This window comes from Streptomyces sp. NPDC127114 (assembly GCF_042677525.1).
Classification (GTDB): domain Bacteria; phylum Actinomycetota; class Actinomycetes; order Streptomycetales; family Streptomycetaceae; genus Streptomyces.
Window position 1 is genome coordinate 1 of sequence record NZ_JBHXTJ010000022.1, and the last position, 51,082, is coordinate 51,082.

56 protein-coding genes are annotated in these 51,082 nt (G+C 72.0%); 23 read left to right on the plus strand and 33 right to left on the minus strand.

The window, feature by feature from the left end:
- Positions 1 to 312 precede the first annotated feature (312 nt).
- Positions 313 to 954 (minus strand): DNA-3-methyladenine glycosylase, encoded by a 642-nt coding sequence (locus tag ACFVGS_RS22010; protein ID WP_384413341.1) that lies wholly within the window; start codon positions 952 to 954, stop codon positions 313 to 315.
- A gap of 105 nt (positions 955 to 1,059) precedes the next feature.
- Here ACFVGS_RS22010 and ACFVGS_RS22015 point away from each other — a divergent pair, with 105 nt between their 5' ends.
- The 3 genes from ACFVGS_RS22015 to ACFVGS_RS22025 all read left to right on the plus strand — a co-directional run bounded on the left by ACFVGS_RS22015 (position 1,060) and on the right by ACFVGS_RS22025 (position 3,085).
- Complete coding sequence (locus tag ACFVGS_RS22015) at positions 1,060 to 1,842, plus strand: sporulation protein (protein WP_384413338.1); 783 nt, start codon at positions 1,060 to 1,062, stop codon at positions 1,840 to 1,842.
- A gap of 42 nt (positions 1,843 to 1,884) precedes the next feature.
- Positions 1,885 to 2,418, plus strand: coding sequence for a YbhB/YbcL family Raf kinase inhibitor-like protein (locus tag ACFVGS_RS22020; protein ID WP_385693412.1), 534 nt, complete (start codon positions 1,885 to 1,887; stop codon positions 2,416 to 2,418).
- Between the two features lie 160 nt (positions 2,419 to 2,578).
- Positions 2,579 to 3,085: an HNH endonuclease gene (locus tag ACFVGS_RS22025; protein WP_384413332.1), complete on the plus strand. Its 507-nt coding sequence runs from the start codon at positions 2,579 to 2,581 to the stop codon at positions 3,083 to 3,085.
- Between the two features lie 87 nt (positions 3,086 to 3,172).
- Here the strand turns inward: ACFVGS_RS22025 and ACFVGS_RS22030 are convergent, their stop codons facing one another.
- From ACFVGS_RS22030 to ACFVGS_RS22045, 4 genes are all read right to left on the minus strand, one after another.
- Complete coding sequence (locus tag ACFVGS_RS22030; protein WP_385693413.1) at positions 3,173 to 3,946, minus strand: sulfite exporter TauE/SafE family protein; 774 nt, start codon at positions 3,944 to 3,946, stop codon at positions 3,173 to 3,175.
- A 91-nt stretch (positions 3,947 to 4,037) separates the two neighbouring features.
- Positions 4,038 to 4,988: an SPFH domain-containing protein gene (locus ACFVGS_RS22035; RefSeq protein ID WP_384413326.1), complete on the minus strand. Its 951-nt coding sequence runs from the start codon at positions 4,986 to 4,988 to the stop codon at positions 4,038 to 4,040.
- 96 nt (positions 4,989 to 5,084) lie between these two features.
- Complete coding sequence (locus ACFVGS_RS22040) at positions 5,085 to 5,513, minus strand: NfeD family protein (protein WP_384413323.1); 429 nt, start codon at positions 5,511 to 5,513, stop codon at positions 5,085 to 5,087.
- Positions 5,514 to 5,591: 78 nt separating this feature from the next.
- Positions 5,592 to 6,389, minus strand: coding sequence for an ABC transporter ATP-binding protein (locus tag ACFVGS_RS22045; protein ID WP_384413320.1), 798 nt, complete (start codon positions 6,387 to 6,389; stop codon positions 5,592 to 5,594).
- Positions 6,390 to 6,523: 134 nt separating this feature from the next.
- Here ACFVGS_RS22045 and ACFVGS_RS22050 point away from each other — a divergent pair, with 134 nt between their 5' ends.
- A complete protein-coding gene (locus ACFVGS_RS22050; protein ID WP_384413317.1) occupies positions 6,524 to 7,312 on the plus strand; it encodes a hypothetical protein in 789 nt (262 codons plus the stop codon).
- Positions 7,313 to 7,483: 171 nt separating this feature from the next.
- On the opposite strand, the gene ACFVGS_RS22055 is transcribed toward ACFVGS_RS22050, so the two are convergent.
- From ACFVGS_RS22055 to ACFVGS_RS22065, 3 genes are all read right to left on the minus strand, one after another.
- Positions 7,484 to 7,729: a chaplin gene (locus tag ACFVGS_RS22055; RefSeq protein WP_384413315.1), complete on the minus strand. Its 246-nt coding sequence runs from the start codon at positions 7,727 to 7,729 to the stop codon at positions 7,484 to 7,486.
- Between the two features lie 129 nt (positions 7,730 to 7,858).
- On the minus strand, positions 7,859 to 8,509 hold the full coding sequence (locus ACFVGS_RS22060) for a response regulator (RefSeq protein WP_384413312.1): 651 nt from the start codon (positions 8,507 to 8,509) through the stop codon (positions 7,859 to 7,861).
- The gene (locus ACFVGS_RS22065; RefSeq protein ID WP_384413309.1) at positions 8,502 to 9,647 is read right to left on the minus strand and encodes a GAF domain-containing sensor histidine kinase; all 1,146 of its coding nucleotides are present in this window, start codon (positions 9,645 to 9,647) and stop codon (positions 8,502 to 8,504) included. Before ACFVGS_RS22065 ends, ACFVGS_RS22060 begins: the two co-directional genes overlap by 8 nt.
- A gap of 228 nt (positions 9,648 to 9,875) precedes the next feature.
- On the opposite strand from ACFVGS_RS22065, the gene ACFVGS_RS22070 reads away from it, so the two are divergent.
- The 3 genes from ACFVGS_RS22070 to ACFVGS_RS22080 all read left to right on the plus strand — a co-directional run bounded on the left by ACFVGS_RS22070 (position 9,876) and on the right by ACFVGS_RS22080 (position 12,689).
- Positions 9,876 to 10,571, plus strand: coding sequence for an SDR family NAD(P)-dependent oxidoreductase (locus tag ACFVGS_RS22070; RefSeq protein WP_385693414.1), 696 nt, complete (start codon positions 9,876 to 9,878; stop codon positions 10,569 to 10,571).
- Positions 10,571 to 11,683, plus strand: coding sequence for an S-adenosylmethionine:tRNA ribosyltransferase-isomerase (locus tag ACFVGS_RS22075; RefSeq protein ID WP_385693415.1), 1,113 nt, complete (start codon positions 10,571 to 10,573; stop codon positions 11,681 to 11,683). The genes ACFVGS_RS22070 and ACFVGS_RS22075 overlap by 1 nt, the downstream gene beginning before the upstream one ends.
- A 253-nt stretch (positions 11,684 to 11,936) precedes the next feature.
- A complete protein-coding gene (locus tag ACFVGS_RS22080; RefSeq protein ID WP_384413300.1) occupies positions 11,937 to 12,689 on the plus strand; it encodes a transglycosylase SLT domain-containing protein in 753 nt (250 codons plus the stop codon).
- An 83-nt stretch (positions 12,690 to 12,772) separates the two neighbouring features.
- Here ACFVGS_RS22080 and ACFVGS_RS22085 read toward each other — a convergent pair whose 3' ends face one another.
- Positions 12,773 to 15,334, minus strand: coding sequence for an FHA domain-containing protein (locus ACFVGS_RS22085; protein WP_384413297.1), 2,562 nt, complete (start codon positions 15,332 to 15,334; stop codon positions 12,773 to 12,775).
- A gap of 319 nt (positions 15,335 to 15,653) precedes the next feature.
- Here ACFVGS_RS22085 and serB point away from each other — a divergent pair, with 319 nt between their 5' ends.
- Complete coding sequence (gene serB / locus ACFVGS_RS22090) at positions 15,654 to 16,901, plus strand: phosphoserine phosphatase SerB (RefSeq protein ID WP_384413294.1); 1,248 nt, start codon at positions 15,654 to 15,656, stop codon at positions 16,899 to 16,901.
- A 113-nt stretch (positions 16,902 to 17,014) separates the two neighbouring features.
- On the opposite strand, the gene ACFVGS_RS22095 is transcribed toward serB, so the two are convergent.
- The 4 genes from ACFVGS_RS22095 to ACFVGS_RS22110 all read right to left on the minus strand — a co-directional run bounded on the left by ACFVGS_RS22095 (position 17,015) and on the right by ACFVGS_RS22110 (position 19,521).
- Positions 17,015 to 17,533, minus strand: a complete 519-nt coding sequence (locus tag ACFVGS_RS22095) for a SixA phosphatase family protein (protein WP_384413291.1) — start codon at positions 17,531 to 17,533, stop codon at positions 17,015 to 17,017.
- A 35-nt stretch (positions 17,534 to 17,568) separates the two neighbouring features.
- Positions 17,569 to 17,772 (minus strand): hypothetical protein, encoded by a 204-nt coding sequence (locus ACFVGS_RS22100; protein ID WP_384413288.1) that lies wholly within the window; start codon positions 17,770 to 17,772, stop codon positions 17,569 to 17,571.
- Between the two features lie 157 nt (positions 17,773 to 17,929).
- Entirely contained in the window at positions 17,930 to 18,046 is a 117-nt protein-coding gene (locus ACFVGS_RS22105; RefSeq protein WP_384413285.1) for an SGM_5486 family transporter-associated protein, read from the minus strand.
- A gap of 17 nt (positions 18,047 to 18,063) precedes the next feature.
- A complete protein-coding gene (locus ACFVGS_RS22110; protein ID WP_385693416.1) occupies positions 18,064 to 19,521 on the minus strand; it encodes a CynX/NimT family MFS transporter in 1,458 nt (485 codons plus the stop codon).
- Between the two features lie 63 nt (positions 19,522 to 19,584).
- Here ACFVGS_RS22110 and ACFVGS_RS22115 point away from each other — a divergent pair, with 63 nt between their 5' ends.
- Complete coding sequence (locus ACFVGS_RS22115) at positions 19,585 to 20,280, plus strand: FadR/GntR family transcriptional regulator (protein ID WP_385693417.1); 696 nt, start codon at positions 19,585 to 19,587, stop codon at positions 20,278 to 20,280.
- Here the strand turns inward: ACFVGS_RS22115 and ACFVGS_RS22120 are convergent.
- From ACFVGS_RS22120 to fabG, 3 genes are all read right to left on the minus strand, one after another.
- Positions 20,268 to 20,666: a hypothetical protein gene (locus tag ACFVGS_RS22120; protein WP_384413276.1), complete on the minus strand. Its 399-nt coding sequence runs from the start codon at positions 20,664 to 20,666 to the stop codon at positions 20,268 to 20,270. The genes ACFVGS_RS22115 and ACFVGS_RS22120 overlap by 13 nt on opposite strands.
- 176 nt (positions 20,667 to 20,842) lie before the next feature.
- Positions 20,843 to 21,619 carry an enoyl-ACP reductase FabI gene (gene fabI / locus ACFVGS_RS22125; RefSeq protein ID WP_128976720.1) on the minus strand — a complete coding sequence of 259 codons (777 nt, stop codon included), beginning with the start codon at positions 21,617 to 21,619 and terminating at the stop codon, positions 20,843 to 20,845.
- Between the two features lie 4 nt (positions 21,620 to 21,623).
- Positions 21,624 to 22,340, minus strand: a complete 717-nt coding sequence (gene fabG / locus ACFVGS_RS22130; protein ID WP_384413273.1) for a 3-oxoacyl-[acyl-carrier-protein] reductase — start codon at positions 22,338 to 22,340, stop codon at positions 21,624 to 21,626.
- Between the two features lie 186 nt (positions 22,341 to 22,526).
- Between fabG and ACFVGS_RS22135 the strand changes: the two genes are divergently transcribed.
- From ACFVGS_RS22135 to tyrS, 3 genes are all read left to right on the plus strand, one after another.
- Entirely contained in the window at positions 22,527 to 24,059 is a 1,533-nt protein-coding gene (locus ACFVGS_RS22135) for a TldD/PmbA family protein (RefSeq protein WP_385693418.1), read from the plus strand.
- Between the two features lie 82 nt (positions 24,060 to 24,141).
- Positions 24,142 to 25,533, plus strand: a complete 1,392-nt coding sequence (locus ACFVGS_RS22140) for a metallopeptidase TldD-related protein (protein WP_385693419.1) — start codon at positions 24,142 to 24,144, stop codon at positions 25,531 to 25,533.
- Positions 25,534 to 25,587: 54 nt separating this feature from the next.
- Positions 25,588 to 26,856 (plus strand): tyrosine--tRNA ligase, encoded by a 1,269-nt coding sequence (gene tyrS, locus ACFVGS_RS22145; RefSeq protein ID WP_384413264.1) that lies wholly within the window; start codon positions 25,588 to 25,590, stop codon positions 26,854 to 26,856.
- Between the two features lie 94 nt (positions 26,857 to 26,950).
- Here the strand turns inward: tyrS and ACFVGS_RS22150 are convergent, their stop codons facing one another.
- Positions 26,951 to 27,226 carry a GlsB/YeaQ/YmgE family stress response membrane protein gene (locus ACFVGS_RS22150; protein ID WP_384413261.1) on the minus strand — a complete coding sequence of 92 codons (276 nt, stop codon included), beginning with the start codon at positions 27,224 to 27,226 and terminating at the stop codon, positions 26,951 to 26,953.
- 169 nt (positions 27,227 to 27,395) lie between these two features.
- Between ACFVGS_RS22150 and ACFVGS_RS22155 the strand changes: the two genes are divergently transcribed.
- On the plus strand, positions 27,396 to 27,821 hold the full coding sequence (locus tag ACFVGS_RS22155) for a DUF3099 domain-containing protein (protein WP_384413258.1): 426 nt from the start codon (positions 27,396 to 27,398) through the stop codon (positions 27,819 to 27,821).
- 195 nt (positions 27,822 to 28,016) lie between these two features.
- Positions 28,017 to 28,238 carry a hypothetical protein gene (locus ACFVGS_RS22160; RefSeq protein WP_384413255.1) on the plus strand — a complete coding sequence of 74 codons (222 nt, stop codon included), beginning with the start codon at positions 28,017 to 28,019 and terminating at the stop codon, positions 28,236 to 28,238.
- Here ACFVGS_RS22160 and moaA read toward each other — a convergent pair.
- The 3 genes from moaA to ACFVGS_RS22175 form a co-directional block, all read right to left on the minus strand.
- Positions 28,221 to 29,210 (minus strand): GTP 3',8-cyclase MoaA, encoded by a 990-nt coding sequence (gene moaA, locus ACFVGS_RS22165; protein WP_384413253.1) that lies wholly within the window; start codon positions 29,208 to 29,210, stop codon positions 28,221 to 28,223. The genes ACFVGS_RS22160 and moaA overlap by 18 nt on opposite strands.
- 183 nt (positions 29,211 to 29,393) lie before the next feature.
- Complete coding sequence (locus ACFVGS_RS22170) at positions 29,394 to 31,034, minus strand: cation acetate symporter (protein WP_384413250.1); 1,641 nt, start codon at positions 31,032 to 31,034, stop codon at positions 29,394 to 29,396.
- Positions 31,031 to 31,405: a DUF485 domain-containing protein gene (locus tag ACFVGS_RS22175; protein WP_384413247.1), complete on the minus strand. Its 375-nt coding sequence runs from the start codon at positions 31,403 to 31,405 to the stop codon at positions 31,031 to 31,033. Before ACFVGS_RS22175 ends, ACFVGS_RS22170 begins: the two co-directional genes overlap by 4 nt.
- Positions 31,406 to 31,678: 273 nt before the next feature.
- On the opposite strand from ACFVGS_RS22175, the gene ACFVGS_RS22180 reads away from it, so the two are divergent.
- Both ACFVGS_RS22180 and ACFVGS_RS22185 read left to right on the plus strand, forming a co-directional pair.
- Positions 31,679 to 33,220: a S8 family serine peptidase gene (locus ACFVGS_RS22180; RefSeq protein ID WP_384413244.1), complete on the plus strand. Its 1,542-nt coding sequence runs from the start codon at positions 31,679 to 31,681 to the stop codon at positions 33,218 to 33,220.
- A 63-nt stretch (positions 33,221 to 33,283) separates the two neighbouring features.
- Positions 33,284 to 34,585 (plus strand): CoA transferase, encoded by a 1,302-nt coding sequence (locus tag ACFVGS_RS22185; protein WP_385693420.1) that lies wholly within the window; start codon positions 33,284 to 33,286, stop codon positions 34,583 to 34,585.
- Between the two features lie 13 nt (positions 34,586 to 34,598).
- Here the strand turns inward: ACFVGS_RS22185 and ACFVGS_RS22190 are convergent, their stop codons facing one another.
- The 6 genes from ACFVGS_RS22190 to ACFVGS_RS22215 all read right to left on the minus strand — a co-directional run bounded on the left by ACFVGS_RS22190 (position 34,599) and on the right by ACFVGS_RS22215 (position 40,799).
- Positions 34,599 to 35,642, minus strand: a complete 1,044-nt coding sequence (locus ACFVGS_RS22190; RefSeq protein WP_385693421.1) for a zinc-dependent alcohol dehydrogenase family protein — start codon at positions 35,640 to 35,642, stop codon at positions 34,599 to 34,601.
- 133 nt (positions 35,643 to 35,775) lie between these two features.
- Positions 35,776 to 36,483 carry a VIT family protein gene (locus ACFVGS_RS22195; protein WP_385693422.1) on the minus strand — a complete coding sequence of 236 codons (708 nt, stop codon included), beginning with the start codon at positions 36,481 to 36,483 and terminating at the stop codon, positions 35,776 to 35,778.
- Between the two features lie 24 nt (positions 36,484 to 36,507).
- Positions 36,508 to 37,734 carry an amidohydrolase family protein gene (locus ACFVGS_RS22200; RefSeq protein ID WP_385693423.1) on the minus strand — a complete coding sequence of 409 codons (1,227 nt, stop codon included), beginning with the start codon at positions 37,732 to 37,734 and terminating at the stop codon, positions 36,508 to 36,510.
- A complete protein-coding gene (locus ACFVGS_RS22205; RefSeq protein WP_385693424.1) occupies positions 37,731 to 39,014 on the minus strand; it encodes an amidohydrolase family protein in 1,284 nt (427 codons plus the stop codon). Before ACFVGS_RS22205 ends, ACFVGS_RS22200 begins: the two co-directional genes overlap by 4 nt.
- 100 nt (positions 39,015 to 39,114) lie before the next feature.
- A complete protein-coding gene (locus tag ACFVGS_RS22210; protein WP_385693425.1) occupies positions 39,115 to 39,999 on the minus strand; it encodes an SDR family NAD(P)-dependent oxidoreductase in 885 nt (294 codons plus the stop codon).
- Positions 39,999 to 40,799, minus strand: a complete 801-nt coding sequence (locus ACFVGS_RS22215) for an acetoacetate decarboxylase family protein (RefSeq protein WP_384413225.1) — start codon at positions 40,797 to 40,799, stop codon at positions 39,999 to 40,001. The genes ACFVGS_RS22210 and ACFVGS_RS22215 overlap by 1 nt, the downstream gene beginning before the upstream one ends.
- A 103-nt stretch (positions 40,800 to 40,902) precedes the next feature.
- Here ACFVGS_RS22215 and ACFVGS_RS22220 point away from each other — a divergent pair, with 103 nt between their 5' ends.
- The 6 genes from ACFVGS_RS22220 (at position 40,903) to ACFVGS_RS22245 (ending at position 46,384) form a co-directional block, all read left to right on the plus strand.
- Positions 40,903 to 41,556, plus strand: coding sequence for a TetR/AcrR family transcriptional regulator (locus tag ACFVGS_RS22220; protein ID WP_385693426.1), 654 nt, complete (start codon positions 40,903 to 40,905; stop codon positions 41,554 to 41,556).
- Positions 41,557 to 41,602: 46 nt separating this feature from the next.
- Positions 41,603 to 42,577, plus strand: a complete 975-nt coding sequence (locus ACFVGS_RS22225) for a DEDDh family exonuclease (protein WP_384413219.1) — start codon at positions 41,603 to 41,605, stop codon at positions 42,575 to 42,577.
- An 81-nt stretch (positions 42,578 to 42,658) separates the two neighbouring features.
- Complete coding sequence (locus ACFVGS_RS22230) at positions 42,659 to 42,892, plus strand: hypothetical protein (RefSeq protein ID WP_384413216.1); 234 nt, start codon at positions 42,659 to 42,661, stop codon at positions 42,890 to 42,892.
- A gap of 65 nt (positions 42,893 to 42,957) precedes the next feature.
- Positions 42,958 to 43,761 (plus strand): SURF1 family protein, encoded by an 804-nt coding sequence (locus tag ACFVGS_RS22235; RefSeq protein WP_384413213.1) that lies wholly within the window; start codon positions 42,958 to 42,960, stop codon positions 43,759 to 43,761.
- A gap of 72 nt (positions 43,762 to 43,833) precedes the next feature.
- Positions 43,834 to 45,624 (plus strand): glycoside hydrolase family 15 protein, encoded by a 1,791-nt coding sequence (locus tag ACFVGS_RS22240; protein ID WP_384413211.1) that lies wholly within the window; start codon positions 43,834 to 43,836, stop codon positions 45,622 to 45,624.
- A gap of 4 nt (positions 45,625 to 45,628) precedes the next feature.
- The gene (locus tag ACFVGS_RS22245) at positions 45,629 to 46,384 is read left to right on the plus strand and encodes an SDR family oxidoreductase (protein ID WP_385693427.1); all 756 of its coding nucleotides are present in this window, start codon (positions 45,629 to 45,631) and stop codon (positions 46,382 to 46,384) included.
- Between the two features lie 45 nt (positions 46,385 to 46,429).
- On the opposite strand, the gene amaP is transcribed toward ACFVGS_RS22245, so the two are convergent.
- The 5 genes from amaP to ACFVGS_RS22270 are packed head-to-tail and all read right to left on the minus strand — an operon-like array spanning position 46,430 to position 48,702.
- Positions 46,430 to 47,017 carry an alkaline shock response membrane anchor protein AmaP gene (gene amaP / locus ACFVGS_RS22250; protein ID WP_384413206.1) on the minus strand — a complete coding sequence of 196 codons (588 nt, stop codon included), beginning with the start codon at positions 47,015 to 47,017 and terminating at the stop codon, positions 46,430 to 46,432.
- Positions 47,018 to 47,021: 4 nt separating this feature from the next.
- A complete protein-coding gene (locus ACFVGS_RS22255; RefSeq protein ID WP_385693428.1) occupies positions 47,022 to 47,654 on the minus strand; it encodes a DUF6286 domain-containing protein in 633 nt (210 codons plus the stop codon).
- Positions 47,651 to 48,019, minus strand: coding sequence for an Asp23/Gls24 family envelope stress response protein (locus tag ACFVGS_RS22260; RefSeq protein ID WP_385693429.1), 369 nt, complete (start codon positions 48,017 to 48,019; stop codon positions 47,651 to 47,653). Before ACFVGS_RS22260 ends, ACFVGS_RS22255 begins: the two co-directional genes overlap by 4 nt.
- Before the next feature lie 5 nt (positions 48,020 to 48,024).
- Positions 48,025 to 48,216, minus strand: a complete 192-nt coding sequence (locus tag ACFVGS_RS22265; protein WP_384413197.1) for a hypothetical protein — start codon at positions 48,214 to 48,216, stop codon at positions 48,025 to 48,027.
- Between the two features lie 30 nt (positions 48,217 to 48,246).
- Complete coding sequence (locus ACFVGS_RS22270; protein ID WP_384413195.1) at positions 48,247 to 48,702, minus strand: Asp23/Gls24 family envelope stress response protein; 456 nt, start codon at positions 48,700 to 48,702, stop codon at positions 48,247 to 48,249.
- A gap of 94 nt (positions 48,703 to 48,796) precedes the next feature.
- Between ACFVGS_RS22270 and ACFVGS_RS22275 the strand changes: the two genes are divergently transcribed.
- Positions 48,797 to 49,438, plus strand: coding sequence for a hypothetical protein (locus ACFVGS_RS22275; protein WP_385693430.1), 642 nt, complete (start codon positions 48,797 to 48,799; stop codon positions 49,436 to 49,438).
- Between the two features lie 172 nt (positions 49,439 to 49,610).
- On the opposite strand, the gene ACFVGS_RS22280 is transcribed toward ACFVGS_RS22275, so the two are convergent.
- Both ACFVGS_RS22280 and ACFVGS_RS22285 read right to left on the minus strand, forming a co-directional pair.
- The gene (locus ACFVGS_RS22280; RefSeq protein ID WP_385693431.1) at positions 49,611 to 50,420 is read right to left on the minus strand and encodes an enoyl-CoA hydratase/isomerase family protein; all 810 of its coding nucleotides are present in this window, start codon (positions 50,418 to 50,420) and stop codon (positions 49,611 to 49,613) included.
- Positions 50,421 to 50,561: 141 nt separating this feature from the next.
- Complete coding sequence (locus ACFVGS_RS22285; RefSeq protein WP_006123601.1) at positions 50,562 to 50,783, minus strand: helix-turn-helix domain-containing protein; 222 nt, start codon at positions 50,781 to 50,783, stop codon at positions 50,562 to 50,564.
- Positions 50,784 to 51,082 lie beyond the last annotated feature (299 nt).

Below are 51,082 nucleotides of genomic sequence, written 5' to 3' on the forward strand. Positions count from 1 at the left end.
CCCTCGCGGGCTTTCCTCCGGGCGCTTCCTTCGTTCTTGCGTTTCCGACTCTATCAGATCTTTCCGATCCGATTTCCTCGGTGCTTTCCGGTCCCTTTCGCTTTCGCTCCGGGCCCTTCCGGCGTGTCCACTACTTTAGCGGATTTCCCTGGCGGCTCATAATCGAGCCATTTGGAACAGATTTCGGCCATGCCGAAATAGGCCCCGTCGGGAGATCGTTGTGAGTAGTTGGATGGCCGCTCCCGGGAGGCTTCAGTGAGCACTGCCCGTCTCAAGCGGCTCGGGCTACATTACGCACCTCCGGAAGCCGAGTCAAGACGACCGCTTGCGCGGCACGTGAGCGCGGTACGGGCTCACCGTGTGGTCGCCGTCGATCCAGAAGCGCCAGGGGTGCGGGGCGCCTTCGCCGCCCACTCCCGTGCGGGGGCCGGTCCGGATCTGTTCGGGTGCGGGCGGGGTGCCGGTGAGCACGGCCAGGGGGGCGTCGGGGCCGGCGCAGGCGTCGGTGCCGTTCATGGTGCGGGCCACGTCCAGGGCGGTGGCCAGGCGGGCCGGGCCCTTGGCGAGCTCCGAGTCGTAGCGGGCGGACAGCCGGCGCTTTCTCGCCTGCTCGGCTCCCGTGAGGATCTCCCCCGCGCGCAGGAGTACTCCGCTCGCCTCGCCCTCAGGGCCGCACACCAGGTTCAGGCAGTGCCACATGCCGTAGGTGAAGTAGACGTACGCGTGTCCGGGCGGTCCGAACATGACGGCGTTCCTGGGGGTGCGGCCGCGGAAGGCGTGCGAGCCCGGGTCGAAAGCGCCGGCGTACGCCTCCACCTCGGTGAGGCGCAGCTCCATACGGCCTTCCGGGGAGTTCCGTACGAGGGTGCGGCCGAGCAGATCGGGGGCCACCTCCAGGACGGGTCGGTCGAAGAAGCTCCGCGGGAGCGGCGTACGGTCGGGGCTCTCGCTCATGGCGTCCGAGCGTACTGGGGGTCCGTCCGGGGACGGTCAGGAACCGGCTACGGTCGTCACGCGTATGTAGGGGTCAGGACAGCGCAGGACTGTAAGGAGTCGTCGATGGGGTTCAAGAAGCTGCTCGCGAGCCTTGGTGCGGGCGGAGCGTCGGTGGAGACCGTGCTCACCGAGGAGAACGTGGTTCCGGGCGGTGTCGTCCAGGGTGAGGTGCGGATCCAGGGCGGTTCGGTCGCCCAGCAGATCGAGGGTCTGTCCGTCGGGCTGCAGGCCCGCGTCGAGGTCGAGGGCAACGACCAGGAGTACAAGCAGGACATCGAGTTCGTGAAGGTGCGCCTCGGCGGGGCCTTCGAGGTGCAGGCGGGGGCGGTGCACGTGGTGCCGTTCGGTCTGGAGATCCCGTGGGAGACGCCGGTCACCGCGATCGCGGGCCAGCAGCTGCGCGGGATGCACATCGGCGTGACGACGGAGCTGGAGATCGCCCGCGCGGTGGACTCGGGCGACCTGGACCCGATCAACGTGCACCCGCTGCCGGCGCAGCAGGCGATCCTGGACGCCTTCATCCAGCTGGGCTTCCGGTTCAAGAACGCGGACATGGAGCGCGGTCACATCCGGGGCACGCGGCAGAAGCTGCCCTTCTACCAGGAGATCGAGTTCTTCGCGCCGCCGCAGTACCGGGGGCTGAACCAGGTCGAGGTCAGCTTCGTCGCGGACGACCGGGAGATGGACGTCATCCTGGAGATGGACAAGAAGCCGGGTCTGTTCGTCGAGGGCAGCGACTCGTACCGGGCGTTCACGGTGGGGCTGCACGACTTCCACACGACCGACTGGGCGGCGTATCTGAACCAGTGGCTCGCCGAGGTCGGCGGCCGCCGCAACTGGCTCTAGGCTCGGCCCGGTAAGACCGGTCAGCGATACGGAGGTTCAGACGTGGCCGAGGGCAAGAGGGCACCGCTCCCCCATGACTTCCACCCGCCGGTGGCGTCGTTCACGGTGGTGAGCGACGACGTCGTCGAGGGCGGGGGGCTGAAGGACGCACAGGTGTACGCGGCGGGGAACACGTCGCCGCAGCTGCGCTGGGAGGGGTTCCCGGCGGAGACGAAGAGCTTCGCCGTGACGTGCTTCGACCCGGACGCGCCGACCGGCAGCGGGTTCTGGCACTGGGTGCTGTTCGACATCCCGGCGTCGGTGACCGAGCTGCCCGCGGGTGCGGGTTCGGGCTCGTTCGAGGGGCTGCCGGCGGGTGCCGTGCACGCGCGGAACGACTACGGCTCGAAGGACTTCGGCGGGGCCGCTCCGCCGAAGGGCGACGGGCCGCACCGGTACGTGTTCACGGTGTACGCCGTGGATCAGGAGAAGCTGGGTCCTGACGCGGACACCTCGCCCGCCGCGGTCGGCTTCAACCTGCGCTTCCACACGCTGGGGCGTGCTCAGCTGGTGGCGGAGTACGAGAACCCCGCGTAAGGCTGATCGTTCGCTTGTTGTTTGCCCGCTTCTGGTCTTGGAGAGATCAGAAGCGGGCATCTTTCTTTACGCGGATATTGCGTTGTCCTACCCGGCGCGCCCGGCCAGAGTTGATCCAAGCCCGCCACGGGGGTGGGCCGGCACACGGGAGGTGGGCAACATGCGGGACACGCTGGTACTGAACGCGAGCTTCGAGCCGCTTTCGACGGTCACACTCAACCGTGCGGTGGTGCTTGTCCTGCAGGACAAGGCCGTCGTGGAGCAGGAACACCCCGGCCTTCGCGTGCGGGCCGCGGCCGTGGACATGCCGGTGCCGCGGGTGATCAGGCTGTGCAGGTACGTACGGGTGCCGTTCCGAAGACAGGCCCCGTGGTCGAGGCGGGGTGTGCTGGTGCGGGACCAGCACCGGTGCGCGTACTGCGGGAAGCGCGCCACGACCGTGGACCACGTGGTGCCGCGGGCGCAGGGGGGCGGGGACCACTGGCTGAACACGGTCGCCTCGTGTGCGGAGGACAACCACCGCAAGGCTGACCGGACGCCGGAGCAGGCGGGGATGCCGCTGCTGCACCAGCCGTTCGTGCCGACGCCGCAGGACGCGATGCTGCTGGCGCTGAGGGCGGCCGAGCGGTCGGAGCTGCCGGACTGGCTGGCCGGGCAGGCCGCGTAGACCGCGTGGACCGCGCATGTGTTCTTCGCGTACGGCGTGAGGGCCCGTCCCCTTTTCGGGGGCGGGCCCTTCGTCATGCGGTCGCGGTCAGTTCAGGGTGAGTTGGAGGATGGCGACGATGCCGACGGCGATGATCACCCCGCGCAGGACGGTGGGTGGGAGGCGCCTGCCGACCTTGGCGCCGATCTGGCCGCCGATGGTGGAGCCGACGGCGATGAGGAGGACGGCGGTCCAGTCGAAGTCGGCGACGAAGAGGAAGAAGACGGCGGCGACTCCGTTGACGACGGCGCCGAGGATGTTCTTGACGGCGTTGATGCGCTGGAGGCTGTCGTGGAGCAGCAGGCCCATCAGGGAGATGTAGAGGACGCCTTGGGCGGCGCCGAAGTAGCCGCCGTAGATGCTGGCGAGGAAGAGTCCGACGAGGAGGGCGGCACCTCCGTCGGGGTGGGCCTCGGTGCCGCTGGCCTCGCGGCGGCGCTGCACGGCGGCGGCGATGCGGGGCTGGAAGAGGACGAGGACCAGGGCGATGCCGATGAGGACGGGGACGATCGCGTCGAAGGCCTCGGAGGGCAGGGCGAGGAGCAGGATCGCGCCGACGAGTCCGCCGAGGAGGGCGGCGGCGCCGAGGCGGAGGACGCGGGTCTTCTGGCCCTTGAGTTCGCTGCGGTAGCCGATGGCTCCGCTGATGGATCCGGGGACGAGGCCGAGGGCGTTGGAGACGTTCGCGGTGATCGGTGGGAGGCCGGTGGCGAGGAGGACCGGGAACGTGATGAGCGTTCCCGACCCGACGATGGTGTTGATGGTGCCTGCGGCGGTGCCGGCCGCGAAGACCGCGAGCATTTCCCAGATGGACAAAGCCATCTCCTAACGGGTTCGGTGAGTCGCCTCCCCGCTCCGGGGTCGCCGGGGTCGAGGGGCTCGCACCGATCATGCACGAGGTTACGTGTACGTGTCAGTCAACGGTGGGTTCTTCGCGGCGGGCGGGGATGTCGGCCGAGGGGGCGCCCTTGGTGTTGAAGCCGGGAACGCCGGGTGCGACGTTGCCGAAGGCGCCGGAGAGGCCCTTGAGGGCGTCGCCGATCTCGCTGGGCACGATCCAGAGCTTGTTGGCGTCGCCTTCGGCGATCTTCGGGAGCATCTGGAGGTACTGGTAGGAGAGCAGCTTCTGGTCGGGGTCGCCGGCGTGGATGGCCTCGAAGACCGTGCGGACGGCCTGGGCCTCGCCCTCGGCCTTGAGGGCGGCGGCCTTGGCCTCGCCCTCGGCGCGCAGGATGGCGGACTGCTTCTCGCCCTCGGCGGTGAGGATCTGCGACTGGCGGATGCCCTCGGCGGTGAGGATGGCGGCGCGCTTGTCGCGGTCGGCCCGCATCTGCTTCTCCATCGAGTCCTGGATGGAGGTGGGCGGTTCGATCGCCTTGAGCTCGACGCGGTTGACGCGGATGCCCCACTTGCCGGTGGCCTCGTCGAGGACTCCGCGGAGGGCGGCGTTGATCTCCTCGCGGGAGGTGAGGGTCCGCTCCAGGTCCATGCCGCCGATGATGTTGCGGAGGGTGGTGACGGTGAGCTGCTCGATGGCCTGGATGTAGCTGGCGACCTCGTAGGTCGCGGCGCGGGCGTCCGTCACCTGGTAGTAGATGACGGTGTCGATGTTGACGACCAGGTTGTCCTGGGTGATGACCGGCTGCGGCGGGAAGGGGACGACCTGTTCGCGCAGGTCGATCCTGTTGCGGATGCGGTCGATGAACGGGACGACGATGTTCAGTCCGGCGTTGAGCGTGCGGGTGTAGCGGCCGAAGCGCTCGACGATGGCGGCGCTCGCCTGCGGGATGACCTGGATCGTCTTGATCAGGGCGATGAAGACAAGCACCACCAGAATGATCAGGACGATGATGACTGCTGACATCGCGTTCCCTGTGCCCTTCGCTGCCGGTTGATAGACCAGATGATGATCTCGATGATCGAGTTTCCCAGACCGCGCGGGGTCATGGGCGAGGTTCGGTCACATCACGACGGCGGTCGCTCCGTCGATGTCGACGACGTCGACCTGTTCTCCGGGTTCGAAGCTGAGTCCGGAGTCGAGGGTGCGGGCGGACCAGACCTCGCCGGCCAGCTTGATGCGGCCTCCGTTGCCGTCCACCCGTTCCAGGACGACGGCTTGACGGCCTTTCAGGGCGTCGACACCGGTGGCGAGTCCCGGTCGGCCGTCGCGGTGCCGGGCGGCGATGGGGCGCATCACGGCGATGAGGGCGACGGAGACGACGGCGAAGACGACCACCTGGGCGACGACACCGAAGCCGAGGGCCGCGGTCACCGCTCCGGCGACGGCGCCGACGGACAGCATGCCGAACTCGGGCATCGCGGTGAGGACCAGGGGAATGCCGAGCCCCACCGCGCCGATCAGCCACCAGATCCATGCGTCGATGTCCACATGGTCATGGTAGGGCGGTGGGGTCTCCGGTGACAGGGCGCGACTCTGTGCGGTAGTTGCGCCGGGTTGGCCGGTCGGCTACTTGAGCGGAAGGCCCTGGGCGGTGTAACGGTCGCCGACGTGCTCGACGATGAGCGGCAGGCCGAAGCAGCGGGAGAGGTTACGGGAGGTCAGCTCGGTCTCCATGGGTCCGGCGGCGAGGACCTTGCCCTGACGGATCATCAGGACGTGGGTGAAGCCGGGAGCGATCTCCTCGACGTGGTGGGTCACCATGATCATGGAAGGCGCGAACTGGTCGCGGGCGAGCCGGCCGAGGCGGCGGACCAGGTCCTCGCGGCCGCCGAGGTCGAGTCCGGCGGCGGGCTCGTCGAGGAGCAGCAGCTCGGGGTCGGTCATCATCGCGCGGGCGATGAGGGTGCGCTTGCGCTCGCCCTCGGAGAGGGTGCCGAACCTGCGGTCCAGGTAGTCGCTCATGCCGAGGCGGTCGAGGAAGGCCTTGGCGCGCTCCTCGTCGACCGGGTCGTAGTCCTCGTGCCAGGTGGCGGTCATGCCGTACGCCGCGGTGAGGACGGTCTGGAGGACGGTCTGGCGCTTGGGGAGCTTCTCCGCCATGGCGATGCCGGCCATGCCGATGCGGGGGCGGAGGTCGAAGACGTCGGTGCCGACGCCGCCGAGGCGCTCGCCGAGGACGGTCGCGGTGCCCTTGGTGGGGAAGAGGTAGCTGGAGGCGATGTTGAGGAGGGTGGTCTTGCCCGCCCCGTTGGGGCCGAGGATGACCCAGCGCTCGCCCTCCTTGACCGACCAGGAGACCTCGTCCACCAGAGCGCGTCCGTCGCGGACCACGGATACGTCCACCAGCTCCAGTACATCGCTCATGAGCGCGTTGTCTCCCCTTGCGGTCGAGTCGTGTCGTCGCCTTCGCCTGTGGGCGCGGCGTCCAGGGAAAACCTACGCCACCGGTGGGCCGGGCCGGTCCCTAGGGCCTTCCTTTTGTCCCTACGCTGGGGGGCATGCTTTCGGAACCACGCTCAGGACGTCTCGCCGCCTGGGGCAATGCCCTGCTGGCCGGGGCGGTGTCGCCGGACGATGCGGCGCAGGCCATTGTCGGACAGGACGCGGTGCACCGTGTCGAGGGACTGCCGGGCGAGGCGGGGCCGGTGGGGCTGACGCTTGCGCTCGGGCGGCTGCGGCGGCTCGGGGTGACCGGGTGGCGGGTGGCGCTGCCGGCGCCGGGGCATCCGCTGGGTCTGAGCGGTCCGCCGGAGTTCAACGCGCGGGCGGTCGAGGCCGAGGAGGCGGTGGTCGGTTTCGGCGCGCCGTACGGTCTGGTGCCCGAGGTCTCGGAGGTGGGACCGGTGGGCGATCTGCACGTGGAGGTGGTCTGGCACTGCCTCCCGGTGCGGGAGGCGCCGCCGGCGGACGTGCCGTCGCTGGGCGAGGCGGAGCGGGAGCTGGCGGAGGCGCTGCGCGAGGCGACGACGGTGCTGACCCGGCTCGACGTCGCCGCCTCCGGCCCCGCGGCGGACGCGGCCCGCGACGCCTACCGGGCCCGCGCGGAGGCCGGCCGCGAGATCCTGGCCCCCGGCTACCCGCCCCGCGCGGTCCGCGTCCTGGAGCTGGCCCAGCGCATCGGCCTCCTCGTCGACCTCGCGTACGACGGCCACGGCGGCGCGGTGAGCGCGGCGGAGATGTCGGCGCGGGGTGCGGCCCTGCGGCCGGTGGAGCGGGTGGCGCGGCGGGCGCAGGTCGCCGCGTACAACGCGTACGTGGAGGAGCGGGAGCGGGAGCGGGGCTTCTAGGAGCCGGCCGTCGGCCGGGGCCCACCACCGGCGGACGGTGTCCGCCGCAGCGGGGCGAAGCCCGGGAGGCGCCCTGGCGCCGAGTGGTGCGAGCCGCACGTCAAAAGGGAGGCCGCAAAAAGGCCCGGCCCCCGGGGGATCGTCCGGGGGCCGGGAGTGTTGCGGGCGGCGTCAGTGGTTGACGGCGCCGTTGCCGAAGGCCGGGTTGAGCAGGCCGATCACGTTGACCGTGTTGCCGGAGACGTTCACGGGGACGTGGACCGGGACCTGCACCAGGTTGCCGGAGGCGACGCCCGGCGAGTTGAGGGCCTGCCCGTGGGCGTGCGCACCGCCGTGGGCGGAGGCGACACCCGCACCGGCGGCGACGATGCCTCCGGCGACCATGGTCAGGGCGGCGGCCTTCTTCAGGTTGTTCACTTCGGGATCCTCCTGGTCATCGCTGCGGCCGGTCCGCCGCAGCACGCCATGAAGAACGCCGCCGCCCCCGCCGGGTTGCGCCGAACGGGGGACATACACACGACGGTATGAAAAAGGGAACGGCCGTGCCTACGGGGTCAGGCCGTGCCGTACGGCCCAGAGCGCGGCCTGGGTCCGGTCGGCGAGGTCCAGCTTCATGAGGATGTTGGAGACGTGGGTCTTGACCGTCTTCTCGGAGAGGACGAGCGCGCGGGCGATCTCCCGGTTGGAGCGGCCGTCCGCGATCAGGCCGAGGACCTCCCGCTCCCGCTCGGTCAGCGTGGAGCCGCGGCCCGTACCGCCGCCTCCCTGCCCGTGCTCGTCCTGGCTGAGGAGGGCCTCGGCGACCTCGGCCTGGAGCAGGACGTGTCCGGCGTGGACGGAGCGGATGGCGGCCGCCAGCGCGTCGGGGTCGATGTCCTTGTGGACGTAGCCCCGCGCGCCGGCGCGGAGCGCGGGCACGACCGTGCGCTGCTCGGTGAAGCTCGTGACGACGAGGACGCGGGCCGGGTTGGCCAGCTCACGCAGCCGGCGCAGTGCCTCGATGCCGTCGGTGCCCGGCATCTTCACGTCCATGAGGACGACGTCCGGCCGCAGCTCCTCGGCGTGGGCGACGCCCTCGGCGCCGTCGGAGGCCTCCCCCACGACCTCTATGTCCTCCTGCACCTCCAGGAAGGTGCGCAGACCGCGGCGGACGACCTGGTGGTCGTCCACGAGGAGCACGCGGATCTTCTCAGCCACCGGGGACCTCCATCTCGATCGTGGTGCCCCGCCCCGGGGCCGACGTCACGGTGAGGGTGCCGCCGACGCCGCCGGCCCGGTCGCGCATGGACACGAGGCCGAGGTGGCGGCCGGCGCTGCGGACGGTCGCCGGGTCGAAGCCCCTGCCGTCGTCGGCGACGGTGAGCCGGGCGCCCTGGCCGCTGCGGGTGAGGGCGACGGTGACGAGTCCGGCGCCGGAGTGCCGCAGGGCGTTGTGCAGGGCCTCCTGGGCGACTCGGAGCAGCGCTTCCTCCTGGGCGGCGGGCAGGGCGCGGACGCCGGCGCTCTCGAAGGTGACGCGGGCGCTGTGCGCGCGGTCGAGGACCTGGATCTGGGTGCGCAGGGTGTGGACGAGGCCGTCCTCGTCGAGGGCGGCGGGCCGCAGCTCGACGACGGCGGCGCGCAGCTCGTCGGCGGCCTCGGCGGCGAGCGCGGCGACCTGCTGGAGCTCGCCCTTGGCGCGGTCGGGGTCGCGGTCGACGAGGGCGGCGGCGGCCTGGGCGGTGAGCCGCAGGGAGAACAGCTTCTGGCTGACGGCGTCGTGCAGCTCGTGGGCGAGCCGGGAGCGCTCCTCGGCGATGGTGAGCTCGCGGCTCCGCTCGTACAGCCGGGCGTTGGTGAGCGCGATGGCGGCGTGCTGGGCGAGGAGGGTGAGCAGCTCCTCGTCCTGCGCCGTGAAGCCGCAGCTGCCGGTCTCCTTGGGGCAGCGCTTGTTGGCGAGGAAGAGGGCGGCGAGGATCTCGTCGCCGTCGCGGACGGGCAGGCCGAGGAAGTCGGACATCTCGGGGTGGGCGGCGGGCCAGCCCTCGAAGCGCGGGTCCTTGCGGACGTCGGCGAGCCGCTCGGGCTCGGCCTTGTGCAGCATGGCGGCCAGGATGCCGTGCTGGCGGGGCAGCGGGCCGATGGCGCGCCACTGCTCGTCGGTGACGCCGTCGACGACGAACTGGGCGAAGCCTCCGTGGTCGTCGGGGACGCCGAGCGCCGCGTACTCGGCGTCGAGGAGCTCACGCGCGGAGGCGACGATCGTCTTGAGGACGTCGCGGACCTCCATCTGGCGGTTCATCGCCAGCAGGGCGCTGCTCACGGCGGCGAGGCCGGAGCTCGGTCGATGGCTCATGTGTTTCACCGTACCGGTGGGATGTGACGGTCCGTATCCGCCTGTGGACGGCGGAGGACCGGGACCGGGGGCCTAGGTCCAAGTTCCCTGGCGGGTCGGGGCCCCGGGACGAGGCGGCGGGGCGGGGCGGATCACGAGGCTGGATCGCACCGGGCGCCGGATCGCGGCGCTCGGAGGCCGGGCCGAAGCCGGACACCGTGCGGAAGCCGCAAGCAGAAGGGGACGGACATGCCTGTCGCGATCGTCACGGGGGCTTCGAAGGGTCTGGGGCGCGCCCTGGCGGCGGGGCTCGCCGCGCGGGGCTGGGATCTGGTGCTCGACGCCCGCGGGGCCGCAGCTCTGGAGGAGAGCGCGGAGGCGGCGCGCGCGCTCGGCGCGCGGGTGGTGGCCGTGCCGGGGGACGTGACGGATCCGGGGCACCGGGCGGAGCTGGTGGCGGCGGCGCGGGAGCTCGGTGGCCTCGATCTTCTGGTGAACAACGCGGCGGTCCTGGGTGCCGCACCGCTGGTGCCGCTGGGCGGCCACTCCCTGGACGGCTTCCGCGCGGCCCTGGAGGCGAATGTGGTGGCGCCGCTGGGGCTGCTGCAGGAAGCGCTGCCGTTGCTGCGGGAGGCGGCGGCCGGGGCGGTGGTCAACCTGAGCTCGGACGCCGCGGTCGAGCCCTACCGCACGTGGGGCGCGTACGGGGCGACGAAGGCGGCGCTGGACCAGCTGTCGGCGGTCCTGGCGGTGGAGGAGCCGGGGCTGCGGGTCTGGTGGGTGGACCCGGGCTCGATGCGGACGGACATGCTGGCGGCGGCGGAGCCGGGCGAGGACCTGTCGGGCACGCCCACGCCGGACGAGGTCGTTCCGGCCTTCCTGCGGCTGGTCGACGAGCGGCCCGCGAGCGGCCGGTACGCGGCGCCTGCCTTCCTGGAGGTGTGATGGGGCTGATGACGCGGGTGCCCGCGGAGCTGTCGGCCCGGGTGCCGGCCGAGCAGCGGGGTCCGGGGCGCGGCCGGGACGACGTACGACTGCTCGTGTCGCGGGGCACCGAGGTGACGCACCGGGCCTTCCGTGAGCTGCCGGGGCTGCTGCGGGCGGGGGACGTGCTGGTGGTGAACACGTCGGCGACGCTGGCGGCGGCGGTGGACGGGCGGCTGGGGCCCGAGCCGGGAGGTGTGCCGGTGGTCGTGCACTTCTCGACGCGGGGTGACGACGGCCGGTGGGCGGTGGAGCTGCGGGAGCCGGACGGGGCGGGGACGACCCGGCCGCGGGCGGGCGGGCCCGCGGGGGCGGTGGTGCGGCTGCCGGGCGGCTCCCGGCTCGTGCTCGACGAGCCGCTCGTGGCGGGGGCGCCGCGGCTGTGGTGGGCGCGGCCGGACGCGGACGTGCCGGCGCTGCTGTCGGGGTACGGGCGGCCGATCCGGTACGGGTACACGGAGCGGGACCAGTCCTTGGCCGCGTACCAGACGGTGTTCGCGCTGCCGTCGCCCGACGGGCGGGGTTCGGCGGAGATGCCGAGTGCGGGCCGGCCGTTCACGGCGCGGCTGGTGGCGGAGCTGGTGAGCCGTGGGGTGCAGTTCGCCCCGGTCGTCCTTCATACGGGGGTGGCGTCGGCGGAGGCGCACGAGCCGCCGTACCCGGAGCGCTTCGAGGTGCCGGCGTCGACGGCGTGGCTGGTGAACGCGGCGAGGGCCGGCGGGGGCCGGATCGTCGCGGTGGGCACCACGGCGGTCCGGGCGCTGGAGTCGGCCGTGGCGGACGGCGTGGTGCGCGGCGCGGCGGGGTGGACGGATCTCGTCGTGACGCCCGAGCGCGGGGTGCGGGTCGTGGACGGGCTGCTGACCGGGCTGCACGAGCCGGAGGCCTCGCATCTGCTGATGCTGGAGGCGGTGGCGGGGCGGCCCGCGCTGCGGCGGGCGTACGCCGCAGCGGTGGGCGCGCGCTACCTCTGGCACGAGTTCGGGGACGTCCATCTCCTCCTCCCGGAGGAGGGCCTCACCGAGCGCATTGCTGATGCAACTCGCGGTGAGGTTGTTACACGACCGATGTGAGCCCGCGCATAGGACCCACATCACTTACGACTCGCCCTAGTGGATAGCTAAAGGCGAGATGAGCGCTGCCGGAACTGGTCCGGGACCGGTCCGGCGGCCCGCACGCGGAGGCCCTGATCCACTACCCGGGATCGTACGTCACACCTTTGCCACGAGATTTTGCTGCCGCTAAGAATTGCGTCCGTCGCCGCCGAGCAGGCGCAGCGCCGCCCCGGCCCGAGCGACCCCCAGCGATTCGAAGAGGTAGTCCTGCATGTCTGCGAACACCCCTGGCCACAGTCGTGGTCTGAAGAAGACCCACAAGGCCGCGATCGCCGGCGTCGCCGCTCTGAGCGCCGCGGCGCTCGGCCTCTCCCTCGTCCAGGGCAACGGCGGTTCCACCGAGGTGGAGCCCCAGGCCCTGGCCCACACCCAGCAGGTCGCCTGGTCGTACGACGCGAACAGCCCGCAGGCGAAGGCGCTCGCCGCCAGCCTCGACCAGCAGACCTCGGCCTTCGCCCTCAAGGCGAAGCAGGAGGCCGCCGCCAAGGCCAAGGCCGCCGCCGAGGCCGCCCAGAAGAAGGCCGCCGCCCAGGCCGCCGCCGCCAAGGCCGCCGCCGCGAAGAAGAAGGCCGAGGCCGAGGCGAAGAAGCGCGCCGCCGAGAAGGCCGCCGCCAGCCGCGCCGCCGCCCGCAAGCCGGTCTTCGCGAACAACCTCGACGGCTGGATCCGCGAGGCGCTGTTCATCATGGACAAGCACAACATCCCGGGCACGTACAACGGCATCTACAAGAACGTGATGCGCGAGTCCAGCGGTAACCCGCGGGCCATCAACAACTGGGACATCAACGCCATCAACGGCGTGCCGTCCAAGGGTCTGCTGCAGGTCATCTACCCGACCTTCAAGGCGTACCACATCCCCGGCACCAAGTTCGACCAGTACGACCCGGTCGCCAACATCGTCGCCGCCTGCAACTACGCGGCCGACCGCTACGGCACCATCGACAACGTCAACAGCGCGTACTGAGCCGACGGCCACCGGTCCGGCGCAGACATGCCGAAGGGCGGCACCCCGTGCGGGTGCCGCCCTTCGGGCGTGGCCGGAAGGCCTTACTTGCGCATGACCTCGGGCTCGTGGCGGCGCAGCAGCCGCGCGACGAGGAAGCAGCAGACGGTGGCCATGAGCAGCTGGATGCCGAGGTCCAGGCTCCACTGGCCGATCGTGTGCTCCCACAGCGGGTCGGTGTTCAGCGGGTCCTTGTGGTCCCACGGCGGCATCAGGTGCGCCAGGTCGAGCGTGGTGCCGGCGCCGGCGATGCCCCAGCGCGAGGGCATCAGCCAGGCGAACTGCTCCAGGCCGGGCGAGCCGTAGACCTGGAAGAGGATGCCGGTGAACACGACCTGGATGATCGCGAACATGACGAGCAGCGGCATGGTCTTCTCAGCGGTCTTCACCAGCGAGGAGATGACCAGGCCGACCATCATCGACGTCAGGCCGAGCGCGATGACCTGGACGCAGAGCTCGACGGCCGGCGGCATGAACAGGCCTTCCTCCGGCAGCTCGCGGGTGGAGAAGCCGATGCCGCAGATGATCACGCCCTGGAAGGCGGTGATCAGGCCGAGCACGATGACCTTGGACATCAGGTACGCGGAGCGGGACAGGCCGGTGGCGCGCTCCCGCTCGTAGATGACCCGTTCCTTGATCAGTTCTCGTACGGAGTTGGCGGCGCCCGAGAAGCACATGCCGACCGCGAGGATCAGCATGATGGTGCCGGCGTCGCCGTTGAAGCGGGACGGCGGCTTGGGCCTGCCCAGGCCGAAGTCGGCCGGGATGACCACGGACACCGCGCCGAGCACGGCCGGGAGGATCACCATGAGGGCCAGGAAGCCCTTGTCGGAGGCGATCACCGACACGTAGCGGCGGATCAGCGTCCACAGCTGCGAGCCCCAGCCCTGCGGCTTGGGCGGGCGGGCGAGCGCCTGCTGCGCCTGGTGCGGCAGCTGGACCGGCTGGGCGGCGACGGCGTCGATCTCCGCCGCGTACATCTGGTAGTGCTGCGAGCCCTTCCAGCGGCCGGCCCAGTCGTAGTCGCGGTAGTTCTCGAACGCCGAGAAGACGTCGGCCCAGGTGGAGTAGCCGAAGAAGTTCAGCGCCTCCTCCGGCGGGCCGAAGTACGCCACCGAGCCGCCGGGCGCCATCACGAGCAGCTTGTCGCACAGACCGAGCTCGGCCACCGAGTGGGTGACGACGAGGACCGTGCGGCCGTCGTCGGCGAGGCCGCGCAGCAGCTGCATGACGTCGCGGTCCATGCCCGGGTCGAGGCCGGAGGTCGGCTCGTCCAGGAAGATCAGCGAGGGCTTGGTGAGGAGCTCCAGCGCGACGGAGACGCGCTTGCGCTGGCCACCGGAGAGGGAGGTGACCTTCTTCTCCTTGTGGATGTCGAGCTTGAGCTCGCGCAGCACCTCGTCGATCCGGGCCTCGCGCTCGGCCTCGGCGGTGTCGCCGGGGAAGCGGAGCTTGGCCGCGTAGCGCAGCGCCTTCTGGACGGTCAGCTCCTTGTGCAGGATGTCGTCCTGCGGGACCAGACCGATGCGCTGGCGCAGCTCGGCGAACTGCTTGTAGAGGCTGCGGTTGTCGTAGAGGACGTCGCCCTGGTCGGCGGGCCGGTAGCCGGTGAGCGCCTTGAGGAGGGTCGACTTGCCGGAGCCGGACGGGCCGATGACGCCGATGAGCGACTTCTCGGGGACGCCGAAGGTGACGTCCTTGAGGATCTGCTTGCCGCCTTCGACCGTCACCGTGAGGTGGCGGGCCGAGAAGGAGACCTCGCCGGTGTCGACGAACTCCTCGAGCTGGTTGCCGACGATCCGGAAGGTCGAGTGACCGACGCCCACGATGTCGTTGGGGCCGATGAGGACCGTGCTGCCCTTGGCGATCGGCTGACCGTTGACGTACGTGCCGTTGTGCGAGCCGAGGTCGCGGATCTGGAAGCGCCCGTCGGGCGTCGCGTGGAACTCGGCGTGCAGACGCGAGACCTGGAGGTCGGAGACGACCAGCTCGTTCTCCAGCGCACGACCGATGCGCATCACCCGGCCGAGGTTCAGCTCGTGGAAGGTCGTGGGGCTGCGGTCGCCGTGCATCGGCGACGCGCCCTGCGGTCCGGCCTGCGGCACGGCCTGCTGGTGCGGGACCTGCGGCGGCGCCTGGTGCGGCTGCTGCTGCCAGCCCTGCTGCGGGGCGTGCTGCTGCGGCGCCTGGTGCTGCGGCGGGGCCTGGTGCGTCATCTCCTGATGCAGCCCGTGGTGGGCGGGCTGCTGCGCGGCGTGCGGCGCCGCCTGCTGGTGCGGCACCTGCTGCTGGGCCGGCGCGCCGGCGGCGGCGAGGTTCAGCCGCGGGCCGTCGGTGGCGTTGCCGAGGTTCACGGCCGAGCCGGGCCCGATCTCCACCTGGTGGATCCGCTGACCCTGCACGAACGTGCCGTTGGTGGAGCCGTGGTCCTCGATGACCCAACTCCGGCCGCCCCAGCTGATGGTGGCGTGTCGCCACGAGACCCTGGCGTCGTCGATCACCAGGTCGCCCTGGGGATCACGGCCCAGGGTGTACGACCTGGACGGATCGAGGGTCCAGGTCCTTCCATTCAATTCCAGTACGAGTTCTGGCACTCCATGCCCCACTACTTGTCCCCCGATGCACCCCCGTCGTCGGGAGCCCAGGGATGGTGAACATCCTGGGGAACTATTTCAGGCCCCGGCCCGTATCCGAAAGTCGGGCCACGTGAAGAGCTTGCGCATGCCGGACAGATCACGTACGCCCGACCGCCGCCGGACTCCGGGCACTGGCTCCGGTGCTGCCCGCGGCGCTGCCCGCGGCGCCGCACGGTGCTCCGCCCGTACGCGGGAGGCGCCGCCCGTGGCCGGTCTGCGGCCAGGCGGGTGTCCGGCAGGCGGGACGGGGGGTGGAGTGGCACCCGGTGCCCGATACGGTGGAAGCACCATGAGCGCATCGCAGACCCCAGACGTTCCCACCACGGGCGTGCCCGCCTCGGACGTTCCGACTCTCCTCGTCAAGATCTTCGGGAAGGACCGTCCCGGGATCACGGCAGGACTCTTCGACACCCTCGCCGCGTACTCCGTCGACGTCGTGGACATCGAACAGGTCGTGTCCCGCGGCCGGCTCGTCCTGTGCGCGCTCGTCACCGAGCCGACCGTCGCAAGCCAGGGCGAGCTGCGCGCGACCGTGCACAGCTGGGCCGAGTCCATGAAGCTGCAGGCCGAGATCATCTCGGGCACCGGTGACAACCGGCCGCGCGGCGAGGGCCGCTCGCACGTCACGGTCCTCGGCCACCCGCTGACCGCCGAGCAGACGGCGGCCATAGCGGCCAGGATCGCGGAGGCCGGCGGCAACATCGACCGCATCTTCCGGCTCGCCAAGTACCCGGTGACGGCCGTCGAGTTCGCCGTCTCCGGCTGCGAGACGGAGCCGCTGCGCACCGCGCTCGCCACCGAGGCCCACTCGGTCGGCGTCGACGTGGCCGTGGTCTCCGCCGGGCTGCACCGCCGGGCCCAGCGGCTCGTGGTCATGGACGTCGACTCGACGCTGATCCAGGACGAGGTCATCGAGCTGTTCGCGGCGCACGCCGGCTGCGAGGACAAGGTCGCCGAGGTGACGGCGGCGGCGATGCGCGGCGAGCTGGACTTCGAGCAGTCGCTGCACGCCCGTGTGGAGCTGCTCGCCGGTCTCGACGCGTCCGTGGTGGACAAGGTCCGCGACGAGGTACGGCTGACGCCCGGGGCCCGGACCCTGATCCGCACCCTCAAGCGGCTCGGCTACCAGGTGGGCGTCGTCTCCGGCGGCTTCACCCAGGTCACCGACGACCTCAAGGAGAAGCTGGGCCTCGACTTCGCCCAGGCGAACACCCTGGAGATCGTGGACGGCAAGCTGACCGGCCGGGTGACCGGGATGATCGTGGACCGGGCGGGCAAGGCGCGGCTGCTGCGCCGGTTCGCCGAGGAGGCCGGTGTGCCGCTGGCACAGACGGTCGCGATCGGTGACGGTGCTAACGACCTGGACATGCTGAACGCGGCCGGGCTCGGCGTGGCCTTCAACGCGAAGCCGGTGGTGCGCCGGGCCGCGGACACCGCCGTCAACGTGCCGTTCCTGGACACCGTGCTGTACCTCCTGGGCATCACTCGCGAGGAGGTCGAGGCGGCCGACGGCGGGACGGGCGAGCTGCTGCACTAGTGCCTGTCCGGCCCTGATCCGCAGGACAGGCGCCGGCCCGGTACCCCGGTACGGAGAGGAGCCCGGTCGTCGCAGGACGGCCGGGCCCCTTCGCGTACGGGCGAGGGAGCCGGTCAGTCGTGCGGCGTCCAGAAGTCGACCAGGGTGGCCACGCCGGGCTCGACGGACTTCCAGGTGCCCTCGAAGGCGAGGACGGCGAAGGCGGAGGTCGGGAAGCCGGAGCGGTTCATACGGGCCTGGGCGTCTCCCTCGGCTTCGGCGGCGAGGATCTCCGCGAGGCCGTGCATCCCGGGGTTGTGACCGATGAGCAGCAGGTCGTTCACGGTGTCCGGGGTCTCGTTGATCACGGCGATCAGCTCGCCGGGCGAGGCCTCGTAGATCCGCTCCTCGTACACCGTCTTCGGGCGCTCGGGCAGCTCCTGGACGGCGAGCTTCCAGGTCTCCCGGGTCCGCACGGCGGTCGAGCAGAGGGCGAGGTCGAAGCCGATGCCGGTGTCGGCGAGCCTGCGGCCCGCGACGGGGGCGTCGGTGCGGCCACGCTCGGCGAGCGGGCGCTCGTGGTCGGAGGTCTGGGGCCAGTCCGCCTTGGCGTGTCGGAGCAGCACGATCCTGCGGGGTGTGTCGACGCTCATGCTGGACAGCTTCGCATGAAACGGCCCGGGTTGACTCAGGGAGAGAGCGTCTGCTGGAGGTGCTGCAGGATGCCGCCGATGCCGGGGTCACCGCCCATCGCCTGGGCGTCTCCCGACCCCGTTATGAGCAGGAAGAGGGCGACGAACGCGGCCACGGGAAGGGCGAGGGCCCACCAGGGCAGCCGGGTGTCGACGCCGGTCCGCCGGACCTGTGCACCGGTGTGGGTTCGCGCCGTCATGGCCGCCTCCGTGGGATGGGATCGCCGCGTTTTCCGCGGTGACACCAACGTACGGAGCGGAACGGCTCCGGCCCATCAGGTGATCCACCCACTTGACCCTGACACTCACCCCCTAGGGGATGGGGGGACAGCCCTACCCCGGGGAGGGAAGAGGAGGTCAGGGTGAGGCGATGGACGCGATGACGGCGATGACGACGGTGATGCCGATCATCGCGCCGAAGACCATGAGGAGCTTCTTCTGGCCGTTCGGGGGGTTCGGTTCGAGTACGGGCATGGGATCAGTCTCGCATCTCAGCATTCGTCCTCGACGGTCCGGTCCCTGCCCGCGAGGGAGCCGACGATCATCTGCGGGATCATCAGGCCGCCCATGAGCGCGACGGGCAGGCCCCAGCCTCCGCTGTGCTGGTAGAGGACGCCGACGAGGAGCGGGCCGGGGATGGAGATGAGGTAGCCGACGCTCTGGGCGAAGGCGGAGAGCCGCACGACGCCCGCGCCGGTGCGCGAGCGCATGCCGATCATGGTGAGGGCCAGCGGGAAGGCGCAGTTGGAGACGCCGAGGAGCAGGGCCCAGAGCCAGGCGCCGCCGGCCGGGGCGAAGTAGAGGCCGGTGTAGCCGCCGAGGCCGCACAGGCCGAGGGCGACGACGATGGGGCCCTGGTTGCGCATCCGGGTCGCGAGCCCGGGGATGACGAACGCGAGCGGCACGCCCATGACCATGGTGACCGCGAGGAGCACGCCCGCCGTGGAGGCGGGGACGCCGGCGTCGCGGAAGATCTGCGGCATCCAGCCCATGGTGATGTACGCGCCGGTGGCCTGGAGGCCGAAGAAGCAGGCGAGGGCCCAGGCGGTGCGGCTGCGGGTGACGCGGGGCCCGGGCTCGGCGACACCGCGAGACGCGGGCTCGGCAGCACCGCGGGGCCCGGGCTCGGCGACACCGCGAGACGCGGGCTCGGCAGCACCGCGTGCCGCGCCGCCGCCCTGGGCCGGGACCGTGCCGGTGCCGCCCTGCGCCGGGACCGTGCCGGATCCCGCTCCCCCGGCGGACCCACCGGTGGCGGCGGAGCCCGTGCTGCCGCCGGCCGTCGCCGTTCCGGTGGCGCCGCCGGAGCGCAGCAGCGGGAGCCAGGGCAGGACGGCGAACGCCGCGAGGACCGCCCAGACGCCCATGCCGAGGCGCCAGTCGCCGCCGAGGAGATCGGTCACCGGCACGGTCGCGGCGGCGGCCAGGGAGGTGCCCAGGGCGAGGGCCATGGAGTAGAGGCCGGTCATGCTGCCGATGCGGTCAGGGAAGTACGTCTTGACGAGGACCGGCATGAGGACGTTGCTGAGCGCGATGCCCATGAGGGCGAGGGCGCTCGCGGCGAGGAACGCCGGGGTGCCGCCGGCGAAGGAGCGCAGTACCAGGCCCGTGAGGATCGCGACCATGCCGGCGCAGACCACGGCCACGGGGCCGAAGCGGCGGGCGAGGCGCGGGGCGGCGACGCCGAAGACGGCGAAGCACAGCGGTGGTACGGAGGTGAGGACGCCGGCCACGGTGCCGCTCATGTGGAGGTCCGCGCTGACTTCCTCGAGCAGGGCGCCGAGGCTGGTGATGGCGGGGCGGAGGTTGAGGGCAGCGAGGACGAGCCCGACGGCGACCAGCCGGGTCACCCAGCGGGCGGGGCCGGAGGCTGCGGGAGAATCGGCGGCGCCCGTGGCGCGCGGCTGCTTCCCGGCGGTCGGGGTGAGGGTCTGGGGCTCGTCACGCATGGGCCCATCATAGAATCATGGGATGATTGGTTGTCCAATCTCGAACGAATGGGTAGGTGCAGCATGGCCCTAGGCCATCCCCGGCGCAGCGGGCTCTCCGACCAGGTGATCACCCAGCTGCGGAACCAGATCACCTCGGGCGAGTGGCCGGTCGGCACCCGGATCCCGACCGAACCCGAGCTGGTGGAGCAGCTCGGGGTGGCACGCAACACCGTCCGCGAGGCGGTGCGGGCCCTCGCCCACAACGGGCTGCTCGACATCCGCCAGGGCTCGGGCACCTACGTGGTGGCGACCAGTGAGCTCGCCGGGGTGATGCACCGCAGGTTCGCCGGCTCCGACCCCCGGGACGTGGCCGAGCTGCGCTCCACCCTGGAGTCCTCGGCCGCCCGGCTCGCCGCGCGGCGCCGCACCGACCGGGACCTGAAGCAGATCGACGCGCTGCTGCTGCGCCGCGAGGAGGTGTGGGAATCCGGCGACGCCGAGGAGTTCGTGACGGTGGACGCGGCGTTCCACCACGCCGTCGTGGTGGCCTCGCACAACGAGGTGCTGACCGAGCTCTACGCGGACCTGGGGCACGTGCTGCGGGAGTGGCTGCGCGGCGACGTGGGCCGGGAGCTGCGGCCGGAGAACCACATGGACCACGCGCGTCTGGTGGAGGCGATCCGCGAGGGCGACGCCGAGCGCGCGGCGGCGGAGGCGGCGAGCTATCCGTTTCTGTGCCTCAGGAGCCCGGCGCCGGCCGCGTCTCAGGAGCCCTGAGCCGCCGGCTCGTGGGTGATCCAGGCCGAGCGGACCTCCTTCCAGCAGCGGCCGGTCACCTGGGCGTAGTCGGCGGGGCCGACCTCGACCGGGGCGCTGTCGGAATCGACGTCCCACCAGCGGTCGCACTCCACGTGGAGCCGGACCCGGTCGGTGCGCGGATAGGGGTTCTGGCAGTGGGCGGTGACGGTCGAGCCCTGGACGAGGGTGCGGCAGGAGGCGCCGAAGTTCTCGGGTTCCGCGGCCGCCGGGGCGGTGGGGGGGACGTCCTCCCTGGGAGCGGGTGCGGCACGGACCTCGGCGGCGACGCCGAGAGCGGTGAGGCCCGCGAGGAGTGCGGCGGCCGAGGCGACTGCGGCGAACGAGTGGTGCTGCGACGCGCGCATGTCCGCACCTCCTCCCCATCAGTAGCCGGAACATCACGCTCTGAACCAGTCTGATGCGATTCGCCCGACTTTTCGACTCGGGGCGCCGGAAGCCCCGTACAAAGCCACGAGGGCCGTGCCACCGCTCCCCCGAGGAGCGGGCGCACGGCCCTCGCGAGCCCTGTGGAAGACGGGCGTCAGGCGCCGATGGCGTGCAGACCGCCGTCCACGTGGACGATCTCGCCGGTCGTCTTCGGGAACCAGTCGGAGAGCAGCGCGACGATGGCGCGGCCGGCCGGCTCCGGGTCGGACAGGTCCCACGCGAGCGGGGAACGGCTGTCCCAGACGCTGGCCAGGTCGGAGAAGCCCGGGATGGACTTCGCGGCCATCGAGCCGAGCGGGCCGGCCGAGACCAGGTTGCAGCGGATGTCCTGCTTGCCGAGGTCGCGCGCCATGTACCGGCTGGTGGCCTCCAGGGCGGCCTTGGCCGGGCCCATCCAGTCGTACTGCGGCCAGGCGAACTTCGCGTCGAAGGTGAGGCCGACGACCGAGCCGCCCTCGCTCATCAGCGGCAGCAGCGCCATCGTCAGGGACTTCAGGGAGAAGGCCGAGACGTGCATGGCGGTGGCCACGGACTCGAACGGCGTGTTGAGGAAGTTGCCGCCGAGCGCGTCCTGCGGGGCGAAACCGATGGAGTGGACGATGCCGTCCAGACGGTCGCCGAGGTGCTCGCGGACCTGGCCCTCCAGACGCGCCAGGTGCTCGTCGTTGGAGACGTCGAGCTCCAGGACCTTCACCTTGTCGGGCTGGGGCAGCTTCTTGGCGATGCGCTCGGTGAGCGTCGGCCGCGGCCACGCGGTGAGGATGATCTCCGCGCCCTGCTCCTGAGCCAGCTTGGCGGCGTGGAAGGCGATGGAGGACTCCATCAGCACACCGGTGATCAGGATGCGCTTGCCCTCGAGAATTCCGCTCATGTGATCAGTGACCCATGCCCAATCCGCCGTCAACCGGGATGACGGCTCCAGTGATGTACGAGGCGTCGTCCGAGGCGAGGAACTTCACCGTGGCGGCGATCTCCTCCGGCTGCGCGTAGCGGCCCAGCGGAACCTGGGAGACGATGCCGGCGCGCTGCTCATCGGTGAGCACCGCGGTCATGTCGGTGTCGACGAAACCGGGCGCGACGACGTTGAAGGTGATGTTGCGCGAGCCGAGCTCCCGGGCGAGGGACCGCGCGAAACCGACCAGACCCGCCTTGGAGGCGGCGTAGTTCGCCTGGCCCGCCGAGCCGAGCAGGCCGACGACGGAGGAGATCAGCACGACGCGGCCCTTCTTGGCGCGCAGCATGCCGCGGTTGGCGCGCTTCACGACCCGGAAGGTGCCGGTGAGGTTGGTGTCGAGGACGGACGTGAAGTCCTCCTCGGACATGCGCATGAGGAGCTGGTCCTTGGTCACGCCGGCGTTGGCCACGAGGACCTCGACCGGACCGTGCTTCTCCTCGATCTCCTTGTAGGCCTGCTCCACCCGCTCGGAGTCGGTGATGTCGCACTTGACGGCGAGGAAACCGGCCTTCTCGAGCTCCGCCGGGTCGCCCGAGCGGTACGTGATCGCGACCTTGTCGCCGGCCTCGGCGAACGCGCGGGCGATGGCGAGGCCGATGCCCCGGTTGCCTCCGGTGACGAGAACCGAGCGGCTCAACGGATCACCCTTTCGATAGCGGTCTGGTATGCCGAAAACCTATCGGTCCCTTCCGGGATACGGAGAATCGGGCCCTGACAGTGGCGTCCGGGCGTCGCTGTCGGGTCCCTACAGAAAGGCCTGGGCATCACGCCCGAAAGCACGACATGATCGGAGGCGACCGGTCTCACACGACAGGAGACAGCTGTGCAATCTGGGACCCATTCCCTCGACGAAGCCTTCACCCAGCTTCCGTTGCGGGCGCTGGCCGACGCGGCGCTCGCGCGGGCTCGGGCGCTCGGCGCCGAGCACGCCGACTTCCGCCTGGAGCGGGTGCGCAGCGCCGCGTGGCGGCTGCGGGACGCCAAGCCCTCGGGCTCGTCGGACACCACGGACCTCGGCTACGCGGTGCGGGTGGTGCACGGCGGCGCGTGGGGCTTCGCGTCCGGGGTGGACCTGACCATGGACGCGGCCGCGCGGGTCGCCTCGCAGGCGGTGGCCATGGCGAAGCTGTCGGCGAAGGTGATCGCGGCGGCCGGATCGGACGAGCGTGTCGAGCTCGCCGACGAGCCGGTGCACGCGGACAAGGTGTGGATCTCCTCGTACGAGATCGACCCCTTCACCATCTCCCCCGAGGAGAAGACCGGGCTGCTCGCCGAGTGGAGCGCCCGGCTGCTGCGCGCGGACGGCGTGGCGCACGTGGACGCCTCGCTGCTCACCGTCTTCGAGAACAAGTTCTACGCGGACACGGCGGGCACCGTCACCACCCAGCAGCGGGTCCGGCTGCACCCGCACCTCACGGCCGTCGCCGTGGACCCCACCAGCGGCGAGTTCGACTCGATGCGGACGATCGCGCCGCCGGTCGGCCGGGGCTGGGAGTACCTGACGGGGACCGGCTGGGACTGGGACAAGGAGCTGGACGAGATCCCCGAGCTGCTCGCCGAGAAGATGCGGGCGCCGAGCGTCGAGGCCGGCCGCTACGACCTGGTCGTGGACCCGTCCAACCTGTGGCTGACCATCCACGAGTCGATCGGCCACGCCACCGAGCTGGACCGCGCCCTCGGCTACGAGGCGGCGTACGCGGGCACCTCCTTCGCCACCTTCGACCAGCTGGGCAAGCTGGCGTACGGCTCCTCGATCATGAACGTGACCGGTGACCGCACGGCCGAGCACGGGCTGGCGACCATCGGCTACGACGACGAGGGCGTCGAGGCGCAGTCCTGGGACCTGGTGAAGGACGGCACGCTCGTCGGCTACCAGCTGGACCGCCGGATCGCGAAGCTGACCGGTCTCGGCCGCTCCAACGGCTGCGCCTTCGCCGACTCGCCCGGCCACGTGCCGGTGCAGCGGATGGCCAACGTGTCGCTCCAGCCGGACCCGGGCGGTCTGTCGACGGAGGACCTGATCGGCGGCGTGGAGCGCGGCATCTACGTGGTCGGCGACCGCTCCTGGTCGATCGACATGCAGCGCTACAACTTCCAGTTCACCGGGCAGCGCTTCTTCCGCATCGAGAACGGCCGCCTGGCGGGCCAGCTGCGGGACGTCGCGTACCAGGCGACGACCACCGACTTCTGGGGCTCCATGGAGCAGGTCGGCGGCCCCCAGACCTACGTCCTCGGCGGCGCGTTCAACTGCGGCAAGGCCCAGCCGGGCCAGGTCGCCGCGGTCTCCCACGGCTGCCCGTCCGCCCTGTTCCGGGGTGTCAACATTCTGAACACGACGCAGGAGGCCGGTCGATGAGCGCGCGCCACAACCTTTGCCGGGGGTCCGGGGGTCGTCCCCCGGGCAAGCACAGCCTGAACACGACGCAGGAGGCCGGTCGATGAGCCGCGTCAGCAAGCCGTACGAGATCGTCGAGCGGGCCCTGGAGCTGTCCCGCGCCGACGGGTGTGTCGTCATCGCCGACGAGGAGTCCTCGGCGAACCTGCGCTGGGCCGGGAACGCGCTCACCACCAACGGCGTCACCCGGGGCCGCACGCTGACCGTGGTCGCCACCGTGGACGGCGGCCAGGGCACCGCCTCCGGTGTGGTGTCGCGCTCGGCGGTGACCGCCGACGACCTGGAGCCGCTGGTACGGGCCGCCGAGGCGGCAGCGCGGGCGGCCGGCCCCGCGGAGGACGCGCAGCCGCTGGTGGAGGGCGTGCCCGCGTCGCCCGACTTCACCCACGACCCGGCCGAGACCGCCTCCGCGGTCTTCGACGCCTTCGCGCCGGCACTGGGCGAGGCCTTCGCCCGCGCCCGGGCGGGCGGCCGGGAGCTGTACGGCTTCGCCAACCACGAGCTGACCTCCACCTATGTGGGCACCTCCACCGGCCTGCGGCTGCGCCACGACCAGCCGAACGGCACCCTCGAGCTCAACGCCAAGTCCCCGGACCGATCCCGGTCCGCGTGGGCCGGGCGCGCGACCCGGGACTTCACGGACGTCGACCCGGCGGCGCTGGACGCCGAGCTCGCCACCCGGCTCGGCTGGGCGGAGCGCCGGATCGACCTGCCGGCCGGGCGCTACGAGACGCTGCTGCCGCCGACCGCCGTGGCCGACCTGATGATCTACCAGCTGTGGTCCTCGGCGGCCCGGGACGCGGTGGAGGGCCGTACGGTCTTCTCCAAGCCCGGCGGCGGCACCCGGATCGGCGAGACGCTGTCGCCGCTGCCGCTGACCCTGCGCAGCGACCCGCACGCGCCCGGCCTGGAGTCCGCGCCGTTCGTGATCTCCCACGCCTCGGGCGACGAATCCTCCGTCTTCGACAACGGTCTGCCGGTGCCACAGGTGGACTGGGTACGGGACGGAAAGCTGCACCGGCTGCTCACCACCCGGCACACCTCGGAGCTCACGAAGCTGCCGATGGCGCCCACGGCCGGAAACCTGATCCTGGACGGCGGCGGCGAGCGCTCCCTGGACGAGATGGTCGCGGCCACCGAGCGGGGTCTGCTGCTGACCTGCCTCTGGTACATCCGCGAGGTCGACCCGGCGACGCTGCTGCTCACCGGCCTCACCCGGGACGGCGTCTACCTGGTCGAGAACGGCGAGGTGGTCGGCGAGGTGAACAACTTCCGGTTCAACGAGTCGCCTGTGGACCTGCTGTCGCGGGCCTCCGAGGCGGGCCGGACCGAGAAGACCCTGCCGCGCGAGTGGAGCGACTGGTTCACCCGGGCCGCGATGCCCGCGCTGCGGGTGCCGGACTTCAACATGAGCTCGGTCAGCAAGGGCGTCTGACCCGCCTAGACTGACTGATGAGATTGTCCCCATGAGCATGAGGAGACGGACGACGTGACCGACATCGTCGACGAGCTGAAGTGGCGCGGGCTCTTCGCCCAGTCCACCGACGAAGAGGCCCTGCGCAAGGCGCTCGCGGACGGTCCCGTCACGTTCTATTGCGGCTTCGACCCGACCGCGGCCAGTCTCCACGTCGGCCACCTGGTCCAGGTGCTCACCGTCCGCCGGCTCCAGCAGGCCGGGCACCGGCCGCTGGCGCTGGTCGGCGGGGCCACCGGTCAGATCGGTGACCCGCGGCCGACCGCCGAGCGCACCCTGAACGACCCGGAGACGGTCGCGAACTGGGTGACCCGGCTGCGGTCGCAGATCGAGCCGTTCCTGTCCTTCGAGGGCGAGAACGCCGCGATCATGGTGAACAACCTGGACTGGACCGCCGGTATGTCGGCGATCGAGTTCCTGCGGGACATCGGCAAGCACTTCCGGGTCAACAAGATGCTGACCAAGGACTCCGTCGCCCGCCGTCTGGAGTCCGAGCAGGGCATCAGCTACACCGAGTTCAGCTACCAGCTGCTCCAGGGCATGGACTTCCTGGAGCTGTACCGGCGCTACGGCTGCACGCTGCAGCAGGGCGGCTCCGACCAGTGGGGCAACCTGGTGGCGGGGCTCGACCTGATCCACAAGCTGGAGCCGGAGGCGCACGTCCACGCGCTCGCGACGCCGCTGATGGTGAAGGCCGACGGCACCAAGTTCGGCAAGACCGAGAGCGGCGCCGTCTGGCTGGACCCGGAGATGACCACGCCGTACGCGTTCTACCAGTTCTGGCTGAACGTGGACGACCGTGACATCTCCACCTACATGCGGATCCTGTCCTTCAAGTCCCGCGAGGAGCTGGAGGAGCTGGAGAAGCTGACGGCCGAGCGGCCGCAGGCCCGTGCGGCCCAGCGGGCGCTCGCCGAGGAGCTCACCACTCTGGTGCACGGCGCGGACCAGTGCCGGGCCGTGATCAACGCCTCCAAGGCGCTGTTCGGTCAGGGCGAGCTCGCGGAGCTCGACGAGGCGACGCTGGCCGCGGCGCTCTCCGAGCTGCCGCACGCGCGCGTGACGGAGCTGGGTCAGGTCGTGGACCTGTTCGCCGAGGTGGGCCTGGTGGCGAGCAAGTCGGCGGCCCGCCGGACCGTGAAGGAGGGCGGCGCCTACGTGAACAACGTCAAGGTGACCGCCGAGGACGCCGAGGTGTCGGCGGACGACCTGCTGCACGGGCGCTGGCTGGTGCTGCGCCGCGGCAAGAAGAACCTGGCGGCGATCGAGGTCGTCGCCGGCTGATCCCGTACGGGACCGGTACGGCATGACCGGAGGCCCGGTACGCGCGCTCTGCGTCGTACCGGGCCTCCGGTGTGTCATGCGTCGGGGCGAGTGCCTAGGCCCGCTGTCTGGTCCCCTTGATCGAGGCCCACAGCATGTCGCCGACCCCCACGACGGCCACCGCGCCGATGAGCTGGAACAGGTGACGGGTCCAGTCGATGCCCTTGGTGTCGTTGACCCCGATCCAGGTCGCCACCGCGTTGCCGAGCACGCTGCCCAGAATGCCGAACACGGTCGTCAGCCAGAGTGGGATCTGCTGCTTGCCCGGCAGGATCGCCTTCGCGATCAGACCGAGGACCAGGCCCACAATGATCGCCCACAACCAACCCATCGTCGCCTCCTCGTGCGGGTGTGTGCCCAGTCTCGGCCCCTCGGCCATACGGCGCATGTCGGACGGCGCCATACGTGCCCCGGCCTCCTCCGGCCGGGACGGCGGGCGTACCGTGGAAGGAGGTCCGGACCGGGGAGGGTCCGGCACGGCCGTCGGGTGGTGGAATGTGATGCGGAAGCGTGGCGGGACCGAGGTCTTCCGGATCACCGGTGCCCGGCAGGGCCTCGCCGACGACGTGCGGGGCCGGCAGCGTCGTTACGTCGTCTCGATGTCGATCCGCACCCTGTCCGTGATCGCCGCCGCCTCGTTGTGGAACGTGGAGCGGCACGTCGCGATCGTCGCGCTGGTGCTCGGAGCTGTGCTCCCGTACATCGCCGTGGTGATCGCCAACGCCGGCCGGGAGAGCGCGCCCTCCCTCCCGTCGACCTTCATCCCCACGCCGGTACTGCCGGCGCTCGGCACCGGCGAGCGGGCCGAGGAGGGACCGGAGGCCGAGGAGAAGGCGGAAACGCAGGCGAATATGACGGCGGAAACGGAAGCCGGAGCGGAATCGCGGGCGGAAAGCCCGTACATCCGCAGTGATCACGCAGGGTGAAGCAATAGCCAGCGGAATGCTCAGGAAAAGCTCAGATCAATCATGAAGTTCCGCTGCACCGCACCCCATTTCCCGTGACATACTGCCTACGCGCTCCGCATCCCCCGTCGGAGCGACGGACCGATGCCGGGCAGCTCCCCCCGTGGCTGCTCGGCATCGCCCTTGCTGGACAATGATCAGGTGATTCTGGGTCCAGTGAGCGAAGAGAAGCCGATCTGTTCCGCGAAGGGCTGCCGGGCGGATGCCGTCTGGGTCCTCGCCTGGAACAATCCCAAGCTGCACACGCCGGAGCGGCGCAAGACCTGGCTCGCGTGCGAGGAGCACCGCGAGCACCTCTCCCAGTTCCTGGGCGTACGGGGTTTCCTGAAGGACGTCGTGCCGCTCGCCGAGTGGGACGAGTCAGCCGCCGATCGCTGACATCGGACGATCGGGCTGGAGGAAGCTCGGGTCGTCCAGACCCGAGCCGGCCTTCTTGCCCCACATGGCCTTCCGCCAGATCTCGGCGATCACGGCGTCCGGCGCGTCCGAGCGCAGTGCCGCCCGCAGGTCCGTCTCCTCGGTGGCGAACAGGCAGGTGCGCACCTGGCCGTCGGCGGTGAGCCGGGTCCGGTCGCAGGCCCGGCAGAACGGGCGGGTGACGGAGGCGATGACGCCGACGGTGTGCGGGCCGCCGTCGACGACCCAGCGCTCGGCGGGTGCGGAACCGCGCTCCTCGGAGCCCTCGGGAGTCAGCTCGAAGCGGGTGCGCAGCGACTCCAGGATGTCGCCGGCGGTGATCATGCCGTCGCGCTTCCAGCCGTGCTGGGCGTCCAGCGGCATCTGCTCGATGAAGCGGAGCTCGTAGTCCTGCTCGATCGCCCAGGCCAGGAGGTCGGGGGCCTCGTCGTCGTTGAGCCCCGGCATGAGGACCGCGTTGACCTTGACCGGCGTGAGGCCGGCGTCGCGGGCGGCGGCCATGCCGTCGATCACGTCGTGGTGGCGGTCGCGGCGGGTGAGGGTCTTGAAGACCTCGGGGCGCAGGGTGTCGAGCGAGACGTTGACCCGGTCGAGGCCGGCCGCCTTGAGGGCGGCGGCGGTGCGCTTGAGCCCGATGCCGTTGGTGGTCAGGGACATCTTGGGCCGGGGCTCCAGCTCGGCGCAGCGCTCGACGATGCCGACGAGACCGGGGCGGAGCAGCGGCTCGCCACCGGTGAAGCGGACCTCGGTGACGCCGAGGTCGGTGACGGCGATGCGGATCAGACGGACGATCTCGTCGTCGGTGAGCAGGTCGGGCTTGGCCAGCCACTGCAGGCCCTCTTCCGGCATGCAGTAGGTGCAGCGCAGGTTGCACCGGTCGGTGAGGGACACGCGCAGGTCGGTGGCGACTCGGCCGTAGGTGTCGATGAGCACTGGGCCCCTCCCCCTTCTTCCGGTGGGCTTTCCGTCCGCCGGGTCGGCGTTCCGGTTCGCTTCTCGTTCGAGCCTACGTGACCCCTATGACATCGGGCACGGGCCGATTGTCACGAGGACCGGGACGGCCGCGTCGTAGAACTCTACGACGCGGCCGCCGGACGTAAGCGGAACGTATACGACTCAGTGCGCTCCGACGCCGGTGAGGGACTTGACCTCGAGTTCCGCGTACTTGCCCTTGTCCGGCTCCTCCTTGGAGAGGACCGAGCCGAGCCAGCCGAGCAGGAAGCCGAGCGGGATGGAGACCAGGCCCGGGTTCTCCAGCGGGAACCAGTAGAAGTCGACGCTCTTGAACATCGAGGTCGGCTTGCCGGAGACGACCGGCGAGAACAGCACCAGGACGACCGCGGAGATCAGACCGCCGTAGATCGACCAGAGCGCTCCGGTGGTGGTGAACCGCTTCCAGAAGAGGCTGTAGAGGATCGTCGGCAGGTTGGCGGAGGCGGCGACGGCGAAGGCGAGCGCGACCAGGCCGGCGACGTTGAGGTCGCGGGCGAGGGCGCCGAGCGCGATCGACACGACGCCGATGAGGACGGTGGCCCAGCGGGCGGCCCGCACCTCCTCCTTCTCGGTGGCCTTGCCGCGCCGGATGACGTTGGCGTAGATGTCGTGCGCGAACGACGAGGACGAGGCCAGGGTGAGGCCGGCGACGACGGCGAGGATGGTCGCGAAGGCCACGGCGGAGATGACCGCCAGCAGGATCGCGCCGCCGGTCGAGCCGGCGCCGCCGCCGACCTCCAGGGCGGCGAGCGGGGCCGCGGTGTTGCCGGCCTTGTTGGAGGCGATGATGTCGCTGTTCCTGAGCAGGGCGGCGGCACCGAAGCCGAGGACGATCGTCATCAGGTAGAAGGCGCCGATGATGCCGATGGCCCAGTTGACGGACTTTCGGGCGGCCTTGGCGGTCGGCACCGTGTAGAAGCGGATGAGGATGTGCGGCAGGCCGGCCGTGCCGAGGACGAGCGCGATGCCGAGCGAGAGGAAGTCCAGCTTCGAGGTGGCGGTGGCGCCGTACTTGAGGCCGGGCTCCAGGAAGGCGTCGCCCTTGCCGCTGTTCGTGGCGGCCGCGCCGAGCAGCTCCGAGACGTTGAAGTGGAACTTCCACAGGATGAGGAAGGTGATCAGGAGCGTGCCGGCGATGAGCAGCACGGCCTTGACCATCTGCACCCACGTGGTGCCCTTCATGCCGCCGATCGTCACGTACACGATCATCAGGATGCCGACGAGGGCGACGATGGCGATCTTGCCGCCGTCGCTGGTGATGCCGAGCAGCAGCGAGACGAGGACGCCGGCGCCGGCCATCTGGGCGAGCAGGTAGAAGATCGAGACGACGATGGTGGAGGTGCCGGCGGCGGTGCGGACGGGCCGCTGGCGCATCCGGTACGCGAGGACGTCGCCCATGGTGAACCGGCCGGAGTTGCGCAGCGGTTCGGCGACCAGGAGCAGCGCGACCAGCCAGGCGACGAGGAAGCCGATCGAGTAGAGGAAGCCGTCGTAGCCGAAGAGGGCGATGGCGCCGGCGATGCCGAGGAAGGACGCGGCGGACATGTAGTCGCCGGAGATCGCCAGGCCGTTCTGGAAGCCGGTGAACTGCCGTCCGCCCGCGTAGAAGTCGGCGGCGCTGCGAGTCTGCCGGCCGGCCCAGACGGTGATGACGAGGGTGGCGACGACGAAGGCCGCGAAGAGCGTGATGATCAGCGGGCGGTGCTCGCTGGTGGCGTTGCCGGCGGCGAGGGGGACGGCCACCGCCTGGAGGGTGCTGCTCATGCGTCGGCCTCCATCCGGTGCTTGATGGCCTCGGCCTTCGGGTCCAGCCGGTCGGCGGCGTGGCGGGAGTAGAGCCAGGCGATGAGGAACGTGGTGGCGAACTGGCCGAGGCCGAGGACCAGGGCCATGTTGACGTTGCCGAAGACCTTGGTGCCCATGAAGCCGCCCGCGTAGTTCGAGAGCAGCACGTAGAGCAGGTACCAGGCGATGAAGGCGATGGTCAGAGGAAAGGCGAAGGAACGGTACGTACGGCGCAGTTCGCCGAATTCCGCGCTTTCCTGGACCTCGACGAACTGTTCCGTCGTGGGCTGGACGGGACCGCTGTGGGTCCCGCCTCCGTCTCTCGGCGGCGGCGGTGCTTCGGTAGCCACGGACTCTCCTCGTGACGCGGGGGCGGACGACTGGGACAAAGGGGCCTCACCAGGGGTGCGGGAACCGGGGCTCCGATCGGAGCCCCTCCCCTGCTCAACGGCACGGAACGCACCGCGAAGTGGTTCACGAGAGTGGTTTTTCCTTCCGTGATCTTCATGAAGTCTTCTCAACTCATTGAAGGCCGGGGAAGATCGGCGATAACTTCACTCGTCATGCACCTGCCCGCGCGCAATCGGCGCCCGGGCAGTACATACGGATGATGTGGAGAACCCATGGCTCATCTGGGATCGAGGCGCGGCCGAGTACTCGCTCTGCCGGCCGGCCTCGCGCTCACGGCCTCGCTCGGCTTCCTGCCCGCCGGCGCCGCGTCCGCCGCGGAGCTGAGCGACCTCCCGACGGCCGCCGTCGTCACGAACGGCCCGAAGCTGTCGTACGTCGTCAACATCGACAACAGCCCCTGGACGGGCGCGTCGGTGAAGAAGGCGATAGCCGCCGCCGGCGGCGAGGTGGTCGTGTCGTACGACCGGATCGGCGTGATCGTCGTCCACTCGCAGAACCCGGAGTTCGCGAAGACGATCCGCACGGTGCGCGGCGTGGTGTCGGCCGGCGCGACCCGTACGGCGCCGCTGTCCGCCGCGACGGACACCTCCGTGGGCGAGGGCGCGCAGGAGCTCACCCCGGCCGAGGTGAAGGCCGCCGCTGCCGCCGCGACGGACGGTCAGGACCCGATGGAGCCCCTGCAGTGGGACCTGCCGGCCATCAAGGCCGACCAGGCCCACAAGAAGACCCTCGGCAGCAAGAACGTCACGGTTGCCATCATCGACACCGGTGTCGACGACACCCACCCGGACCTGGCGCCGAACTTCGACGCCGCCGCGTCCGCCAACTGCGTGAGCGGCAAGGCCGACACGACGCCCGGCTCGTGGCGCCCCATGAAGGGCGAGAGCGACCACGGCACGCACGTCGCGGGCACCATCGGCGCCGCCAAGAACGGCATCGGCATCACCGGTGTCGCGCCGGGCGTGAAGCTGGCCGGCATCAAGGTGTCCACGCCCGACGGCTTCTTCTACACCGAGGCCGTGGTCTGCGGCTTCGTGTGGGCGGCCGAGCACGGCATCGACATCACGAACAACAGCTACTACACCGACCCGTGGATGTTCGCCTGCAAGAACGACGAGGACCAGAAGGCCCTCGTCGAGGCGGTCACCCGCGCGACCCGCTACGCGGAGAAGAAGGGCACCGTCAACGTGGCGGCGGCCGGCAACTCCAAGTTCGACCTGGCGGCCGACACGATCAGGGACACGACCAGCCCGAACGACACCACGGCGGTCACCCGTGACATCGACCCGCGGCAGTGCTTCGACTACCCGGCGATGCTGCCGGGCGTGGTGACGGTCTCCGCGACCGGCGCCAAGGACCTGAAGGCGTCCTACTCCAACTACGGTGCCGACGTCATCGACGTCGCGGCACCGGGCGGCGACCGCACCGAGTACCAGACCCCGGACGCGCCGGCGGTCAACGGCCGCATCCTGTCGACCACGGTCGACGGCGGCTACAACTACAAGGCCGGCACGTCGATGGCCTCGCCGCACGCGGCGGGCGTCCTGGCGCTGCTGAAGTCGACCCACCCGTACGCGAGCCCGGCGGCGCTGAAGGCGCTGCTGTACGCGCAGGCGGACGAGCACGCGTGCACCAACCCGTACGACATCAACGGCGACGGCACCGTCGACGCCGTGTGCGAGGAGGGCGCGGACAAGAAGAACGGCTTCTACGGGGCCGGCATCGTGGACGCGCTGGACGCGGTCCGGAAGTAACCGAACGGATCTTGTGCGAACCGCCCGTGGCACTGAGTGCCACGGGCGGTTCATAGTTTCCCCATGGACAGCACAGTGCGTACGGGTACGGAGTCGTTGTGGTCGGCCCTGGGCGGCGATCCCGCCCTGCTCGACCGGGTGGACTACGGCGGGGTCTCGGGACTGCTGCCGGCCCGCCTCCCGGTGATGGACCTGGCGCGGGCGACGGTCGCGGTCTGCTCGCTGGCCGCGGTGGAACGGGCCGGGCTGCCGGGCCGGGTCCGGGTGGACGACGGCGCGGTGGCGACGGCCTTCGTGAGCGAGCGGCACCTGCGGGTGGACGGCCGGATGCCGGTGTCCTTCGCGCCGCTCTCGCGCTTCTGGCGGGCGGCCGACGGGTGGGTGCGCACCCACGCCAACTATCCGCACCACCAGGCGGCGTTGCAGGCCGCGCTGGGCACGGACGACTCCGAGGAGGCGGTGGCGGCGGCGATCGCCGAGCGGAAGGCGGTCGATGTCGAGACGGCGGTGTACGCGGCCGGGGGCCTGGCGGTCGCCCTGCGCACGCCCGGGGAGTGGGCGGCGCACGAGCAGGGCCGGGCGGTGGCGGCGCGCCCGCCGGTGACCCGGGAACGGCTCGACGAGGCGGCGCCGAGGCGCCGTTCCGGCGGGCCGCTGCGGGTGCTCGACCTCACGCGGGTCATCGCGGGCCCGGTGGCCACCCGGACGCTCGCGCTGCTGGGCGCGGACGTGCTGCGGATCGACCCGCCGGGCCGTCCCGAACTCCCCGACGCGCACGCGGACACCGACGTCGGGAAGCGGACGGCGGCCCTCGACCTGGACAGCCCGTCCGACCGGCGCACCTTCGGCGAACTCCTCGACGCGGCGGACGTGCTGGTGACCGGCTACCGCCCGGGCGCGCTCGACCGCTTCGACCTGCACCGGCCCGGCCTGGTGGTCGCCCGGCTCTCGGCCTGGGGCGACTACGGGCCCTGGGGGGAGCGGCGCGGCTTCGACAGTCTGGTGCAGGTGGCGACGGGCATCGCGGCCGTGGAGGGCTCGGCGGCCGAGCCGGGCGCGCTGCCCGCGCAGGCCCTGGACCACGGCACCGGCTATCTGCTCGCGGCGGCGGTGCTGCGCTCGCTGACCGAGCAGGACCGGGACGGCGGCACCCGCCTCGTGCGCCTGGCGCTCGCGCAGACCGGGCACTGGCTGACGCACGGCCTGCCCCGGTACGAGCCGGAGCACCACCTCCGGGAGTCGGACGGCCCGCTGGGCCGGCTGCGGTACGCCCTCTCCCCCGTCTCGTACGAGGGCGGCCCGGCGGACTGGTCGCGCCCGCCGGGCGTGGCGGGCGCGGACACCCCGGAGTGGACCACGGCGTGAACCGCGGCCCGGGTCACGGCTCGACGAGGACCTTCAGGGCGGTGCGCTCGTCCATCGCCTTGTAGCCGCCGGGGACACCGTCGAGGCCGACGGTGAGGTCGAACACCGGGGAGGGGTCGATCGTGCCGTCCAGGACGTCCGGCAGCAGCTCGGGGATGTAGGCGCGGACCGGGGCGACGCCGCCGTGCAGGGCGATGTTGCGGTCGAACATGACGGACAGGTCGAGGCCGGTGTGGCTGCCGTGCGGGACGCCGACGTAGCCGACGGAGCCGCCGTCGCGGGTGATGTTCACGGCGGTGCGCATGGACTGCTCGGTGCCGACGGCCTCGATCACGGCGTGGGCGCCCTGGCCGCCGGTGAGCTCGCGCACGGCGGCCTCGGCGGCCTCGCCGCGTTCGGCGACGACGTCGGTGGCGCCGAAGGCCCGGGCGATGTCGGTGCGGGCGGTGTGGCGGCCGAGGGCGATGATCCGCTCGGCGCCGAGCCGCCTGGCGGCGAGGACGCCGCACAGGCCGACCGCGCCGTCACCGACGACGGCGACGGTGACGCCCTCGCGCACGCCGGCGCCGAGGGCGGCGTGGTGGCCGGTGCCCATGACGTCGGAGAGCGCGAGCAGCGCGGTGAGCAGGTGGTCGTCGGAGGCGGCGTCGGCGGGCAGCTTGACGAGGGTGCCGTCGGCGAAGGGGACCCGTACGGCCTCGCCCTGGCCGCCGTCGGAGCCGACGGAGCCCCAGAAGCCGCCGTTCGGGCAGGAGGTCTGCAGGCCCTCGGCGCAGTAGTCGCAGGTGCCGTCGGACCAGACGAAGGGCGCGACGACGAGGTCGCCCTTGGCGAAGCCGCGGACGTCCGCGCCCGCCTCCTCCACGATCCCGAGGAACTCGTGGCCGATCCGCTGTCCGGGCTTCCGGGCGGACTCGCCGCGGTAGGCCCACAGGTCACTGCCGCAGATGCAGGCGCGTACGACGCGGACGACGACGTCCGTGGCCTCCTGGACCACGGGGTCGGGCACGTCCTCCACGCGCATGTCGAAGGGGGCGTGGATGGTGGTGGCGCGCATGGGTCCTCGCTGGCTCAGCTGTTTGTACGACGTTCACCGTACATCGCACGGAGCGCTCCGCCGGCCGGCGGGGCACTGCGCCGCGACGTGGCCAGCATGACCCAGAAACCGGGCGGGGGCAGCCGGACAGGTCCTAGACCCCCGCCGCCCCCAGCAGCGAGCCCGCCGCGTACGTCACCGCCATCGCCAGGGCGCCGCCGCAGGCGTTGCGGAGGACGGCGGGGGTGGTGGGGGCGGCGCCGAGGCGGGCGGAGCACCAGCCGGTGAGGGTCAGGGCGGCCAGGACGGAGAGGACCGTGATCCAGAGGCGGTGGGCGGCCGGGGGCAGCACGATCGCCAGGAGCGGGAGGAGCGCGCCGGCGGTGAACGCGAGGAAGCTGGCGCCGGCCGCGTGCCAGGGGTTGGTGAGTTCGTCGGGGTCGATGCCCAGTTCGACGCGGGCGTGGGCGCGCAGGGCGTCGCGTTCGGTGAGCTGCTCGGCGGCCTCGCGGGCGACGTCCGGGGACAGGCCGCGGTGGGCGAGGATCTCGGTGAGTTCGGCGAGTTCGACCTCGGGCTGCTCGCGCAGCTCGCGGCGTTCCTGGGCGAGCGCGGCCTTCTCGGAGTCGCGCTGGGTGGAGACGGAGACGTACTCCCCCGCCGCCATGGACATGGAGCCGGCCAGCAGCCCGGCGAGGCCCGCGGTGAGCAGGGCGGCCCGGGACTCGGTCGCGCCTGCCACGCCGACGACGAGGCCCGCGGTGGAGACGACTCCGTCGTTGGCTCCGAGCACGGCGGCCCGGAGCCAGTTGAGCCGGGAGCCGAGGCCGGGGGCCTCGTCGTGTGCGGGGGCTTCAGTCACCTCTGGAGGGTCGCACCCGGTGCGTCACCAGACGCGGACCGACCCGCCCGGGGCGAAGGCGGGGCTGGTCGCGCCTTCGGGGACCCGCTCCAGCGGCCGGGCGATCTCCTCGACGGACGGGCCGTGGACGGCGGCCAGGCCGTCGAGCAGGGCGAGGTCGAAGCCGTAGACGCGGGCCGCGTTGCCGCCGACCATGGCGGCGACCTCCTCGCGTGGCAGCCCCGCGTAGGCGATGCGCAGGCCCTCGCGGGAGTACGGGGTGGTGCCCTCGTCGTGCGGGTAGTCGCTGCCCCACATGATCTTGTCGAGGCCGATCCGCTCGCGCAGCGGCACCTCGTGCGGGCGCATGAAGCTCGCGCCGACGAAGCAGTTGTCCCGCCACACCTCGCTGGGCCCCTTGCCCATGGACTCGGCGAGCCCGGCGCCGAACCTGGACTCCGCGGTGGAGGCCTTGGCCGAGGCCGCGACGAGGCGTCCGTGGTAGTAGTCCAGCATGTCGAGCACGCCCGGGATCCAGCCGGAGCCCTGCTCGGTCAGGACCAGCTTCAGGTCCGGGTGGCGGCGGAAGGCCCCGCCGAAGATCAGGTGCCACAGGGCACGGTGGGAGAACCAGGTGGTCTCCACCATGAACACCGCCCGCGCGGCGGGTTCGTCGCCGAGCGGCGGCGACGCGGAGCCGCCGTGGTGGTTGACCGGGACGTCGAGCTCCGCGCAGACCGCCCAGATCGGGTCGTACGCCCGCGAGTGCAGCTCCGGCACGGGCGAGCCGGGCGGCGCGCCGGGGAGCATGATGCCGCCGGTGAGCCCGGCCTCGCGGGTCCGGCGGATCTCGGCGACCGCCGCGTCCACGTCGTTGAGGAGGATCTGCGCCACGCCCGCCCGCCGCCCCGGCGCGTCCGCGCAGAAGTCGGCGAGCCAGCGGTTGTGCGCCTGGAGGCCGGCCCAGCGCTGCTCGAAGTCGGCCCGGCTCGGCGGCTGGGCCATCAGCGAGGCCTTGGGGAAGAACGGCGGGATGGTGTTGGGGAAGACGACCTCGGCGACGATGCCGTCCGCCTCCAGTTCGCGCAGCCTGCGCTGCGAGTTCCAGTTGCGGTCGGCGGTGTCGGCGAGCAGGTCCTCGTACGGGTTGACGTAGGTCGCCGCCCAGGCGTCGAAGTCGTCGTGGTGCTTCTTCGCCAGGTAGGGCTTGTAGTCGAGCAGGTCCGCGCCGGCGTGGCAGTCGGCGGAGATGACGGTGTAGCGGTCGGTCATGACGAAACCCCGATCGTCGGGAAGTCCTGGTCGGTGAGCCAGTGCCGGCCGGCCTCGCGGGACCGGGCCCAGGACGCCTCGACGGCGGACTGGTCGGCGCTCTGGCCGAGTTCGGCGGGGGTGGGGCCGATGCGCCGGGCGATCGGATCCAGCTTCGCGAGGTCGAAGCCGAAGACCTCGGCGGCGGCCAGGCCGAGGATCCGCCGGGTCTCCGCCACCGGGATGTCGTGGAAGGTGTTCCGCAGCCAGGCGCGCGTGCTGGGCCAGGTGCCCTCGGGGTGCGGGAAGTCGGAGCCCCACAGGATGTTGTCGACGCCGATCTCGTAGCGCTGGGCGAGCTCGCGCCGCTTGGTGTTGGTGGCGCAGACGAAGACCTGCCGGTCGAGGTACTCGCTCGGCGGGCGCTTCAGCTCGGCGAACGGCGACAGCTTCTTGCCGCCGTGCGCGCCCAGGTAGAGCCGGTCCATGAACCACAGCAGGTTCGGCAGCCACCAGCAGCCGGACTCGGCGACGCCGAAGCGCAGCCCGGGGTGGCGTTCGAAGACGCCGGACCAGAGCAGGAACCACAGTGGCCGGGCCGGCCACCAGGTGACTTCGGAGACGTAGATGCCGAGGTGGTCGCCGTACTCCTCGCGCGGCGCCGCTCCCGAGTGGGTGACCAGCGGCATGCCGGTCTCGGCCGCGGCGGCCCACACCGGGTCGTAACGCCGGTCGTGGTAGGGCGCCTTGTCCACCCACATGGAGGGGATCATCAGCGCGCCGAGCCCGGACTCCCTGGCCCGGTGGATCTCGGCGACGACGACGGCCGGTTCGGCGGTGACCGGGAGCAGGGCGACGCCGCAGTGCCGCTCGGGATGCCGGGACACGAACTCGGCGAGCCAGCGGTTGTGCGCCTGCGCGCCCGCCATGCCGAGCTCCGGGTCCTGGTCGCCGGAGAGGCCGAGGCCGACGCCGAAGGGCGCGGCGGTCCGGCTGTCGACGGCGTCCGCGTCGGGGAAGACGACCTCCGCGGCCACGCCGTCGCCGTCGAGTTCCTTGATGCGCTGCGCGGCGTCCCAGCCGCCCCGCAGCCCTTCCTCGTTGTCGTGGAACCACTTGTCCGCGAAGGCCTCGTTGCGCACCCCGAGCCGGGTCATGGCCTCACGGCGGGCGTCCCGGCCGGCGAGGAACTCGTCGAAGTCGCGGTGGAAGCGGGAGTCGAGATAGGGCCGGTACTCCTCGGTGGGAAGCCCGGCGTGGCAGTCGGACGAGATGATCAGATACGGATCCTCGTAGCTCATCGTGCAGCCCCCTCAGGCCGGTCAGTCGAGGATGCTGTGCCTTTCCGGGGGACGACCCCCGGGTCCCCGGCCGGAGATCCCCGGCCGACGGACGGCACAGTCAGTCGAGGATGAAGCTCTCCAGGTAGGACGGGTTGGCGCGGTCGAGCATCGACTGCGAACGCGCCCTGATCTGCCGGTCGCTGTGCTCGCTCGCCGGCAGCATCCAGAACCGGTCCGCCCTGATCCCGTCGACGACGTGCCCGGCGACCTCCTCGACCGGCGTGAAGGCGACCTCGTGCCCGGCCTCCTTCATCGCCGCCTCCCACTGGTCGAGGCTGCGGTACGGGGTCCTGCGCGGGCGCTCCTTGGCGAAGCGCGCGGGCCGGTTGCGGTGCGACTCCCACAGGCCGGTGCGCAGCATGTGCGGGCCGGGGAAGAGGACCGAGGCGCCGACGCGGGCCCGTTCGGCCTTCAGGTGCGCGTAGAGCGACTCGGTCATGGTGACGACGGCGGACTTGGTGACGGCGTAGACGGAGGCCGTGGGCAGCGGGGCGATGCCGCCGTCGCCGGAGGAGGTGTTGACGACGTGGCCCGGCTCGCCGCCGGCGAGCATGCGCGGTACGAAGGCCTGGATGCCGTGGAAGACGCCCCACACGTTGACGGCGAAGGCCCACTTCCAGTCGTTCGGCTCGTGCTCCCACATGCGGCCCTCGGCGCCGGAGCCGACGCCCGCGTTGTTGCACAGCACGTGGACGGCGCCGAAGGTCTCGTACGCGGCGTCGGCGAAGGCGCGTACGGAGTCGGGCTCGCTGACGTCGACGGTGCGGGCGAGGATCTGCGCCCCTTCCTCCATCAGCTCCTCGGCGGCCCTGGCGAGCGGCGCCTCCTCGACGTCGCCGAGGACCACCGCGAGGCCCTCGGCGGCGAAGCGGCGGGCCATGGCGAGACCGATGCCGCTCGCCGCGCCGGTGACGACGGCCACCTGTCCCTCGCGGAGTTCCATCAGCCGGCGCTCCCTTCCGGCGGCGCGTCGAGCGCCTGCCGCGGGTCGTCGTAGCGCTGGTGGAGGTAGGGCAGGAGGTCCTGGGCGCTGACGCGTTCGACGACCCGGCCCTTCTGGTCGGTGGTCTTCTCGCCGATGGTGATCTCGACGAGCCGGCGCACCGCGAGGTCGGCGACCGGGTCGTACATCGACTCGCGCAGCACGACGTCGCCGGTGACCCTCTCCAGTTTCCGCACCTTCTCGTTGCGCACGCAGTGGACGAGAACGGGGTCGCCGTCGAAGCCGGAACCGTCCACGGCGGGCAGGAACTTGAAGTAGAAGTCGGTCTTCTCGGCGGGCTCGGGCGGCGGCAGTTCGCCGGAGACCGCGCCGCGCACCTCGACGAAGGCGATGCCGTGCCGGGCGAGCGAGGCGCGGACCACCAGGCCGTCGCGTTCGACGAGGACCTCGCCGAGCTTCTTCGGCTCGCCGAAGACCTCACGCCCGCCGGTGAGGGCGCGCTCGTGGGTCATCGGCATGACCAGCGGATACCAGCCCTCCTGGTCGCCGTGGGCGGCGGCGACGGCGACGGAGCCCGCGCCGAGCGGATAGCCGGGCAGGTCGACCTTGCTGATGCTGACCCGGACGAGCGGGCGTCCGGTGGGTTTGAGCGGCGGCGGCAGCACGGCCGCCACGACGTCCGGGTCGGTCTCCCAGACGGCGACGACCCCGGTGGACCAGATGTCGGGAAGCCCGGCGCTCCGTGCACGGGTCGCGGCGATCTCCGCCTCGGTGCGCGCCCCGTACCGTACTCGTGCCATGACGTACCACCCTTCGGGAAGGCATCGGCCTGTAACACAGTTACACCGGGGTCCCGGAAGGGTAAAGGCCCGTGCACACAGGAGAGTTGGGGGACCACAACCGATGGCACGCAGCGCGCTGACCCGCGACGAGGTCCTGGACGCGGCCGCCGCCCTGGTCAGGGAGCACGGCCCGGCCGCCCTCACGATGCGCCGCCTCGCCGCCGAGCTCGGCACCGCCGTCACCTCGATCTACTGGCACGTCGGCAACCGCGAGTCGCTGCTCGACGCCCTCGTCGAACGCACCGTCGCCGATCTCGGCACCCTCCGCCCGCACGGCACCGACCCGGCCGAGCGGATCGTCTCGGTGGCCGTCCTGCTGCGCCGCGCGCTGCGCGAGCGCCCGCACCTGGTCGCGCTGGTCCACGAACGCGGGCTGACGGAGCGCATGTTCCTGCCCGCCCAGCGCGCCCTGGTGCACGAGGCCCACGCGGCCGGACTGCGCGGCGCCCGGGCCGCCGAACTGGTCCGCGCGGTCCAGTTCCAGGTCGTCGGCCACGTCCTGGTCGAGCGCAACCGCGAGCGCTCCCCCGCCCAGTCGCCCGCCGAGACGGAGCTGTGGGCGGCGGAGACCGCCGCCGGCACCGACGGGCCGGACGACCCGGCCCTCGCCCGCGCGCTCGCGGCCCCGGTCGACACCGAGCGCCTGTTCCCGGTGGCGGTACGGGCGCTGGTGACGGGTCTTCTGCGGAGCGGGACCGACCGGATCCGGCCATGAAACCGGACACCGGGGGCGGCGCTGTCGGTCGCGGGCCGTATTCTCAGTGACCATGCTCGACGACCGTACGACAGCAGCGACCTGGCCGGCCGCGTACCCACAGGGGTACGCGGTCGTCGACGTGGAGACCACCGGCCTCGCCCGCGACGACCGGATAGTGTCGGCTGCCGTCTACCGGCTGGACGCCCAGGGGAACGTGGAGGACCACTGGTACACGCTGGTCAACCCCGAGCGCGACCCGGGGCCGGTGTGGATCCACGGACTCACCAGCGACGTCCTCGAAGGCGCGCCGCTCTTCCCCGAGATCGCCGAGGAGTTCTCGGCGCGGCTGGACGGCCGGGTGCTCGTCGCGCACAACGCGATGTTCGACTGGCAGATGATCGCCCGCGAGTACGCGCGGGCGGAGAGCGCCGCGCCCGTGCGGCAGCGGCTGTGCACCATCGCCCTGTCCAAGGAGCTGTCGCTGCCGCTGCCGAACCACAAGCTGGAGTCGCTGGCCGCGCACTTCGGCGTGGTGCAGCAGCGGGCGCACAACGCGCTCGACGACGCCCGGGTGCTCGCGGAGGCGTTCCGGCCGAGCCTGCACGCCGCCGCCGAGCGGAACGTGCGGCTGCCGCTGCTCGAGTGCCGGCCGCTGACCGAGTGGGCGCCGGCCCCGGAGCGGCCGCGGATCGGGTACCAGGCCTCGTACCGGGCGAACACCTGGCGGCCCTCGCGGAAGCGGCCGCCGTGCCCGTATCCGAACCCCGGACGTTACGAGTCGGACAAACCGCTCAAGCAGGGCATGCGGGTGGCGTTTTCGGGCGACACCTCGATCGACCGCGAACTCCTGGAGGACCGGGCCGTCGAGGCGGGCCTGCACGTGGCGAGCAGTGTGTCGCGGCTCACCAGCCTCCTCGTCACCAACGATCCGGACTCGGCCACCGGCAAGACCCTGAAGGCGAAGTCGTACGGCACGCCGGTCGTCGACGAGGCGGCCTTCACCCAGCTGCTGCGCGACGTGGCCCCGGCAGACGAGTGACGACGGCAGACGAGTGACGGGCCGGCGCGGGCCGGGCGCGCCGCCCGGCCTTCGCCCGCCCGTGGCCCCACCCTGTGGCGCATGGCACGTTGTGAGGTCTGCGGAAACGATTACGGCATGTCCTTCGAGGTGCACGCGCAGGGCGCGGTGCACGTCTTCGACTGCTTCGCCTGCGCCATCCACCGCATGGCGCCCATCTGCGAGCACTGCCGGGTCCAGATCATCGGCCAGGGCGTCGAGGTCCAGGGCAGCTGGTACTGCGGCGGCCACTGCGCCCGCGCGGAGGGGAGGGTGGGCATCGTCGACAAGGTGTGACCGCGGGATGGCCCCTCCGGCACCCGCCGCGAGGAGGCCATCCACGGGGATGTACCGTCGACGGCGTGTACCGCTTCCTGTTGTCCCGGCAGTGGGTGATCCTCACCCTCGTGGCCCTCGTCCTCATCCCCGTGATGATCGAGCTGGGCTTCTGGCAGTTCCACCGGCACGAGCGCCGGGTCGCCCAGAACACCCTGATCGCGGACAACCTCGCGGCCGAGCCCGTCCCCGTCGAGAAGCTCACCTCGCCCGGGCACACCGTCCCGCGCCCCGACTACTGGCGGCACGTGACCGCCACCGGCACCTTCGACACCGCGCACGAGGTCGTCGTGCGCCGCCGCGTCTCGGCGGACGAGCGGGTCGGCTTCCACGTCCTGACCCCGCTGGTCCTGAAGGACGGCAAGGTGGTCATGGTCAACCGCGGCTGGATCCCGGCCGCGGACGACCAGCGCGCCTACCCGGAGGTGCCGCCCGCGCCGAAGGGCGAGGTCACCGTCACGGGCCGGCTGATGGCGGACGAGACCACCGGCGCCAGCGGCATCAAGGACCTGAAGGGCCTGCCGGACCGTCAGGTCATGCTGATCGACAGCAGGCAGCAGGCGGCGCTGCTCGGCCGGAGCGTGGTCGGCGGCTACATCGAGCAGACCGCTCCGAAGCCGGCCGGCGACACCCCAGAGCAGATCCCCGACCCCGACCACGACTCGATCGGCGCGCACATGGCGTACGCGATCCAGTGGTGGCTGTTCACCGCCGGCGTCCCGGTCGGCTGGGTGATCCTGGTCCGCCGCGAGAAGCGCGACCGGGAGGCGGCGGCCCGCGCGGCGGACGAGGCGGAAGGGACGCCCGAGCCCGCCGGGGCGACGGCCTGAGAACCGCGCCGGCCCCGCGCGGCGGGAGCCCGGGCTGATTGACCCTCGCCGCTTCCGGGAACAGCCCAAAGCGTGACGCAACGTATCGACGACTACGCCCTCATCGGCGATCTCCAGACCGCCGCGCTCGTCGGCCGCGACGGGTCGATCGACTGGCTGTGTCTCCCCCGCTTCGACTCCGCCGCCTGCTTCGCCGCCCTCCTCGGCGACGAGAACAACGGCCACTGGCGGCTCGCGCCCAAGGGCGCCACGACCTGTTCGAGCCGCCGGTACGCCGAGGACAGCCTGGTCCTGGAGACCGTCTGGGAGACCCGCACCGGCACGGTCAAGGTCGTCGACTTCATGCCGCAGCGGGACAAGGCGCCCGACGTCGTCCGGATCGTCGAGGGCCTCGGCGGGACCGTCGAGATGAGCGCCGTGCTGCGGCTGCGCTTCGACTACGGCTCGATCGTGCCGTGGGTGCGCCGGGCCGACGGCCACCGGGTGGCCGTCGCCGGTCCCGACTCGGTGTGGCTGCGCAGCGAGCCACCGGTGAAGACCTGGGGCCAGCAGTACGCGACCTGCTCCTCGTTCACCGTCCGGGCGGGCGAGCAGGTGGCGTTCGTCCTGACCTGGCACCCCTCCCACGAACCCCGGCCGGAGCTCGTCGACCCGTTCGAGGCCCTGGAGCACTCGCTCGCCGACTGGCGCGAGTGGGCCGCCCGCTGCACGTACACGGGCCCCTACCGGGAGACCGTCGTCCGCTCCCTGATCACCCTGAAGGCGCTCACCTACGCACCGACCGGCGGCATCGTCGCCGCGCCCACCACCTCCCTGCCGGAGGAGCTCGGCGGCGTCCGCAACTGGGACTACCGGGCCTGCTGGCTGCGCGACTCCTCACTGACGCTCGGCGCGCTGCTGTCCGCCGGCTACGTCGAGGAGGCGGCGGCCTGGCGCGACTGGCTGCTGCGCGCGGTGGCCGGCGACCCGGCCGATCTCCAGATCATGTACGGGCCCGCCGGAGAGCGCCGGCTGCCCGAGACGACGCTGCCCTGGCTGCGCGGCTACGCGGACTCGGCACCCGTACGGATCGGGAACGCGGCCGTGGAGCAGCTTCAGCTCGACGTCTACGGCGAGGTCATGGACTCGCTGTTCCGGGCGCGGAAGGCCGGGATCCCGCCGGAGCGGCACGCCTGGAACCTCCAGCTGAGCCTGCTGGGCTTCCTGGAGTCGACCTGGCGGGAGCCCGACGAGGGACTGTGGGAGGTGCGCGGGCCGCGCCGGCACTTCGTGCACTCCAAGGTGATGGCCTGGGTGGCGGCGGACCGGGCGGTACGCACCCTCGAGGAGGATCCCTCGCTGCCGGGCGACGCGGCGCGCTGGCGGGCGATGCGGGACGAGATCCACGCGGAGGTGTGCGCGAAGGGCTACGACCCGGACCGGAACACCTTCACGCAGGCGTACGGCTCGCGCGAGCTGGACGCGGCGACGCTGCTGATCCCGCTGGTGGGCTTCCTGCCGCCGGACGACCCGTGGGTGAAGGGGACGATCGACGCGGTGCGGGCCGAGCTGATGCACGGCGGCTTCCTGCGCCGCTACTCGACGGAGGGCGTCTCCGTCGACGGACTGCCGGGGCACGAGGGCACGTTCCTGGTGTGCTCGTTCTGGCTGGCGGACGCGCTGCGGCTGACCGGCCGGGTGGAGGAGGCGCGCGAGCTGTTCGAGCGCCTCGCCGGGCTGTGCAGCGACGTGGGCCTGCTGGCCGAGGAGTACGACCCGGTGACGGGCCGCCAGCTGGGGAACTTCCCGCAGGCCTTCAGCCACATCGGGCTCGTGGGCACCGCGCTCGCGCTGGCCGCCGAGGACGGCGACGCGGCAGGATAGGCCCATGGATCTTGGACTGAAGGACCGTGTGTACGTGGTGACCGGCGCGACCCGTGGGCTCGGCCGGGCCTCGGCGGAGGCGCTGCTCGCGGAGGGCGCGAAGGTGCTGCTCACCGGGCGCGAGGAGAAGACGGTCGCCGAGGCGGCGGCCGCGCTCGGCCCGTACGCGGCGGGCGTCGCCGCCGACAACGCCGACCCCGGGGCGCCTGCCCGGCTGATCGCGGAGGCCCGGTCCCGGTTCGGCGGCTTCGACGGCATCCTGATCAGCGTGGGCGGTCCGGCGCCGGGCTTCGCCGCCGACAACACCGACGAGGAGTGGGCGACCGCCTTCGACACGGTCTTCCTGGGTGCGGTGCGGCTGGCCAGGGCGGCGGCCGAGGCACTGCCGGAGGGCGGTGTCATCGGCTTCGTGCTGTCCGGTTCGGTGCACGAGCCGATCCCGGGCCTGACCATCTCCAACGGCCTGCGGCCGGGCCTGGCCGGCTTCGCCAAGTCCCTCGCCAACGACCTGGGGCCGCGCGGCGTCCGGGTCGTGGGCCTGCTGCCGAGCCGGATCGACACGGACCGGGTGCGCCAGCTCGACGCCCTGTCGGGCGACGCGGACGCCTCCCGCGCGGCGAACGAGGCGGCGATCCCGCTGCGCCGCTACGGCACCCCGGAGGAGTTCGGCCGCACGGCCGCGTTCCTGCTGTCCCCCGCCGCCTCCTACCTCACGGGCGTGATGCTCCCGGTGGACGGCGGCGCGCGCAGCGGCTTCTGACCTGGGGCGGGGCGTCTCTTGCGGATCAAGGCCGGAGGAAACGGCCTAGGTCACGCGGCGGGCGCGGTGCTTGACGGCACGCAGCCGGGCCTCGGTGGGCAGGGCGGACAGACCGGCGGACGTACGGGCGTTGCCGAGGGCCTGGGCCGACAGCGTGGTCAGGGCGTCGGCCGGGGAGGCATAGGGCTCCAGCTGCAGGGCGACGCGGGTCCGCGGCGCGGTGCGGCGGCCGGTGAGCGCGACGCGGGCCCGGGCCACGCCCTCCTGGGCCGCCGCGTCGGCCTCCAGGACGCCCTCCAGGGCCCGGCCGCGCACCACGGCCTCCTCGCCGTCGCCGCTGTCGACCAGGACCTCGCGGAGCCGGGCCCGCCGGAACTGGGCGATCAGCCACCACAGGGCGAGCAGCACGACGAGTCCGAGCACGGCGATGACGACCGGCCACCACCAGCTCTCGTCGCGCCAGTGCTGCCGCTGGGAACGGGTCAGCAGCACGTCGTCGGGGCCCGACCAGGGCCACCAGGACGGTACGGACAGGTCGAGGCCGGCCGCGAGCACCGCGCCGCCGACGACGAGCAGCAGCAGTCCGGCGAGGGCCAGCACGATCCGGTTGACGCGCCGGAGCACCCGGGTCACCGCGTCACCCCTTCCTGGGCGGCCGGGCCACCCGTACGGTCAGGGCCGGCGGGTGCGCGAGCCCCAGTTCGTCGATGCCGCCGGCGAGGACGGTCTCCAGGTCGGCGCGGACCTCGTCGAGTTCGCGGAAGTGGGAGACGGCCCGGACCCTCACCTTGGCCCGGCCGGTCCTGACCTTGACCGACTGGACGCCGGACACCTCCATGGCGCGGTCGCGCAGCGCGAGCCCGGCGGCCTCGCGGTCGAGCCCGGCGCGGACGTCGGCGTGCTCGCGCCGCATGGGCAGCACGGCCCGCAGTCCCGGCGTGAGCGCCAGGACCAGCAGCCAGATCCCGAGCACGGCCGCGACCGCCGCTCCGAGGAGCACCCAGACGTCGTCGAGCGGCCGGGTGGCGAGGCCGTCGGCGAGGGAGCGGCGCCAGGCCATGGCGCTGTGCTCGGCCCGTACGGCGGCCACGTCGTACAGCAGCAGTCCGGCGCCGCCGAGGACGACGACGGCAAGGATCGCGGCGGGGATCCGCCGCACGGCCCAGAAACGGCGCACGGGCGTGCCCGGGGCCTCGGCGGGCTCGTCCTTCGCGAGCACGGGCACCGGATCAGGTTCGGGTGGGGTTCCCGTCTCGGGCTGGGTGGTCATTTCAAACGTCCCCGCTTCCGGTCGTGTGCCGTGTGCGCCGAATGCAGGCGTTCGACGTGGACGGCGACCTCGTGGACCTCGATGCCGGCCAGGGTCTCCACCCGGTGCCGGACCCGGCCGCGCACCGCGCCGCACTGGCGGCCGATGTCGGCCGGATAGTCCAGCTCGACGCTGACCGACACCCGGGCGACGTCCCGGTGGACGACCACCGACGCCTGTGGCGGGTGGCCGTCCTTCGGGACGGCGTCCAGTGCCTCGCGGGCCGCCCGGGCCGCGATCTTGGCGACCACCCGGTCGGCGATCGTCGTCGCTCCCCGGGCGGCCGGACCGATCCGCTCCTCGCGTTGTGCCACCAGCTCAGGCACCTGGGTCACCGCCGCCGGTCGCCGCGCTCGCGGCCCCGGAACAGGTCGCCGGGTTCGAGGTCGCCGTCGAGGAACCGCCCGACGACGAAGCCGACCGCGCCCAGCGCCGCGATCAGCAGGAAGGCGCCGAAGCCGCCGAAGTACCCGGCGAAGCCGAGCGCCATGCCGGCCAGGAGGCCGACCACCGCCATGCTCATGTTGAGCCCTTTCCGCCGGCCGGTCAGCAGCTACTGGAGCCGCGACTCCGGCTCTTCTTCCTCTTCGTCCGGCAGCTTGACGTCGCTGACCGCGATGTTGACCTCGACGACCTCGAGGCCGGTCATCCGCTCGACGGCGGCGATGACGTTCTCGCGGACCGCCCCGGCGACCTCGGAGATGGAGACTCCGTAGTCGACGACGATCTCCAGGTCGAGCGCGGTCTGCACCTCGCCGACCTCGGCCTTGACGCCCCTGGTGACACCGGATTTCGCACCGCCACCGCCGGGGACGCGCTCGCGGACCGCACCCAGGGTGCGGGAGAGACCGCTGCCCATGGCGTGGACGCCGACGACGTCGCGGGCGGCCATGCCCGCGATCTTCTCGACGACGCCGTCGGCGATCGTGGTACGGCCCCGGGACGCGGGATCGCCGCCGCCGCGCTTCGTCACCGGGTTCTGCTGGTCGGACTGCGCGCTGTCAGCCATCGCCATCCGTCCTTCCGTGAGGCTTTTGCCCTTGTTCGACCCACACTAAGGTCGCTTGCCCCGTCTTGCGCCGGGAATGCGGCAGGCTGGAGCAATGATGACGGACCGGTTGTTGCCGCTCGGCGAGGCGGCGGACGGCGCGTGGATCGCGGAGCGGACGGCAGGGACGGCGCTGACGGCGGCGGCCCGAGGGGTACGAGGCGTGGTGCCGGAGCGCCCGCGCTTCCGGCTCGCGGAGAGCCGAGCCCCGGAGGGCGGCGCCGCGCCCTTCCCCGTGCCCCCGAGCGGGCTGCCGCCCGCCCCGCTGCGCATCACGCTGGAATTCGCGGCCTTGGCGGGCCACCCGCTGCCGGAGCTCGCGGACCGGGTGCGGGCCGCGCTGCTCGAGACGGCGGAGGGCGCGTTGGGCCTTTCGGTGGCGGAGGTGGACCTACGGGTGACGGATGTCCTGGAAACACTTCCGGAATTCCCCGCCCCCGCTGGGCCGCCCGGGGGAATCTCGCCGCCCGCTCCCGACGATCCCGCCGCGCTCGCGGCCCTCGCGGTGCCGGGCGTGGCCGGCCTGACCGACACGTTCGGCGGCCCGGTCACGCGGACGGACAGGGGAGTGCGCGTCGAGGTGGCGGTGACGGCGGGTCGACGGGCGCTCGACGTGGCCCGGGCCCTCCGTACGGCCGTGACCGCCGCCGCCCCGGAGGCGACGACGGTCACGGTGGTGGTGTCGGAGGTGCGGTGAGGCGCGGCCTCATACGCCGGCGGCCGGTCTCGTACGGCCGGAGGCAGGTCGCGTACGGCCACTTACGGCCGGAGGCACGTCGCGTACGGCTGGCTGCCGACCGCTTACGGCCGGAGGCACGACTCGTACGGCCGGCTGCCGACCGCTTACGGCCGGGGCCGGGGGCCGGTCCTCAGTCGCCGAGGCCCGCCAGGTCGCGCAGCCGGCGGGCCTGGGCGGCGCGCTCGGCGACGCGCTGCTCCTCGTACGAGCGGCCGGAGACGCCCTGGAGCAGCGCCTTGGTCTCGATGACGGCGGAGCGCGGCGCGGCGAGCAGCGCGGTGCTCAGGTCCCGTACGGCGCCGTCGAGTTCGGCCGCGGGCACGGCGAGGTTGGCGAGGCCGATGCGCTCGGCCTCGTCGGCGTGCACGAAGCGGCCGGTCGCGCAGATCTCCAGGGCGCGGGCGTAGCCGACGAGGGAGACGAGCGGGTGCGTGCCGGTGAGGTCCGGCACGAGGCCCAGGCTGGTCTCGCGCATGGCGAACTGCACGTCGTCGGCGACGACCCGCAGGTCGCAGGCCAGGGCCAGCTGGAAGCCGGCGCCGATGGCGTGTCCCTGGACGGCCGCGATCGACACGATGTCGCTGCGGCGCCACCAGGTGAAAGCCTCCTGGTACTCGGCGATGAGCGCGTCGAGCTCCGCGTCGGGCCCGTGCGCCATCTCCAGGAAGGACGGCTCTCCGTCGAAGCCCTCGGGCGTGAACGCCTGCCGGTCGAGCCCGGCGGAGAAGGACTTGCCCTCACCGCGCAGGACCACGATCCGCACGCTGCCCGGCAGTGACCGGCCGGCCTCCGTCAACGCCCGCCACAGAGCGGGAGACTGGGCGTTGCGCTTCGCCGGGTTGGTCAGGGTCACCGTGGCAACGGCGTCCTCGACGGTGAGCCGTACACCGTCCTTGTCGAAAACGATCTCTCCGTGCTCGGAGTCGTCGAGCGTAGTCATGGGGCGCCTCCCGGTTACGGTGCAGCACTGCAGCACTGGTGCGTCAGATGCTAAGTGACTGCACAGTAACCACCCGGTCGACCGCATGGTCGACCGGGTGGCCACCGAAAGACCCGGTGGACCGACCAAGCCGCCCCGATGTCAGGCCGAGGCCGCCTTCTTGCCCCGTGTCGCTCCGCCGCGTCCGCGCAGCGTGACTCCGGACTCGCTGAGCATCCGGTGGACGAATCCGTAGGAGCGGCCGGTTTCCTCGGCCAGCGCCCGGATGCTCGCACCGGAGTCGTACTTCTTCTTCAGGTCTGCCGCGAGCTTGTCGCGCGCGGCGCCGGTCACCCGGCTGCCCTTCTTCAGAGTCTCGGCCACCCGTGCCTCCTCATGGGAAGTGCGCTCTGGACTTCTCATGATCACCCCTCCCGGACGTCCTGGCCACCCATTCGACAAGGTCCGTGCGGACAGCTTGGCGCGGGCGGAAGCGACCGACACGACCGGAATTGATCGTTCCGCAGCTTGCGGAACCGGCTCGGGAGCCACCTCCGCCGGGAAGTCCCAGGTCAGCGCCATCGTCGGCGGACGAGCGCGGCCGGCGGCCACCCCGCAGAATTAGCCGCAGGCGCCCCCGGGCGGGGCGAGGGGTACAAGAAGAAAAAAAAAGAGCACACGCA

What these genes read in the sequence shown, in the direction of transcription:
- ACFVGS_RS22170 (WP_384413250.1), bottom strand. Translation starts at nt 31,034, where the DNA reads ATGAGCAGCACCCTCCAGGCGGTGGCCGTCCCCCTCGCCGCCGGCAAC.
- ACFVGS_RS22120 (WP_384413276.1), bottom strand. Translation starts at nt 20,666, where the DNA reads ATGCGCGCGTCGCAGCACCACTCGTTCGCCGCAGTCGCCTCGGCCGCC.
- ACFVGS_RS22015 (WP_384413338.1), top strand. Translation starts at nt 1,060, where the DNA reads ATGGGGTTCAAGAAGCTGCTCGCGAGCCTTGGTGCGGGCGGAGCGTCG.
- ACFVGS_RS22140 (WP_385693419.1), top strand. Translation starts at nt 24,142, where the DNA reads ATGAGCCGCGTCAGCAAGCCGTACGAGATCGTCGAGCGGGCCCTGGAG.
- ACFVGS_RS22155 (WP_384413258.1), top strand. Translation starts at nt 27,396, where the DNA reads ATGCGGAAGCGTGGCGGGACCGAGGTCTTCCGGATCACCGGTGCCCGG.
- ACFVGS_RS22205 (WP_385693424.1), bottom strand. Translation starts at nt 39,014, where the DNA reads ATGAGCTACGAGGATCCGTATCTGATCATCTCGTCCGACTGCCACGCC.
- ACFVGS_RS22045 (WP_384413320.1), bottom strand. Translation starts at nt 6,389, where the DNA reads ATGAGCGATGTACTGGAGCTGGTGGACGTATCCGTGGTCCGCGACGGA.
- ACFVGS_RS22255 (WP_385693428.1), bottom strand. Translation starts at nt 47,654, where the DNA reads ATGACCACCCAGCCCGAGACGGGAACCCCACCCGAACCTGATCCGGTG.
- ACFVGS_RS22115 (WP_385693417.1), top strand. Translation starts at nt 19,585, where the DNA reads ATGGCCCTAGGCCATCCCCGGCGCAGCGGGCTCTCCGACCAGGTGATC.
- ACFVGS_RS22100 (WP_384413288.1), bottom strand. Translation starts at nt 17,772, where the DNA reads ATGACGGCGCGAACCCACACCGGTGCACAGGTCCGGCGGACCGGCGTC.
- ACFVGS_RS22280 (WP_385693431.1), bottom strand. Translation starts at nt 50,420, where the DNA reads ATGACTACGCTCGACGACTCCGAGCACGGAGAGATCGTTTTCGACAAG.
- ACFVGS_RS22270 (WP_384413195.1), bottom strand. Translation starts at nt 48,702, where the DNA reads ATGGCTGACAGCGCGCAGTCCGACCAGCAGAACCCGGTGACGAAGCGC.
- ACFVGS_RS22190 (WP_385693421.1), bottom strand. Translation starts at nt 35,642, where the DNA reads ATGCGCGCCACCACCATCCACGCCCCCTTCGACATGCGCGTGGAGGAC.
- serB (WP_384413294.1), top strand. Translation starts at nt 15,654, where the DNA reads ATGAGCGCATCGCAGACCCCAGACGTTCCCACCACGGGCGTGCCCGCC.
- ACFVGS_RS22110 (WP_385693416.1), bottom strand. Translation starts at nt 19,521, where the DNA reads ATGCGTGACGAGCCCCAGACCCTCACCCCGACCGCCGGGAAGCAGCCG.
- ACFVGS_RS22050 (WP_384413317.1), top strand. Translation starts at nt 6,524, where the DNA reads ATGCTTTCGGAACCACGCTCAGGACGTCTCGCCGCCTGGGGCAATGCC.
- ACFVGS_RS22200 (WP_385693423.1), bottom strand. Translation starts at nt 37,734, where the DNA reads ATGACCGACCGCTACACCGTCATCTCCGCCGACTGCCACGCCGGCGCG.
- ACFVGS_RS22215 (WP_384413225.1), bottom strand. Translation starts at nt 40,799, where the DNA reads ATGGCACGAGTACGGTACGGGGCGCGCACCGAGGCGGAGATCGCCGCG.
- ACFVGS_RS22185 (WP_385693420.1), top strand. Translation starts at nt 33,284, where the DNA reads ATGGACAGCACAGTGCGTACGGGTACGGAGTCGTTGTGGTCGGCCCTG.
- ACFVGS_RS22220 (WP_385693426.1), top strand. Translation starts at nt 40,903, where the DNA reads ATGGCACGCAGCGCGCTGACCCGCGACGAGGTCCTGGACGCGGCCGCC.
- ACFVGS_RS22230 (WP_384413216.1), top strand. Translation starts at nt 42,659, where the DNA reads ATGGCACGTTGTGAGGTCTGCGGAAACGATTACGGCATGTCCTTCGAG.
- ACFVGS_RS22180 (WP_384413244.1), top strand. Translation starts at nt 31,679, where the DNA reads ATGGCTCATCTGGGATCGAGGCGCGGCCGAGTACTCGCTCTGCCGGCC.
- ACFVGS_RS22265 (WP_384413197.1), bottom strand. Translation starts at nt 48,216, where the DNA reads ATGAGCATGGCGGTGGTCGGCCTCCTGGCCGGCATGGCGCTCGGCTTC.
- ACFVGS_RS22035 (WP_384413326.1), bottom strand. Translation starts at nt 4,988, where the DNA reads ATGTCAGCAGTCATCATCGTCCTGATCATTCTGGTGGTGCTTGTCTTC.
- fabI (WP_128976720.1), bottom strand. Translation starts at nt 21,619, where the DNA reads ATGAGCGGAATTCTCGAGGGCAAGCGCATCCTGATCACCGGTGTGCTG.
- ACFVGS_RS22075 (WP_385693415.1), top strand. Translation starts at nt 10,571, where the DNA reads ATGGGGCTGATGACGCGGGTGCCCGCGGAGCTGTCGGCCCGGGTGCCG.
- ACFVGS_RS22105 (WP_384413285.1), bottom strand. Translation starts at nt 18,046, where the DNA reads ATGCCCGTACTCGAACCGAACCCCCCGAACGGCCAGAAGAAGCTCCTC.
- ACFVGS_RS22245 (WP_385693427.1), top strand. Translation starts at nt 45,629, where the DNA reads ATGGATCTTGGACTGAAGGACCGTGTGTACGTGGTGACCGGCGCGACC.
- ACFVGS_RS22275 (WP_385693430.1), top strand. Translation starts at nt 48,797, where the DNA reads ATGATGACGGACCGGTTGTTGCCGCTCGGCGAGGCGGCGGACGGCGCG.
- ACFVGS_RS22010 (WP_384413341.1), bottom strand. Translation starts at nt 954, where the DNA reads ATGAGCGAGAGCCCCGACCGTACGCCGCTCCCGCGGAGCTTCTTCGAC.
- ACFVGS_RS22150 (WP_384413261.1), bottom strand. Translation starts at nt 27,226, where the DNA reads ATGGGTTGGTTGTGGGCGATCATTGTGGGCCTGGTCCTCGGTCTGATC.
- ACFVGS_RS22065 (WP_384413309.1), bottom strand. Translation starts at nt 9,647, where the DNA reads ATGAGCCATCGACCGAGCTCCGGCCTCGCCGCCGTGAGCAGCGCCCTG.
- ACFVGS_RS22095 (WP_384413291.1), bottom strand. Translation starts at nt 17,533, where the DNA reads ATGAGCGTCGACACACCCCGCAGGATCGTGCTGCTCCGACACGCCAAG.
- ACFVGS_RS22070 (WP_385693414.1), top strand. Translation starts at nt 9,876, where the DNA reads ATGCCTGTCGCGATCGTCACGGGGGCTTCGAAGGGTCTGGGGCGCGCC.
- ACFVGS_RS22210 (WP_385693425.1), bottom strand. Translation starts at nt 39,999, where the DNA reads ATGGAACTCCGCGAGGGACAGGTGGCCGTCGTCACCGGCGCGGCGAGC.
- ACFVGS_RS22025 (WP_384413332.1), top strand. Translation starts at nt 2,579, where the DNA reads ATGCGGGACACGCTGGTACTGAACGCGAGCTTCGAGCCGCTTTCGACG.
- ACFVGS_RS22030 (WP_385693413.1), bottom strand. Translation starts at nt 3,946, where the DNA reads ATGGCTTTGTCCATCTGGGAAATGCTCGCGGTCTTCGCGGCCGGCACC.
- ACFVGS_RS22080 (WP_384413300.1), top strand. Translation starts at nt 11,937, where the DNA reads ATGTCTGCGAACACCCCTGGCCACAGTCGTGGTCTGAAGAAGACCCAC.